Consider the following 47042-nt stretch of genomic DNA (forward strand, 5'->3'; position numbering starts at 1 on the left):
CTTGCCACCAGCGAGGCGCCGTCGTCGGTCAGCTCGGCCGCGGCGGAGGGAAACAGCAGCCGGTCCTGCACGCGCAGGCTGATGCCTTCGGCCACGCGGGCAACCTCCACGCCTTCCAGATTCGGCAGATAAAGCGACTCACTCACGCGCTGGGCGACACTGACCGCGCTTTCGATCGCCTCTTCGCTTATGGGCACCGCGTTGACCGGCGGCTCGTCGGTCAGAATCACCATGTAGTCGGCCAGCGGCGCGGCCGGGGGTGGCACCCGGCTTGCGCGCTCGGCAAACAGCGGCGCTGGCAAAAGCCACTCGAACGCGGGCGCCTGCTCCACTGTGTCTTCCATTGGTGCGACCGGTGCGCGCGCCAGCAACTCCGGCGGCAGCGGTACCGCCGCAGGAGCCACCACCGCTTTGGGCCGCGGGCCGGCCACGCCGAGGGCGGCGCTGATCGCCATCGGGCTCAACTCGCCAGGCGTAGGCGCGGGAAGTGCCGCCCCCCGGCGCGCCAGCGGCTCGGGTAGCGGCACCTGGGGCACGGTATCGCGCATCGCCTGTATCGGCGGCTGGGCGAGCGCTTCCGGTTCGCTGCTCGACCAGCCGGGGCGCACGTTGGCCGCGGCGATAATGACCACGAACAGCGTCACCAGCAGCGTCATGATATCGAGGTAGCTGATCATCCAACCGCTGTTGACGTCCTCGGCCGGATAAACGGACATGAGCGAGTCGTGGCGCAAGCCGCCGCGATGGTCTTCAAGCATGGGGGTGTTTACTCACTGCATTCGGGCTCAAGTGTGTCGGCCGCTGGCCGATAGGTATTCGTATAGCTCGTATAATGAGCCAGTTTATCAAAAACCCCTTTTGCGAAGAGAAGGAACTAGCCGGTGTATACCCGCCTTTTAGCAGCAACGACGCGCGCCGGATGCGCCTTGGGGACGGGGCTTTTGAGTCTTGCACTCAGCGGCTGTTTCTACGCCAACACCTCCCAGGCGCCGATCGCGACCACCTACCCCTACTCCGAGCAGCAGCGCATGCAGGCCGCCCACCACTGGGAGATCCTCGCGCGCCACGAGGCGGGCCAGATTCTCCAGCGCGAGCGCGTGCGCTTTCGCGACCTGCACATTCGCGCCTCCCAAGCGGACGGTTACGTGCCCTACAGTGGCGGCGAGTTCGATCGCGGGTTTCGCACGCTGCTGACCAGCGAACTGGTGACTCGGGGCGCCAACGTCACCACCGCCGCCGGCGACAACAGCGTCGATGTCGTGGTCGGCGTCGAGATCGTCGAGCATCGCGGGCGCGGCTTCGTTCGCCCGCCGGTGGGAGCCTTCACCGCGCTCACCGCCGGGGTCGCCGTGGCGACCATTCCGATCAATCACTGGGCGGAGCCGGCGCTGGGGCTGATTCCCGCCGGTATCGCGGCGGACGTGGTCAGCGGTAGCTGGACCTACACCGGCAATGAAGAAGTCATCATCACCACCCAGGTCATCGACCAGGATCGCATTCTCTACTCGTCGTCCAACATCTACTACATCAACAAGGACGACCGGCGCCAGTACGCGCCGCCGCGGGTACACTACCCGGACCCCGCCATTCCACTCACCGACACCTGGTAAGGCCATGCCCATATCGATTTCTGATTTCTCTGGGGCTCTTCTACGACGCGCCCTGCCGCTGCTGGGAGCGCTTCTACTGGCCGGGTGCGCGAACATGAATCAGCGCGGCCCCACGCCACCGCCCCCGCCGCCGACCCTTTCAGAGCTGGCCCACGAAGCGGCGGCACAGATGGTTGCCAGCAACCCGGCGATGACCCGCTACAGCCCGATGATCGCGGCCACGTTCGTCAGCATCGATAACCTGACCCAATCCTCGACCTTTGGCCGTATCAGCTCGGAAATCATGGCATCGGCCCTTGCCCAGCAAGGCATGCAGGTGCGCGAGGTCAAGATGCGCGACAGCATGTTCATCGAGGAGAACGTGGGCGAGCTGATTCTCTCGCGCCAGGTAGCGCGGCTAAGCTCACAATCCAACGCCCGCTCGATTCTGATGGGCACCTACGCCCAGGGGCAGAACACTATTTATGTCAGCACCCGCGTGGTGCGCGCCGGCGACGCCATGGTGCTCGCCACGGCGGACTTCCAGCTCACCCTCGACAACGACCTGATGAGCCTGCTCGAGGACCAGGGCGGCTGGTAGGTTGGTTTTTTTACGAGTTAAAAAAGCGGCGCGCTACCCGGTAGCGCGCCGCTTTTTTTATCAATGAATGAAGACTGGAAAGAGGCTTGTCAGTCACTCATCTTGAGCAACGTTTTCTCGTCTCTGTTTCGTCCACTCTGGGGCCGCCGCACGCCGGTAGGCGCTATACGCCCCCCACCACACCGCAAGCCAGAAAGCGTAGAACATCGCCCCACTGTTATGGGCCAAAAACGTCTGCGACAAGCCGAAGTCGATATAGGCCACTGGCAGGAGCGTGCCCGCCACCGCCAGCGAGCGAACGCGATAGTCCTCGTGCGCAAGCCCGGAGGCGAACAGGCGCATGGGCACCAGATAGAGCGCCAACAAAATGATAAGGCCCACCACCCCGCGCTTGGCGGTGGCGTCGATAAACTCGTTGTGGGCGTGGTCGAAGCCGGTGGCTGCCGGGCTGATCACCCCGCGCTCTCCAAGCGCGACCATGGCCTCCACGTAGCCGGTTTCGCCCCAGCCAAGCAGTGGGCGCTCGGTGATCAGCTCCCCCGCGCCGCGCCACATCTGAAAACGAAGCCCGAGTGAAGTATCGCGCTCGCCGCCGCCCAGGTACTGGGTCACATCGTTCACCCCGGCCTGAACGCGGGTTTGCACCCCGGTTTGAGGAATCGCGTACATCGCCACGGCGATCACCAGTGCCGCAGCCACCGCCGCGCCCTTTACCTTGAGCGAGAGCGCCCGGCCATAGCCGCGATAGAGCACGAAAGCGATGAACGGAAGCCCGATCCAGCCGCCGCGGCTGCCGGAGAGAAGCGATCCCAGCATACCCAGCAGCGCCCCGGCGAGCAGCAGCGCCACCCAGCGCCACCGGCGCGGTTGCACGAAGGCAAACCCCAGCCCCGCCAGACACAGAACGCCCATCAGCATGCTCAGGTTGCCAAACTGGATCACGTGCAGGAAGCCGCCGGCGCGGGCCACTTCCATCACCAGGTTTTGCCACAGCGCCCAGCTCCCCGCGCCGATCGCCCCCAGCGCCAGCCCCGCCCAAAGCAGAGCGAGTTTGGGCGGGTAGCGCGCGATCAACAGCAGCACCGGCACCGCGAGCAGAAACCGCGAAGGCCGGTCGAAGCCGCGAAGCCCCGAATCCAGCGTCGAAAGCAGCCCCACGCCCAGCCCGTACAGCAACAGCACGGCGATGATCTTTCGATCCGCCGCGTCAAGGCGCGAAGCCGGCTCGAACAGCAGCGTCGCGGAGGTCAAAAGCAGCACCCCCGCCCCCAGCGAGTAGCCCGAAGGCACCACCAGCGCCAGCGCCCCCATCGTGAAAACCGCCGTGTTGATGACCGATTGACGCCAGGGGGATCGAGCCTTCGAGGGATGATTCATGCGTAAGACCTGTGAGGGGCACGCCGGTGCGCGCCGGTGCTTCATTACGTAAACAAAGCGCCAGCCTCGCGGGGCTGGCGCTTTTACTTTCAGAGCGTGTCGCCTTACGGCGTGCGCTCGTACACCTCGGCGGCGGCGAAATCACTGCCTGCCTTGTCCTTTTCGGAGAGCGCGAACTCGACCGGAAGCTCAGGCCACTCGATGCCAAGCGTTGGGTCGTCGAAGCGAATGCTGCGCTCGGAGGCCGGGTGGTAGTAGTCGGTGGTCTTGTAGAGAAAGTCTGCCGTTTCGGACAGGACCACGAAGGCGTGGCCGAAACCTTCCGGCACCCAGAGCTGGCGATTGTTCTCGGCGGAAAGCTCGACGCCGATCCACTTGCCGAAGTGCGCCGAGTCGCGGCGTAAATCCACCGCCACGTCGAAGACGCTTCCCTGGGTGACCCGCACGAGCTTGCCCTGGGGCAGCTCGAGCTGATAGTGAATGCCGCGCAGCACCCCCTGGCGCGAGCGCGAATGGTTGTCCTGGACGAATTCGCGGGTGCAGCCGGTGGCCTCTTCGAAGGCTTTCTGGTTGAAGCTCTCCATGAAAAAGCCGCGTTCGTCGCCGAACACCTTCGGCGTGAGGATGACCACGCCGGGTAGTGACGTTTGTTCGACCTGCATCAGTGACTCCCCTCGGCGTCCAAACGGTTGAGCAAATACTGACCGTAACCGGTCTTGGAGAGCGCGTTGGCGCTTTCGCGAAGCGCTTCGTCGCTCAGCCAGCCCTGGTGCCAGGCGATCTCCTCGAGACACGCTACCTTCAATCCCTGGCGGTGCTCGATAGTCTGTACGTACTGGCTCGCTTCCAGAAGGCTATCGTGGGTGCCGGTATCGAGCCAGGCAAAGCCCCGGCCCAGGCGCTCGACGCGCAGATCACCGCGCTCCAGATACGCGTTGTTGATACTGGTGATCTCCAGCTCGCCGCGCTCGGAAGGCTCGACTTTTTTTGCGATCTCGACCACGTCGTTGTCGTAGAAGTAGAGCCCGGTCACCGCGTAGGGCGACTTCGGCTTTTGGGGCTTCTCCTCGATGGAAATGGCAGTGCCCTGGTCGTCGAACTCCACCACGCCGAAGCGCTCCGGGTCCTTGACCAGGTAGCCGAACACCGTCGCCCCGCTCGGCTGTTCGCTTGCGCGCTTGAGCTGCTCGGAGAAGTGCTGGCCGTGGAAGATATTATCGCCCAACACCAGGCAGACCGGGGAGTCGCCGATGAACTCTTCACCGATGATAAACGCCTGGGCCAGGCCGTCCGGGCTTGGCTGCACGGCGTACTCGAAGCGCACGCCGAAAGCGCTGCCGTCGCCCAACAGGTTCTGGTACTGGGGTAAATCTTCCGGTGTGGAAATAATCAGAATTTCGCGGATACCCGCCAGCATCAGCACCGAGATCGGGTAGTAGATCATCGGCTTGTCGTAAATCGGCAGCAGCTGTTTGGAGACGCCGCGGGTAATGGGGTGCAGCCGTGTGCCGCTGCCCCCGGCCAGAATAATACCTTTACGTTGCATGGTGTCCTTCCTTGCTCAAGGCTCGGCTTAACGCGAGCTTGCGATTTCTTCCACGGTCAGCGCCACCTGACTTTGCCAATCGGGTAGCGTAATACCCAGCGCTTTCTCCAGTTTACCTACATCGAGGCGGGAATTCAGCGGGCGGGTAGCGGGCGTGGGGTATTCGCTGGTGGGAATGGCGCCCACGCCCTGCTCGGTGATCGCAAGCGCAAGGCCTACCTTTCTCGCCTGCTGGAAGATTTCGCAGGCAAAGCCGTGCCAGCTGGTGTGCCCGCGCGGCGCCAGATGGTAGACGCCGCTTTTCAGGTCGCTGCCATCCGGGCTCAGCCACTTGGCCAGCGCCTGCTGGGTCACCAGTGCGATCAGCCGCGCCGGTGTGGGCGCGCCCACCTGATCACTAATGATGGAAAGGCTTTCACGCTCACCCCCCAAACGCAGCATGGTGCCCAGAAAGCTCTTGCCGAAGGCGCTGTAGACCCAGCTGGTGCGGAAAATCAGGTGGCGGCAGCCGCTGTCGATCACCGCCTCGTCGCCGGCGAGCTTGGTCTCGCCGTAAACGTTTTTCGGCCCGACCGGGGCGCTCTCCTGCCAGGGCGTATCGCCCTCGCCGGTATAGACGTAGTCCGATGAGTAGTGCACCAACAGCGCATTATGTTTGGCGCAGTGCGCGGCCAGCTGCGCGGGCAGCGAAGCGTTCAAACGCGTGGCCGCCGCCTCGTCGGACTCCGCGTTGTCCACCGCCGTGTAGGCCGCCGCATTGACGATCACGTCGGGCTGGTGCTCGACCAGGTACGCATCCACCGCCTCGGGCTCGGCCAAATCCAGCGCCCGGCGCGTCGGCGCGAGTAGCTCACCGAACGTCGCCAGCTGGCGTTTGAGCTCAAAGCCCACCTGCCCATTACTACCGGTAATCAGGATCTTCATGGTTAAATCCTTTTAAATCAGAATGATCGGTGATTGCTTTTCCTGTCAAAGGCTCCCCAGCCGCTCACCCTGGTAGCTGCCGTCCTGTACCCGCTGCCACCACTGGCGGTTATCCAGATACCACTGCACGGTTTTACGCAGGCCGGTTTCGAAGGTTTCTTCCGGGCGCCAGCCAAGCTCGCGCTCGATCTTGTCGGCGTCGATGGCGTAGCGCAGGTCGTGGCCTGGGCGGTCGGCAACAAACGTGATCAGCTTGCGGTAGGAGCGCTCGCTGGGCACCAGCTCCTGAAGCAAATCGCACAGGGTTTCGACGACTTCCAGGTTGGTTTTTTCGTTGTGGCCGCCAATGTTGTAGGTCTCGCCTACCTCGCCTTCCAAAGCGACTTTCACGAGCGCCCGGGCGTGGTCTTCCACGTACAGCCAGTCGCGCACCTGCTGGCCGTCGCCGTACACCGGCAGCGCCTTGCCCGCTAGGGCGTTGAGAATCATCAAGGGGATGAGCTTTTCCGGGAAGTGGTACGGCCCGTAGTTGTTCGAGCAGTTGGTGACCAGCACCGGCAGCCCATAGGTGCGCTGCCAGGCGCGCACCAGGTGGTCGGAACTCGCCTTGCTGGCGGAGTACGGCGAGCTGGGGGCGTAGGGGGTCTCTTCGGTGAAGAGATCCTCCGGGCCTTCCAGGTCGCCGTACACCTCGTCGGTAGAGATATGGTGAAAGCGGAACCCGGCGGCTTTTTCGGGGGCGCGCTCTTTCAGACCGTTCCAGTACTGGCGCGCCGCTTCCAGAAGCGTATAGGTGCCGACGATATTGGTCTGGATGAACGCCGCCGGCCCGTCGATGGAGCGGTCGACGTGGGACTCCGCCGCCAAGTGCATAACCACATCCGGCTGGTGGCGCTCGAACACCGCCTGCATTTGGGCTGCGTTGTTGATGTCGACATGCTCGAAGGCGTAGCGCTCGCTGCCTTCTACCTCGGTCAGGGATTCGAGGTTGCCGGCGTAGGTCAGGGCATCGACGTTGACCACGCGGTGATCGGTCTGCTCGATCAAATAGCGCACCACGGCGGAGCCGATAAAGCCCGCACCGCCCGTTACCAATATGTTCATCTCTGCTCCTGAATCAGGTCACGCCACGAGCGCCTCGAAAGCGCCTTTGGCCCGCTGGAATAATAGCGCACACCATACCAGAAACTCGCGCATTTAGGCATGAGCCGCACCCCGCCCGCCTCGACGGGTTTTACCCCGGCGTCACGTTAGGGTAAAACGGTTTGAAAATAACTCTAAAAGGAAAAGCCCCATGAAACGCGCCTTGGCGATGGCTTGGCTGTTACCCGGCGCCACCTGCGCCGCTACACCTACGTTGATTTCTCCCATGATCGACGGGATGCGCGCCTGCCCTAGCGCCATCGAAGATACCACGCTGACCACCGGCGAACAGGCCTGGCAGGCGTGCCTTGCGCGCGAGGAGAGCGCTGCCTCGTTGATCGACGAACGGCTCGCCGAGCTTGGCCCGGCACTTAGCGCCGATGGCCGGTTCGAGCTGGGTTACACGCTGGGTATGCCGCTGCTCTCCTACGTCAGTTTCGATCAACGCCAGGACTCGCCACGGATGTGGATCGACCGCGAGCTGATTCGCCAGGATTTACGAGTGATCCGCGATTCAAACCGCGCGCTGGTATTTTATCTGTTCGGCAACCACTTCGTGCTCGACGACCAGGCTGAAGCGGCCGCCGTCAGCGCCCAGGACCCGCGCAGCCTGATGACCCTGGCGGATGGCCGCTCACCGGTCGACAACTACTTTTCGTCGTCGATCTACCCCTGGTCGCTGGGCGATGACCAGACACGCTACCAGCGTGCCCGCACGCAGGCGATGGAAGCGGTTCTCGACGAAGTGTGCCAACTTCCCCAGGTGGACCGGGACAAGATACGCGCGGTGACCACGCTGGGCGAAACCCACCACTTCTTCACCGACTTCATGGGCGGCATGGGGTATGACCGGTCTTTTGAGGTCACCGATTACAGCGAACACTCCCAAGTGCGCTTTCGCCAGTGGCTCGAAACGAAGTTCGGCTCGATAACGCGCTTGAACGCCTCGCTCTTGTCCTCGTTCGAAAGCTTCGAGGAGATCGACGCGCCTTCGAAGGATATTGCCTCGCAGCCGCTCGAACACTATTTCGAGCATTACGACGTGCACGCGATCGGTACGATCCCCTTCTACGGCTGGGCCTATAGCGAAAACGGCACAACGTTCGATATTCTCGTTTATTTGAACGGGCAGTATTTGGGGCAGGCAGATACGGCGCTGACGCGTCTTGACGTGGCCCAGGCCATCGAGGGCCTCGAGGATTCCAATGTCGGCTATCGGTATGAGCTGGATTTTTCCACTTTGCCGCCGGGGATTCACACCGTCGATTTGCGTTTTTCCACCCCCGAGGGCACCAGCCCCTTGAAAACCTACTCCCTGGCGGTGATCGACCGCCAGCAGACGACGCCCGAGATGATCACCGGCTACACGCTGCCGCCCACGCAGACCGTAATTCCCGAGTCACTGCGGTACTGGCCGGACTACCCGCCCACCGACACCACCGTGTACTACAACCCACTGGCCGCGCTCTGGAACGAGTTCCGCGAGTATCAGGTGCAGCACGAAATCGAAACCCACGCGGACCTCATAAGCCAAAGCTGCTTCGAGCCCGAGCAGGTCTTCTCCCACCAGATCGCCCCGGCGTTCAAGGGCTCTTGGAACCCGCAGCTGTTCGCCGCCGACGCCTCGCTCGAGGCCAACCCGCACTACGCCCAAGGCATCAACCTCTATGGCGGCATCGTCTACGGCAATTATTTCTTCGACTGGCTAGAGGAGAAGGGCCACAGCCGCTACGGCGTGCCGGAAATGCATCCCATGACCGATATGGCGCCAGAAGCGTTGGCTCAGGCTTTGATACGCCACCACGACAGCGGCGCGGTTTTCCTTTCGCCCTACTTCGTGTCGATTCTGGATGGGCGCTTTGGCACCGACGAAGAGCACGGCAAGTTCATGGTGCGCGAGGACAACCCGGATTACGGCTCGGCGCAGTACGTCGAGGCGATCAAGCGGGTGATGAATGCCCCGCCGCCCTGAGGCAGCGGGCCAAAGCCCTCACCGGGCTAAGAGCGCGGCTCGCCCTTCCAGCGCGCCAGGCGCGGTTTGAGAAAACGCAGCAGCGGCGCCTCGACCAGCGCCCACGACCCCCAAGCCAGCAACACCGAAAGCAGAAACGCGATGGGCAACGCCCATGCCCCGTCGATCAAGGGGTCGAGCCACAAGGGCGGCAAATTGTGAAACAGATACACCCCGAAACTGATCGTCCCCAGAAAGGCAAGAGGCCTGGAAGAGCGGGTGATCAAACGGCTGTGTAGCACCGCCCAGAACAGTAGCCCAAACAGCAGTACCATTACGCCGCGAAAGTAAAACCCGGAAAGCTCAAAAGTCAGCTCGAGAAACGTTTGGTAAAAGAAGCCGCTGGCGATGATGACAGCCATCAACGCCAGTGCCAGCCAAGTAAAAGCGTGGGAAGCTTCGACCTCGCGGCGGTGCGCCAGTTGGCCGATCACCCCGCCCAGCCAGAACGCAAACAGGTGCAGCGGAAAGACCCACAGCTCGATATACCCGTCGCGCCACTCGATCAGCGGTGTATGCAGCGTCGCAACCGCCACGCCCATCAACGCCACCACCTGCCATGCGCGGGGCGTCAGCCGGGGTAACAACGCGACGAGCGCGAAAAAGGTAAAAAAGACCGGCAGCGACCAGAACGGCGGGTTGAGCGCGAAAGCGGTAGCTTTATCCGGCACGGTGAGGAGAAACGTCAAATGATGAAAAAGCAGCCCGGGCCAGCTCGAAAGCGGCGGCCACTGAGTGAGCAGGTACGCTATGACGGCCACCAGGTACGCCGGGTAGAGGCGAACCAACCGCTTGGCCAGGTAGTGAAGCCCACGGCTGCGCTCCCAGTTCAGCGCATAATAACCTGCCACGATGAAAAAGCAGCCCGTACCGTTACTATAAAACGAAAACTGATAATAGTGGCCAGCATAGTGACAAGCTACTACAAGCAGCGCTCCAAATACTTTGATCAAATACAGCGCGTTGAAAATAGGGGGGGACATAAATGACCATCAGCAAAAAAAGACACGCCATATACCATACGTATAATGACTTTATTTAAAAAAAGACCACCACCTAAGCGCCTAGACAGAGTGCTAAATCTTCAAGTGTTTGGACCAGCAGCTTTTAAGGTCGACAAAAAACGCTACTAAAGCCTCCTTTCACAAACCATAATAAAAATTATGAAAACCACACTCTATCACACGGCACAATAACAAGCCTTATAGGCTAAAAATACTCGTAAGTCTCGGTAAAGCCCATTAGTGCTGGTGTTCACCGCCTATCGGGTAAATTCATATTTACCATATTTTTACCACTCCAATGATTTTTACTCAGCCTTTACGAAGCATGGATGTTGCTATACCAAACTGACGCCAAGCTTTTGTAAATCGACGTTTAAATTTCCAAGCTCATTCCTGCCGTTCAGGCTAACCGCCCCCAGGGAACGACTGTTTTTATAAAAAAAGCATCCCAAAAGCTAGAATCAAGCTCAACTTCCGAGATGCATCTTATATGACTAAGGGCTTCGAAACACTTTTTTGAAGCCTGCTAGTGCGTTTTTTTCTTAGGCAACTCATCCTTCAGTGCATTGGCATAAGCGGTGCGCGCTGTTTGCGCAATGGCCAGCTGCTGGTTGAGGCGCTGCAACTCCTGATCTGTAACGCGTAGATTCACCAGCTGATTACGGGCGTTTTCCGACAGCTCATCCAGATTATATTCACGGTTGTCAATAGTAACCGTTTGCGCTTGTTCCTTGGTCATCACGAACTCCATCAAGATAAAAACGACAACATTATATCAGCTTATACTGCGCCACCGAACCAGTTTAATCAGGGTCGGCTAACGCTACGTTAGAGGCGAGCGCGTCAAGCAGCTCATTGATATTCGCCTCAGGAGGTATACGCTGAGACGAACGCGTGGGATGACGCATACCCAAATGCCGAATGGTCTTGGCAGGCAAGATCGTTGACTTTGCGTGTGCCCGACAGCGCCACTCCAAAATCGGCCCCGATGTTGTAGTTTGAACGACCCCCCAACCGATAACGCCTGATCCTTTGGCATAAAGCACCAGACAGTCTAGGGGCTGGTAAAGGCCTTGGGCCTCAAGCATTTCCAAGGGTAAAAAGGAGGAAGAAACCGGCCAGTTTGATGCAAACCAACGTGGTGGGACGGTATGCCAAAAGCAAGACGGCTCTTTAGCTGCCATGCTACCCAATGCCTGTTGCAGCCGCATGCTAAAAAGCCCACGCAAGCGGAGGTGGTAATCCATTCGCGTTCGCAATAATTCCATGTGCGCGTCCACCTCACGAATTTGATTAATATGATCCTGTGCCTTTGCAGTCAACGCCCAGGTTGGATAACGGCGTCCATCGAGCGTAATACTTTTAGGCAGTTTTGACATGAGACCTGACTCTGTAACTTCCAATAAGACATTTTCAATCGGATAAACGTTAAAGCCAAGGCAGGCTAGCTTTGATGTTTTATGCATGGATCGAATGCATCGGCATTCAAAACATACGTTTATACAATCAAAGCACCCACCTTCGAAAGAATATTATTGCGCTGATCGTGAATTTAAAAAAAGGCCCACGTGGGCCTTTTAGAATTAACTGCCTGGTCTCGCGTATGAACCCAGCGAAATTACTCTGGCAATTCGTTCACCAACTCTTCCACGTAGGCTGTGCGCGCCGTGCGGGTAATGGCTATTTGCTGCTTCAGCCGGGCGATTTCCTGATCTGCCTGATGCAAGTGCTTCAGCTGAAGCTTGGCGGCATTATCGAGTTCGTTCAACGAATACTCTACGTCATCAAGCGTTACAATGCCGGACTCTGACATGCTTACCTCCTTGGCGAACACTTAGCTATCGAAATTAAAACTAATATCGTCCTCGTTATTATCGAATAACTTTTCCAGGTCGACTTTCTCATCTGCATCAAGTGCTTTTTGGCGAAGATTATAGAGCTTTTGCAACACTGACAAGCGATGTTCTGACAATAACTGTGTATAGGCAAGGGCTAACGCACCGGACTCAGCAAGCCCAGCCAACCGATCACCTGAAAGTGATTTCAAAGCCGCTTCATGAATATGGTAAAGCCCTTCTACCATCCTGCCTTGCTGATCACCGCTGGCCAACTTTATTTGCCAAGGCACTATCAAACCAGCCTCGTCCAGATGGCTGACCAGTCGGTCGGTTACTTGGCGAGCGTTTTCAAGATTTTGTAGAAATGTTAACGTCTTTTTCATCTGCTCGGTGGGCTTTTTTTCGGCATCGAAAAAGGACGTATCACCGCTTTGAGCCAAGGTACGAAACCCTGGCGCCGCTTCATCTATACACAACACCCATCGTTGGGCTTGGGTATCATTCATCACCTTGAAAGGATAAGCACGATACATGGCGGGGCGATAGCCACCGATCCAGCGCCCATTAGTATGCACAAAAACGTTTTTTCCTCCCTCCAGTGCCTGCAACCCAATCAACTCATAGGTACCGCTATTACGACGTATAAACCCCGTCGGCATGGTGGCCACGAGTTCTGGCAACTCCTCCACTACCACAGGTACCACCGGCTGCTCCAAGGCGAATTCATAGCCAGTGGGAGCAAACCCAGCCTGATAATGTTTGGAAGCTTGAAGAGGAACGTAATGCGACATGATGATAGAGACTCCAAAGGGGGCCATACTACCATAAGTACACAGGACGTCGACCCAGAGGGCCACTTAGAATAAAAAAACCCCGATCCAAGGATCGGGGTTTTGTCTTCTACCCTTGCGACAACCGCGGCCGCGAGGGCGTTAACACATCACCAGCGCCATTAGGCAACCAGAGAAGCGTCGTCCAGACCAGTCAGAGAGTTACCAAAGTCATAAGTACCGATCAGCTGGGCACCTGTAGCAGTGGCAGAACCTGCGCCATCAGCGCCTTGGCCAACAGTGACATCCCAAGCCTGGTACTTACCAGCGTTCAGATTGTCTTCGATCATCAGCACAGAGTTGTAGGTGTTACCTACGAACTGACCGCTACCGATGGTAGACAAACTGGTGCTAGCACCCAAGCCACCGAAGTCGATGTCTGCTGTACCATTCAACGCAGCTACCAGGTTTTCGCTGGTAATACCGTTGAAAGCGAAGCTGTTACCGGCAACGGTAGAAGCAAACTCAACGATAGAAACGCTGTTTGCAGACAGAGCACCTGAAGTGTCTTCAACAGTGTAGTCAACCAGCTGTTGAGACTCGACACTGCCGCTGCTGCTTGTCAGCGTGGTCAGATAAGCAGAGAAGTCGAGCAGATCAGCACCGGCATTCAGATCACCAGTATCATCATCGCTGTAATCGCTATCGAAGTTAACGATAGTGTTATAGCCATTATTGTAACCAGTGAACTGAACGGTTTCGCTACTTTCACCATTGGTAGACAGAACGATGACGTCGTTGCCTGCACCAGCGTTGACGATGTTGCCAGTATTGTTGGCTTCCGATGCCGTACCGGTCAGATCAAGACCGTCACGCTGAGCCAGTACGCTGCCGTCATCGCTACCCACCATACCAGATACGCTGTTGGCTGCTGCTGTAGAACCATCAATGACGGACTGAAGGTCGACAGTCAGTTCAGAGTCATTCGCTTCTTCGCGAATAGCCTGAACCAAGCGCTGGTCAGCCGTGGTGCTCGCGCCAACCTGATAGTTGTTGAATACGTTGATAGCCAGATCGTCAGCAGAGAACTCACCGTCGACCATGGAGCGAATGACCAAGCTGTTGTCCGGGCCAAGCTCGGCTTGCAGCAGCTTGTTCAGCACGTAGTTGCTGTTGATCGCCTGAGCAATACCAGCGTTGACATCGGCCTGAGTACCGAAGACACGGTCACCCAAGATGTCGTTCAGGCTCACGGTGCTTTCAAAGCCATTCTGGTTGGCGACTGCCGCGCCGCTTGTAAGAGCGCCGCCAGTGGCTGCGCCAGAGAAGGCAACAGTGACCTGCGCATTAGCCAACAGGGCAGGAGTGGAACCTACACCTGAAGACAGCTCAGCGGTGTTACCACGCAGGTTGTCGAAATCACGAACACCATCAACTTCCTGAGTGTTAACTACCCAAGTAGCCGCCTGTGCTTCGTTAGTCATCAACGACGCACCGCTGTTGTCGGTGTAGATGGTGTCGTTGCCGGTACCAGAGGTCACGGTGACGCCACCAGCGCCTTCGGTCCATACGGTGTTGTTACCGTTGCCGGCGTTGATGTTGACGTTCTGCTGAAGATCCTGCTGGTTCGGCAGGTTGTTACCGTCGGTACGCACGGCCAGCGTGTGAATGGTGTCGTTACCTTCACCGGTGTTGATCGCCAGCGAGAAGCCGTTGAACTCGGCCGCTTTATCGTGCGAGTAGGCAACGTTGACGGTGTCGTTGCTGCCTGCATCGTTAGCGGTGTTGTACACGTGAGCACGCGCTTCGGCGTTAGGCTCCCAGTCGCCGCCGGTGTTGAGCACGCCTGCCCAGCCGCCAACTGTCAGGTTCTCACCCGCAAATGCGGTCGCATCGAAGTTATAGACATTGCCTACGTTGCCGATGGACAGATCACCCTGAGCAGCGCCAGAGGTGACTTCGATCTGCTGAAAAGCGGTGCGAACCTCGGTGCCTTCGTTGAACGCGCCGTGACCCATGCCAGAGGCGGAGAATACGTTGTCGACTTTACTATTGCGGTCGACTTCCAGGTTCAGCTTCTCAACGACGGTGCCGGAGTTGGACATACCACCGATGGTTACGTCACCCGCGGTGGAACCACGGCCAGCGTTGTCCAAGATCAGGTTGGTTTCGATCAGGTTGCTGGTAGATGCCGGGTCGACCGGAGCAGCATTACCGGCAACCAGGAAGCCGTCTGCAACGGGCTCGATAGCACGCTGGGTGAAGTTGACGTTGCTGAACGCATTGCCAGCCGCATCGGTCACCAGAATTTCTTGAGCAGTGAACGGCAGGTTAACGGTGTTACCCGCAACGGATACTTGCTCGTAAGGCTCGGACAGCGAAACGTTGACGCGACCCAAACCAGCTTCAGAGAGGTCGGCACGCAGTGCTTCTACCAGGCCAGCGTAGGTACCGTCGGTAGAGCGAAGCCCCTCGAGGCTGACAACTTGATCGCCCAGGTTGAAGCTCAGGTTCAGATCAACGTTGGCCAGCGGTGTAGTCGGCGTCTCGGTGCTGACATCCGCGATACGGATCTGCAGCTGAGAGTTGACCTGAGTAGCCGGTGCGCGTACCAGCGACTGGCTTTCGAAGGCACCACGAAGACCCGAATCGAAGTCCACATCGCGCATGCCGAACGTCACGTCTTTAGTGATGTTCAGGTTGGAGCCGTTCAGGTTAACACCAGAGAACGTCATGTCGCTGCGGCTAAAGTTGGACCAGTACTGCTCGACGTTAGCCATACGAGTGGCGTCAAGCACAACGTTGCCGCCTTCAGTTGTGTTGCCCTGAAGAGCTTCGATGTAAACTTCCTGGATGTTTTGCGTCACGGGGCGCGGCGCTTGATTAACACCAGAATCGACTTCGTTGTCCTGAATCATGGACGCTTCGATGGTGTTGCGACCACCGGCACCGTCCAGACGATCGCCAGTAGAAAGGGCATTAGAAATCGCGCCGTTCTGGTTCTGGCCTACATCACCAATAAACGTATCGTCGTTTTCAGTACCTACGATGTTGTCCCGACCTTCGGTCAGAATATAGGTTTCGCCCGGCACACCCGGTTCAACAGGCTCTTCAGCTTCGTATTCAGCAATTGCGGCAACGCCTGCACTTACAGAAGCCGGATCGGCAGTGACGTTATCAAGCAGGTCGGGCAGGGTTTCGTTACTGTAACCCTGAATATCGCTGTTCAGGTAAGCATCGCTGACGGCGATTTTGTTGCGCAGAACGGCAGACGCTTCTTCCAGACCTTCCGGCGCAGGAGACTGCAGAAGCTTCTCACCGATTTCGATCAGGACTTGACCAGCCGGTACGCCGTCGTCCAAACGCTGGTTGATGAAATCAACACCACGCGTGTAACCCAGGCTGCCCTCTTCAAGACCAACACGGCTCAAAACGAGATCGATTTTCTCGTCGCGAGTGGCGTCTTCCGGGAACTGATTAGCGAATGCGCTGGTAGCAGCCAACTGGCTACCTAGAGCATAAAAACTGGGGTTTGCTTCGATAGCCGCTTCAAAGCGCGCCAGGGAAGCTCGGTCCGGCGCATAGTTGAACATGAAGGATGTTACACCTAACAAGTTCGTTTTTTGCTGTGCAGTAATAGCCATTTGAGTTAGAACTCCTTGCAATCTTGACAACGTTGTCGGGCTTCAGTCCTGAGCCACGCTTGGGGACGTTAGCATAACCTCAGGCACCTAACCACTTTGCTGCTTGCGGTTTTGCGATATCGCCGCACGATCATAGCAGTTTTTTTTTATTAGCCAATACAAATTGACTAAAACCGGCAAGACAGCGCTCAGGCAATATGCCTATTTCGCCAGCGCCATGCAAGCCCCTCCCCATAGTCAAAAAGGTTATAAAAAGCATCTGTTTTCTTGCTTTTTTAACGCACGGCGGCTCACATGAAAGGTGACTCATAGTCGCTGACTTACCCTGACAGAGTGTCAGGCAACTACTGCCCCCTGATGCGCTTTTTCAATCTCCTTGCAAAAGTGCGCGCTGGTTGGCACCGGCTCAAGGCGAAAGGTAAGATAGCGCACTTTATCGAACTCGGAGCTTGCCTTGGCTGCTATCCATTTCCATCGCCACTTGCATCTACTGTGGCAATTCACATTTCGCGATATTTCGGGGCGCTACCGGGGGTCATTGTTGGGTTTGGGATGGACCCTATTATCTCCTTTATTGATGCTGGGCGCCTTCACGCTAGTTTTCTACGGCTTTTTCGATTTGAAGTGGCCGGTCGAGGCCACCGGCACCCCGCAGATGGACTTCGCCCTGCAGGTGTTCGTTGGGCTTTTATCCTTCAACTGGTTCGCCGAGGTGGTCAACCGCGGCCCGGTGCTGGTCACCAGCCAGCCCAACCTGGTCACCAAGGTAGTGTTCCCGCTGCCGCTTCTGGCGTTCTCCTCGGTGCTGGCGGCGAGCTTTCAGGCGCTGATCAGCCTGGTTCTACTCATGGCCATTACCGCGTTTCTGGTCGGCGTCAAGGTCACCTGGGTCGGCCTTCCGCTGGTCATCATTCCGTTTGCCGGGGTGCTGGTGGGCATTTCGCTGTGGCTTTCGGCGCTGGGGGTTTACCTGCGTGATATCGGCCCGCTCATGGCGCTGTGTACGTCGGTGCTGATGTTTCTCTCGCCGGTGTTCTACCCGCTTTCCAACGTGCCGGAGCAATGGCAGGGGATTTACCTATTGAACCCGCTGGCGCTTTTGATCACCCAGCTACGCGATGTGATCTTCATGGGCGCCTGGCCGAGCCCCAAGGTGGTCTCGGGGCTCGTGATCGTGGCAGCGGTGCTGCTCACCAGCGGCACCTGGGCGTTCAACAAGCTGCGCGGAGGATTTGCCGATGTGCTCTGAGACGACCCGGTACCGCGATGATGAGGTAGCGATCTTGCTTGCGGGGGTAGGCAAGACCTTCTACCGCTACGAGCGCCCCATCGACCGGCTGCTGCTGCAGTTTAAGGCGCTCAGTGGCCACGCGCGCTTCGATACCATCAGTGGGCTCAAGCCGCTGGACTTGACCATCCGGCGCGGTGAAGTGGTGGGTTTAGTGGGCCGTAACGGCGCGGGTAAATCCACGCTCCTGCAACTGGTGTGCAATACGCTTTCGCCGAGCAGCGGCGAGGTAACGGTCAACGGCAAGATCGCCGCGCTTTTGGAACTGGGCTCCGGCTTCAACCCGGAGTTCACCGGGCGCGAGAACGTATATATGTCGGCGGCGATCGCCGGGCTCAGCCGGCGCCAGGTGCAGGAGAAATTCGAGGAGATCCACGCGTTTTCCGGCATTGGCGACTTTATTGACCAGCCGGTGAAAACCTACTCCAGCGGCATGTACGTGCGCCTGGCCTTTGCCGTGGCCACCAGCGTCGAGCCGGACATTCTGGTGGTGGACGAAGCGCTTTCGGTGGGCGACGGCGCCTTTGCGCGCAAGTCGTTCGACCGCATCATGGCGCTGCGCGACAGCGGCGCGACGATTCTTTTCTGCTCTCACTCGCTGTATCAGGTCGAAAATCTATGCGACCGGGCGCTGTGGGTAGAGGGCGGCGAGATTCTCGCCGACGATAGCCCGTCGATTGTGATTCCGCGCTACGAGCAGTTTTTGCTGGGCGAAAGCAAGCAGAGCCACGGGGTGCGCGAAAGCGCCGCTGAGGAGCAGCGCCGGGTAACGCCAGAGGGCAGCGCGCGGCTTCTGGCCACGACCATTCTAGTGGATGGTAAAGCGCCGGACGCCCGCTACCCGGCCATCAGCGGTGAGAGCACGTTGGAGGTCGAGATTCGCTTTGCCAGCGACCCGGCGCTTGCCTGCCCGGGCGTGGCGGTGACGATTTCGACACCCTCCGGGCAGATCGTCACCAGCAGCGGTAGCTGGGAGGAAGGCGTAAGCCTTGCGCGCGAGGCCAACGGCGAAGGCCGGCTGTCGATTTGCTTTCCCGAGCTTGCGCTGTTGAAGGGCGAATACCACGTGGGGGCGTATCTGTTCTGCGAGCGCGGGCTGCATAGCTACGAGTGGGTCGACCCGGTAGGCGGGTTCCACGTGACCCAGGATAGCGTGGCGCGCGGCGTGGTGCGCCTGCCCCACCGCTGGCAGGCGCACACGCCAGGGAGCACCCCGAATGGCTGAGCCCGCGCTCAAGAGCGCCCAGTGGCAGACCCGCTGGGCCACCCCGGAGGACACCGAGGCCCTGCTGCGCCTGTTCGAGCGCAGTTTCGGCTCGACCATGCGCCTTGACGAGTGGTGCTGGAAATACCGCTTTGCCGAGAGCCCGGGCGTGGTGTGCGTGGATGGCGACGAGCTGGTGGCGTTCAACGGCGGCATGCCGCGCACGGTGTTCGTTGACGGCCAGCGCCATGCGGCGGTGCAGATGGGCGATGTGATGGTCGACCCGGCCTATCGCGGTATTCTGACCCGCAAGGGGCCGTTTTACCGCGTGGTGCAGACGTTTTTTGGCGACAAGGTGGGCGAAAAGCAGGGCCAGCCGCTCGATTACCGCTACGCCTTTGGCTTTCCTCACGCCCGCCACGCGCGCCTGGGCCGGGCACTGTCGCTCTACTGCGAAACCGATGTGATTCAGGCCGCCGCGTGGTCGCCCGCCCCCCGGCGCCACCTGCTCACTACCGCCCGCCCGCTGACCCCGGCGGATGCCCCCACCGTGGATGCGCTGTGGCAGGCGATGCGCAAATCGCTGGCTGACGTGGCCATGGGCGAGCGCGACAGCCGCTGGCTCGAACACCGCTACCGCCAAGTGCCGGGGCGCGAGTACATGATGTGGCTGGTGTATAAACGCTTAACCCGCCGACCGCTCGGCGTTTGCGTGCTGTGCCAGCACGGCGACCGCGTAGAGCTGCTGGACCTGGTGGCGCCACCCAGGTCGCTTGGCCGGGTGGTGGAATGCGCCCGCCACCTGACCGCCCGGCTTGGGTGCCAAACGCTCACCGCTTGGCTTTCGCCCCGCGTGGCCCAGGCGCTCGAGGCCACCCACCCTACGCTAGAAGCGACCGAGGTAGTGGTGCCGGGCAGCCAAGTGAACGGTGAGACGCTGGGACGCGAAGTGGCGAACCGCTGGTGGCTGATGGGCGGCGACACGGATTTCCGCTAAGCCAGGCCTTGCACCCGCACCCCGGCTGGTGAAGGATGAAGCCGCCAGCCCGGAAAGCGGCCTTGATAGGCCGCCTGATAAAAAGCAGCGCCGCCGCGTTGAAAAGACCATGGAAAAGGCCGATAAGCATGAGAGAAGCCTGGTACGTTCCCTACGCCCCCGCGCCGCTTGAAGGCACCCGCGTACTGGTGCTGGCCCCCCACCCGGACGACGAAGTGTTCGGCTGCGGCGGAGCGCTTGCCCAGCTTGCCGCAAAGGGCGCCGGGATCCGCGTGGTGATCGCAACCCAGGGGCCCCACGCGGCCCTGCGCTTGGCAGAGTCGACCCGCGCCGCCGAGGTACTGGGCTACCCCGCTCCCATCAACTGGGAATTTTCCGATCGCGGCTTGGAACACGCCTGCGCAGCACTGGCCGATAAACTGCTGGATGAGATCGAAACGTTCAAGCCAGATCTATTGCTCGCTCCCTCCAATGCCGAGATGCACCCGGATCACCGCGCCGCATGCAACGCAGCCCTCGAGGCCAGCAAGCGCTACGTCGAGCGAACGAACTCCTCACTTTCCATCGCGCTGTATGAAATCGGTGTGCCATTACCCGCCAACCAATTGGTGGATATATCAAATGAGGCGGAGCTGAAAGCAAGGGCGATGCAGTGTTTTCCCTCCCAGCTTGCCGAGCAGCGCTACGCCGAGCAGATCGACGGGCTCAACCGCTACCGAAGCTACACGCTGGGGCTTTCGGTCAGCCGGACCGAGGCGTATCACGTGCTGGACGCTGCCAACGGCGGCGATATCGAGCTGCCCTCGGTGCAGGACCAGGCGCTCTGGCGCTGCGAAGCCGCGCTTGGCGAGGCGCAAGCCCAGGCTCAGGCTGATGCCCAAGCGCTGGAGGCGATCAAGGCCGAAAGCGCCGCGCTGATCGAGCAGGCCGTACAGGCCCGCCAAGCGCTCGAAGCGAGCGAGCAGGCCAGAGCGCGCGCCGAGCGCGAGCTTCAAACCATCTACGCCACGCGCGGCTGGCGATGGCTTTCGCGTCTAAAATCGTTGTTAGGGCGCGGCTAAGCGCATTATTCATTCAGGAAGTTTATGTCAACGTCTAATTCGAACACTGCTCGCGTGAGCGTGCTGATTCGCAGCATGGATCGCCCCCACCTTCATACGGCGCTTGCCTCTGTCGCCGCGCAGCGCTACACGGCGCTGGACGTGCTGGTCATCAACGCCAAGGGCGAGGCGCACAGCGCGCTGCCCGCGCTCGATGTGCCTTGCCGGCTGGTGGACTCCGATACTGCCCTGCCCCGCGCCGAGGCGGCCAACAAGGCCCTCGAGGCGCTCGACACGTCCTACGCGCTGTTTCTGGATGACGATGACACGCTCGACCCGGAGCACATCGCGCGGCTAGTGAAAGCGCTGGAGGCCGATGCAAAAGCGCCGGCGGCCTACGCCGGAGTGCGGCTCGAGAAAACCACCGGCGAGGCGGTGTCCACCATGGATGCGCCCTGGGTGCCGGGCGAGCTTCTGATTCATAACACCTTGCCGATTCACGCGGTGCTGTTTCGCACCGAGCCGGTCAGGGAGCACGCTTGCCGCTTCGATACCGCTTTCGATCAGCTCGAGGATTGGGATTTCTGGCTACAGCTTTCGCGCCTGGGCGCGTTCGTACATGTGCCGGGGCCGAGCGCAACCTACCGACTGGGCTTGGGGGAATCCGGACTTTCACAGCAGCGCGATATCACCTCATTCCAGGCGGCGCGAAGCGCGGTGTGGCAAAAGTGGCTACCCGAGGTGGACGACACCCTGCTGCAAAGTGGTATGGCCACGCTGGTCGACCGCCTGGAGCAGTTGGAGTGGGACACACGCCAGCTTCATGAAAGCGAGGCGGCGCTTCACCAGCGCGACCACGAGCGCGAAGGTAAGCTTCTGGAACTTCGCGAGCACTACGAAAAGCTTCAGAGCCTGCACAGCGAGCTCCACCAAGCCCACGGCGGAGCCTGGGAAAAACTCAGTGGCCTAGGCCAAGAGCACAAACGGGCACTCGAACAGCTGCGCGCGCTGGAGCAAAGCCGCGACGGGCTACAGGGCACGGTAGACGAATATACCCGGACCATCGAGTCGCTTCGCGCTTCTCAACGCGCGCAGGCCGAGGAGCACGCCCACACTGAGCAGCGGCTGGCCGGCGCCGAGCACGCCCACTTCGAGCTCGAGCGCACTCACGCCGAGGCCCAGCACCGTTTGCACGTGCTGGGCGAGGAGCTTCACGCGCTGCGCCATTCGCGCTCGATGCGTCTGACCGCGCCGCTTCGCTGGTTGACCGGCAAGCTCAAAGCGCTGAAAAACGGCTCGTTCAAGGAGCGCTTTGTCTCATCGAACGAGGACCTGCCGATCGCTCGCGCCAAACAGAAAAAGCCCGTGGGGCCGATCGACTTAATCGTGCCGGTGTACAAGGGGCTCGATGAAACCCGCGACTGCCTTGAGAGCATCTGGGCAGCGCAGTCGACACACGCCTACCGCTTGATCGTAATCAACGATTCGAGCCCGGAGCCGGAACTCACCGAGTGGCTGCGCGAGGCGGCGAAAACCCGGCCGATGACGCTTCTGGAAAACGAGGAGAACCTGGGCTTCGTGGGTACGGTCAACCGCGGCATGGCCTACTCCGAAAGCGCCGATGTGGTGCTGATCAACAGCGACGCGGAAGTGGCCAACGACTGGCTGGATCGCCTGGTCGCCGCTGCTTACCGCCCCACCACCCGCCCGGTGGCAAGCGTCACGCCGTTTTCCAACAACGCGACGATCTGCAGCTACCCGCGCTTTTGCGAGGACAACCACCTGCCGGAAGGCTTTACGCTTTCCGAGCTCGACTGTTTGGTGGCCGAGACCAATGCAGGCCAGGTGGTGGAGATCCCGACCGGCATCGGCTTTTGCATGTACATTCGCCGCGAGGCGCTCGATGACGTAGGCCTGTTCGATGTCGAGAACTTCGGCAAGGGCTACGGAGAAGAGAACGACTTCTGCATGCGTACGCTCAAGGCGGGCTGGTGCCATTTGCACGCGCTGGACGTATTCGCCTGGCACAAGGGCAGCGTCAGCTTCGGCGAAAGCCAGCCGGAGCGCGTGACCAAGGCGCTGCAGGTGCTTCACGAGCTGCACCCGGACTACGAATCCCGCGTGCACACCTTCATCGGCCAGGACCCGGCCCGCCAGGCGCGGCTGAACACCGACGTAGCCCGACTCAGAAAGAGCCCAAAGCCCCGCGTTTTGATGGTCAACCACCAGCGCGGCGGCGGCACCGAGCGCCACTGTCAAGAGCTCGCGGCCACGCTGAAAGGCGAGGTGGAGTGGCTAATGCTGCGCCCAAGCCCGGTAGGTGGCGCGCGGCTGACCATGCTCGATGAGGCCGAGTCGATGGCGCTGGACTACGTGCTGCCGGACGCCTTCGATGAGCTGGTAGAGATGCTCAAGGCGCTCGGCGTCAGCCACGTACACTTTCACCACACGCTGGGCTTTCACAAGAGCATTCTTGGGCTCAAGGAGGCGCTGGGCGTAAGCCAGGACGTGACGCTGCACGACTACTACCCGGTGTGCCCGCAGATTTCGCTCACGCCGATCGACCACCGTTACTGCGGCGAGAAAGGCATCGAGCAGTGCCAGCAGTGCCTCGCCGAGCAGCCAGCGCCGGACGGCAGCAGCATTACCCAGTGGCGCGAGCGCTACGCAGCGTGGCTACTCAAAAGCGACCGTATTCTTTCCCCCAGCCAGGATGCCGCCACGCGCTACCAGCGCTACGTACCCGAGCTCAAAATCCAGGTAGCGGTCCACCCGGACCAGGAGGGCCTGAGCTACCCGAGGCCAATGTGGCAAGCCCTTGCCGAGGGCGAGCCGCTGCGCGTGGCGGTGATCGGCGCGCTTTCGATCATCAAGGGGGCGGACGTGCTCGAAAGCGTGGCCGCCCTTGCCAGCAAAAAAGGCTTGAACATCGAGTTCAAGCTGTTCGGGTTCGCTTACCGCTCGCTTAAACCGCTGCCCAACCTGACCGTGACCGGCCCCTACCGCGACGACGAGCTGCCCGCGCTGATCCAGACGTGGCAGCCGCACATCGCCTGGTTCCCGCCGATCTGGCCGGAAACCTACAGCTATACGCTGAGCACCTGTTTACAGCTGGGCCTGCCGGTCGTAGCAAGCAACCTGGGGGCGCTACCGGAACGGCTCGAGGCGCGCCCCTACTCCTGGCTGATGCCCTGGGACAGCCGCGCCGATCAGTGGTGTGAGTGGTTTGAAGGGCTGCCCGAGCGCGTTGATAGCGTCATCGAAATGGATACGGCTACGTGGAGTAATAGGCAGGCGGGCTTTTACTCCCGGCACTATCTCGACCCCGTTGCCCCGGTCCTGCCCGAGGCGCAGCTAACGCCGCTGCCTTCACACTGGCAATCCCACGCGGCGCAAAAGGACACCACGACCATGCGCCTGCGCAAGGCGATGGTTTCGACGCTTTACTGGCTGCGCGCCCAGCCGCTTTTACGCGGGCTTTCGCGCCACGTGCCGGCAGGCTGGCAGCGTAAGGTGAAAAGCCGTCTGCTCCGGGAGTCGTAGGGGGTATGGCGGTGAAAGCGCTTCGTTTCGGCGTCTGCGTGCCGACGCTGAACGCGGGCAAGGCCTGGCCCACGTGGCTCGATTGCGCCGAGCCGGCGCTGGCATCGGGCACGCGCCGTCTGGTGATCGACTCGAGTTCTACCGATGACACCGCCCGCCTGGCCGCTGAATGCGGCTGGGAAGTGCTCCAGATACCCCGTGTGCAGTTCGACCACGGCGGCACCCGCCAGCGCGCGCTGGAAATCCTGAGCGACTGCGACATAGTGGTGTTTCTCACCCAGGACGCACTGCTATCTGACCCGCAGGCGCTAGCGCCGTTGATCGCAACCTTCGATGACTCCCAGGTGGGGGCTGCATTTGGCCGCCAGCTCCCGTCGCCCGGCGCTACGCCCATCGCTGCCCACGCGCGGGTGTTCAACTACCCCGCCGATTCACGAGTGGTAAGCGAAGCCGACATCCCTACCCTTGGTATCAAGACCGCGTTTCTCTCCAACTCCTTTGCCGCCTACCGGCGCGAGGCGCTGCTGGCCGCCGGCGGCTTTCCCGAAGGCACCATTCTGAGCGAGGACATGATCGCCGGGGCGCGGCTACTGCAACAGGGTTGGAAGCTCGCCTACTGTGCCGAGTCTTGCGTGTATCACTCGCACAACTACTCGCTGACCCAGGAGTTCAAGCGCTACTTCGATATCGGTGTATTGCACCACCGCGAAGGCTGGCTGCTGGGATGGCTTGGTAAGGCGGAAGGCGAAGGCGGCCGTTTCGTGCGCTCGGAAATCAAGTACCTTTTACGCCATGCTCCCTGGCGCCTGCCCGAGGCGGGGCTAAGAACCTTGCTCAAATACGCGGGCTACCGGCTGGGCAAGGCAGAGCGCCGGCTACCCGTTAGCCTGAAACGGCGGCTTTCCATGCACCGGGGATTCTGGAAGTAGCGCCCTACCCGCTCATTCCCCGCTGAGCCACTGAACGTTACGTCAGGACTCCCGTTCACGACCATACTTGTCGTTGTAGCGCACGATATCGTCCTCACCGAGATACGAGCCGGTTTGCACCTCGATCAGCTTCAGCGGTATCACGCCGGGGTTCTCCAGCCGGTGCACGGTACCCAGCGGGATGTAGGTAGACTGGTCTTCCGAGAGCAGAAAGCTGCTTAGCGCCGCGTCGGCGCCGGGTTGCTTACCCTGGGTAACCTTCGCCGTGCCCTTGACCACGACCCAGTGTTCGGCGCGGTGATGGTGCATCTGCAGCGACAGCGCGCCGCCGGGTTTGACCACGATCTCCTTGACCTGGAAGCCCTCGGTGATCTCCATGGTACGGTAGTGCCCCCAGGGGCGGTACACCGTACGGTGAGACTGGAACTCCCGGCGCCCCGCCTGCTTGAGCGCTTCGACGATCTGTTTGGTCTGCTGGGCGCGGCGGCGGTCGGCGACCAGCACCGCGTCGTCGGTTTCGACGATCACCAGATCGTTCACGCCCACCGCGGCCACCAGCCTCGAGTCGCTATGAATCAGGCTATTGCGCGTATCCTGCAGCAGCACATCGCCGCGCACGGCGTTGCCGTTGGGGTCCTGATCGGCGCTCAGCGCGTGGATCGCATCCCAGGCGCCGATATCGCTCCAGCCCGGCGACATCGGCACCACCGCCGCCTGGCGGGTATGCTCCATGACCGCGTAGTCGATCGATTCGCTACGACACGCCTTGAACGCGGCTTCGTCGATGCGCAGAAAATCCATGTCTTCGGCGCGCTGTTCGAACGCGGCCCGGCAGCTTTCGAGAATGTCCGGGGCGTGGCGCTCGAGTGCTTCGAGATACGTGCTCGCCTTGAACAGGAAAATGCCGCTGTTCCATAGGTAGTCGCCGCTTTCGAGATACCCCTGGGCGGTGGATCGATCCGGTTTTTCGACGAACGCCTCGACGTTAAAGCCCGCTGCCCGCGCCCGACCACGTTTGATATAGCCGTAGCCGGTGTGCGCCGAGGTGGGCGTGATGCCAAAGGTCACCAGCCGGTTGTATTGGGCAAGCTCGCGGCCCTGCTCGATGGCACGGGCGAACGCTTCGCCTTGTTGGATGACGTGGTCGGCGGGCATTACCAGAAGCTCGGCCTCGGGGTCGGTTTGACTGACCCAGAGCGCCGCCAGCGCCAGCGCCGGGGCGGTATTGCGCCCGCAGGGCTCGAGCAGGATGCGGCTTTTCTTGAGCCCGATTTGCTGGAGCTGCTCGGCGACCAGAAAGCGGTGCTCCTCGTTACAGACGACCAAGGGCTGCTCGGCGCCGGGCACGTGCTCGAGGCGTAACGCCGCCTCCTGCAGAAGGCTTACATCGTCACGGTGGAGGTTCAAGAACTGCTTGGGGTAATACTCGCGGGAAACGGGCCAAAGGCGGGAGCCGCTTCCGCCTGACAGGATAACCGGTAGAATCATTGCTCGTCCTTGCCACACACTTTCGAGGTCGCTCTCTCGAAAACACTGTCGAAACCTGGCCTTGATGTACGCTGCCAGGCGCGTCTCATCTTGGTGACCGCTCAGGGCTGGCGGTTGGCGAAGCCCCGGGTCAGCGTCATGGTCAATATCTTCAAGTCCAGCCCCAGCGACCAGTTGTCGATGTAGTAAAGATCGAACTCGACGCGCTTTTGCATCTGCCCGAGGGTATCGGTGCTGCCGCGGTGGCCGTTGACCTGGGCCCAGCCGGTCATACCGGGCTTGACCCGGTGGCGCTGCATGTAGTTTTGAATCACGCCGTGATAATACTGGTTGTGGTCCAACGCGTGGGGCCGCGGGCCGACCAGCGACATGCGCCCTTGCAACACGTTGTAGAGCTGGGGCAGTTCGTCCAGGCTCGTGCGGCGCAAAAACGCGCCCAGCGGCGTAATACGTGGATCTTCCTTTTGCGCCGCCACGGTGGTACGCGCCTGATGCACGCTCATGCTGCGAAACTTGTAGATGCGAAAGCGCTTGCCATCCATGCCGTGGCGGTACTGCTTGAACAGCACCGGCCCGCCCATCTTCCACTTGATCAGCGCGGCGATCACCAGCATCACCGGCAAAAACCCGAGAAACAGCACCCCGCCGATCACGCGATCCTCGATGTTCTTCAAAAAGCGAAGTGGCGCGCTATCCAGCGGGCTGTAGTTGAGCTCCAGCGAGTAGAGCCCGATCACCTGGGCCATGCGGTGGTTCAAGAGGCGAATATCGGAAAGATCGGGAAAGTAGCGCACGCTGATCGGAATGTTGATCAAGCTGGTGGAGACCAGCCGCACCTTATCGCCGTCGCTCAGCGGGTAGCTCAGCCATATCTCGTCGAAGGCCTTGTTGAAGGCGCTATCGTCGACCAGCGTTTTAAGGGTACGGTGGAAGTCGTCGGAGTCGTCATCGATGTGGGCGCTATGGAGCGCGTAGCCGGCGTAGCGCATGGCGCTCAGGTGGTCCTTGAGCCGCAGGAGGTTCTCTTCGCGCCCGATGATCACGATACGCTTGCAGTTCTTGCCCTGAGAGCGCAGCCGACGCAGGTAGCTATAGAGCGCGCCACGCATGAAGCTGCCCACGCCGAGCACAGTCAGCGCCGACACGCCCATCCAAAGCCGCGAGAAGTTCTGCGTGGTTTGGGTGGCCACCAGTAAAAGACTGACCAGCACGATGGTGATGATCCAGCTGAGCGCGTAGACGCCGAGCATGGAGTAGAGACTGCGCCCCCGCCAGGGCTGGTAAAGGCCCAGAAGCTCGCCTACCGCCGGCAGCAGCAGGCTGCCGATCACCATCAAAAACAGGTACTCTTCGCCGTGGTAGGTGATATTGGGCATCGCCCAGAGGGCTATCGCCGAGACCGAGAGCGCGATACCCGCATCGAAGCAGCGCATCGCGCGTCTTAGCCAGTCATTATGGGGCGTTCCTTTCAGGGCGGCCATGCAAGGGCGGTATCCTCAGCTCGTTACCGGAAAATCCGTCAGCGACACCAATAGCGCCATGACGTCGCCAAGATCCTGACTCGTCAACTCGCCCACTGCGGACTTCAGCGCCAGACTGTCCAGCGCATATTCACCGACCGTATCGACATACTGAATACGCTGGTCGTACAGGCTGGAGCGCGCATCGAGCACGTCGACCAGATCGCGCAGGCCAAGCTGCTCGCCGCGCTCGGCGGCATCGAGAAATAGCTGGCTCGATTCGATCGCCTGACTCAGCGCTTCAACGCGGCGCACGTGGCCACTCAACGAGCGCAGCCGTTGGCGCACTTCCTGCACCGCCAGGTTGAGCTGATTGTCCAGCGCCGCCTGGCTTGCGTCGATGCGCCGCTCGCCCTGGCGCACGTTGGCGGTAGTATAGCCGCCGCGATAAATCGGCACGTTGACCTCGACGCTGGCGCGGTAATCCTCGCTCTCGCGCAGCCGGTCGTCACTTTCACGATCAGAGTACGAAAGGTTCAGGTTGAGCTCTGGATAGTAGCCCGCCCGCCGGGTGCCGGTATCGGCCTGGGCAATGCGCTGCTGCTCGCGGGCCAGTTGCACATCGAGATTACGCCCGGCGCGCGCCACCCACTCTTGCGGGTCGCCCCAATCCCGCTCGAGCGCGGCATCCGAAAGCTCGCCCACGGCGAGCTGACGAAACTCCGGATAGGTACCGGTCAAGCGCTCGAGGGTGGAAAGCGCGTTATCGAGCTCGTTTTCCGCCTGAACGGCATCGGAAATCGCCTGATCGAGCCGCGAGCGCGCCTCGAGCAGATTGATCCGATCGCCGATGCCGAGATCGAAGGCGCGCTGGGCCTGGCGCACCTGTAGATTCAGCGCATCCTGCTGAGATTCCAAAAGCCCCAAACGTTGAGAGGCGAGATAGGCCTGGACGTAGGCCTCGGAGACCTGAAGCGCCAGATCGCGCTCGACCACCGCAAGCTGAAGCTCCGCCGCGCTCACTTGGGCGGTCGCTACATCGACGCCGCGCCAGCGCTCCAGACTAAAAAGCGGCTGCTGAAGCTGCACGCCCCACACGTTCTCCTCGATTTCACCGGGGCGCTGGGCGGGCTGGTCGAGCCCGAAGTCGTCCGGCGAGGTCTGGATATTGGTCGAGTCCTGCCACAGATACGATCCCGAGGCCGAGACCTGGGGCAGAAGCTGCGAGCGCGCCATCGGAATCTCTTCGCGGGTGGCGGCAAGCTCGAAGCGCTGACGGGAAAGATCGGCGTCGTGGTCCAGGGCGCTTGCGAACAGCGCCGGCAGCGATGGAAGCGTAGGTGCCTCGGTTGGGCGCGCATCGAGAGCGGCCAGCTCGTCGAGCGCGGCCTGCTCGGCCATCGGCTCGTTGGGCTGGGCCAATACCGGCGCGCTTGCAACCGCGAGGAGCAAACCGGCCAGCGCCGTCGGTTTGAAGAAGGCGCTACTTAAGAAAGTGCTCTTTCGAGTCGACAAAAAGCGCATCAATCCTCCTGCATCGCGCGGGCCAGCATGTCGGTGACCGGCTTGGCAATATAGCTTGCAAAGGTACGCTCGCCGGTGCGCAGCATGACCTCGGCGGGCATCCCGGAGAGCAGCTGCATCCGCTCGGTCATCTGCTCCTGGCCCGATTCGGTCACGCGAACCCGGGCGCGGTAGTAGCGCTGACCGGTCGCTTCATCCTCGAAGCTGTCGGCGCTGACGTAAATGACCTCACCGTCGATCTCATCGGTCAGGCGCTGATTGAAGGCGCTAAAGCGAATCTCGGCAAACTGACCAATGAAGATGTTATCGATATCGCGCGTGGGGATGCGCGCCTCGACCACGAAGCCGTCATTGCTCGGGACGATATCCATGATGGTGTCGCCGGGACGAATGACCGCGCCCACGGTGTGAACCTGACGCCCGACCACGGTGCCGGAAACCGGCGCGCTCACCACCGTGCGCTCGACCTGGTCGTCGAGGGAAATGATCTGCTCCTCGGCCTGGGCGATCTGCGCTTGGGCCTGGCGCAGCTGCTCGCCAACATCGGCCTGAAACTCCTGCTGCTGGATTTCGCGCTGCATACGGTTTTCGCTGATCTGCGAGCGCAGTTGGGCAATGTTGGACTGAAACTCGGCGTTGTCGCCTTCGTATTGGAGGATCTGGCGCTCCAGCTCGCGCACGCGCTGGTTGTCGCCCAACCCTTCGCGGTAGAGCGAGCGAAAATCATCGGACTCGCTGCGAAGCGATGAGATACGCCGGGTGTTGACGCTTGAGCGCTCTCGCAGGCCTTCGATCTGCTCCTGCATCTGGATGATCTGCTCGTCGAGCGCTTCGAGGGTGCCTTGAAGCGACTGACGGCGCGCGGCGAACAGGCTCTGCTGTACCGCGATCACCTGCTGAACCCGCGGGCTATCCGCGTTCTGAATATCCTCGGGAATTTCCATGGTGTCGGTGCCCTGCTGCTCGGCAAGCAGACGCGCTTCCATCGCGCGGTTGATCAGAAACTGCGAGCGGGCGATTTCGAGCTGCGAGCGGGCCTGGGTGTCGCTGAGCACGATCAGGGTATCGCCGGCTTCGACGCTGTCGCCATCCTCCACCAGAATCTCGCGCACGATGCCGCCTTCCAGATGCTGAACGGTGCGCTTGAACGACTCGATCGACACGTTACCCGGCGCCACCACGGCGATCGCCAGCGACGCCGTGACTGACCACAGAATGAAACCGCCCAGCGCGATCACCAGAATGGCGTAGCCGAGTTTACGATAGCCCTTGTCGCTGGTGGGTAGTTTTTCGCTCGCCTCGCCGTCGATGGTGGCGGGGCCTTGCGGGGTTACATCGATCTCGCCCTGGCGGGTGAGACCGCGCTGATCGTTGCTCATTTACGACTCCTCGCCCTGGCGCCCGCCGGAAACGGCGGACAAACGGGCTGCACTCTGCGAACCGACCTGTTTTTGCGGCTTTTTGGCGAACTGCGCCAGCACCTGGTCGCGCGGGCCGAACATGCTCACCTGGCCCTCTTTCATGACCAGTAGCTTGTCCATGTTCTTCAGCACGTTGGTGCGGTGACTGATGACGAACAGCGTCACGCCTTCGCTCTTGAGCTGGGCAATGGTTTGACCCAGCGCGCGCTCGCCGGCGTCGTCCAGATTGGCGTTGGGCTCGTCGAGCACCACGAATACCGGGTTGCCGTAAAGCGCTCGGGCAAGCCCCACCCGCTGGCGCTGGCCGCCGGAGAGCGCGCCGCTGGTGGACGAGATCACCGTGTCGTAGCCGTTGGGAAGCTCGAGAATCATTTCGTGAACGCCGGCCTTGCGCGCCGCCTCGACCACCTTGTTGGCGTCGATGTCGCCAAAGCGGGCGATGTTCTCGCTGATGGTGCCGTCAAAAAGCTCGATATCCTGGGGCAGATAGCCGATGTAGGGGCCGATCTCATCGCGGTTGTACTGGGTGATGACGCCGCCGTCCAGGCGAACGTCGCCCACCTGAGAGGGCCAGATACCGAGGAGCACCCGCGCCAGCGTCGACTTGCCTGCAGCACTCGGGCCAATGATGCCGACGTGTTCGCCGCGCGGCACGCTGAAGTTAAGCCCGCGAATAGTCGCCATGCGCACGCCGGGTGGCGCCGCAGCGACGTTTTCGAGCGCAATGTCACCCTTGGGCGCGGGCAGCGACATCTTACGCTGCTCGTCGGGAATCTGAGCGAGCAGCTCGTTCAAACGCCCGTAGGCGCCGCGGGCGCTGACGAAGCCCTTCCAGCCGCCGATCATCTGGTCGATCGGCGCCAGCGCACGCCCCATCAGAATGGAGCCGGCGATCATCATGCCCGGGCTCATTTCGCCGCGAAGTACCAAAAGCGCGCCGAGGCCGAGAATCAAGGACTGGAACATCAGCCGCATTACTTTGGAAACGTTGGTCAATGCACCGGCGCGGTCGCTGGCCTTGGACTGCTTGGCGAGGAATTCGTGATGGCGCTTCGACCAGCGCCCCATGATGCCGGGCAGCATCCCCATGGCGTGAAGCACTTCGGCGTTACGCAGGTTGGAGTTGGCGAGATTCTGCGCCTGAATGTGCTCGCTGTTGGCATCGGCCAACAGCGACTTTGTAGATTTTTCGTTGGCAATTGCGAGTGCCAGCAGAATGATTCCGGCGCAGACAGCAAAAATGCCAAGCCAGGGGTGGAAGAGAAACAGAACGCCGAGATAGACCGGCACCCAGGGTGCATCGAAAAAGGCGAACAGCCCGTTGCCGGTCAGAAACTGACGCAGGCTGGTCAGGTCACTGAGCGGCTGCGCACTTTGAGTGCCCTGGGTGAACAGGCTTCGACGGAACATGGCGCTGTAGAGGCGCTCGTTGATGGTAGTATCGAGGCGGTTACCCACGCGCACCAGCATGCGCGAGCGTACCAGCTCGAGCCCGCCCATGATCATGAACAAAAACACCACGACCAACGTCAGCATCAGGAGCGTATCGAAGCTTTGCGTGGTGAGAACGCGATCGTAGACCTGGAGCATGTACATCGGCGGGACGAGCATCAGCAGGTTGACGAACATGCTGAAAAAACCCACTGAAACGAACGAACCCTTACAGGCTTTCAGCGCCTGCTGCAGGTCCGTTGCTTCCTGTTGCTTTGACATGGAAGGATCACCGTAAAATCGAGAGAATCACGTGAGGCAGAATCGCGAGAGCATAACAGAAGCGCCCCTACCAGGGGTAGGGGCGCGGGTTTTATATCCCCTTTCGTCACCCAAATCGGGCAATACGAGCATCGCGCCGAGCGAGTCTGTACCGCCTTGCTGATTGATTGCAGAAGAATACTCATTGACTGAAAGAGCGTGGCATCATGGACGCTCGCTTTCACGCATTGGTTCACTCGCCGGGTTCTTGAGGAGATGATTGTGCAGCCCTCCCACTTTACCAACGATATCCTCCGCCAAAGCGGCATTGCCTTCGGTACAAGCGGTGCGCGGGGCCGGGTCGAGCAGTTCACCGACCAGGTATGCGCGGCTTTCACGGTGGCCTTTCTGACGACCATGCATCGCTCCTTCGCCTTCGAGCGCGTCGCGATCGGCCTGGACCGCCGCCCGAGTAGCCCGGCGATGGCCGCTGCCTGCACGAGTGCCGCCAGGGCGCTGGGGCTGGGTGTCGACGATTACGGCGTGCTGCCCACTCCCGCGCTGGCGCTTCAGGCGATGAAAGAGGGCGTGCCGTGCATCATGATCACCGGCAGCCACATCCCTTTTGACCGTAACGGTATCAAGTTCTATCGCCCGGATGGCGAGATCACCAAGCAGGATGAAACCACCATTTTGAATGCGAAGCTGGCCTTGCCCGCAAGTTTGACGCCCGAGCGTGAGCCCACCTCCGACGCCGCCAACGAGGCCTACGCCGATCGCTATACGCGCTGGTTCGTGGAGAAGCCGCTCACCGGTTGGCGAGTAGGGCTTTACCAGCACTCCGCCGCCGGGCGCGATTTAAGTGCCTACATCATCGATGCGCTGGGAGCGGATGTGGTGGTGCTCGGGCGCCGCGATGAGTTCGTGCCGGTCGACACCGAAGCAGTAAGCAAGGAGGACCAGGCCCGTGGCCGCGCCTGGACCGAGCAGCATTCACTCAATGCGATCTTCACCACCGACGGGGACGGTGACCGGCCGCTTCTGGGCGATGAAACCGGCACCTGGCTTCGAGGCGATATCGTGGGGCTTTTATGCGCGAAAGCGCTGGGCATCGAGGCGTTGGCGGTACCGGTGAGCTGCAATACCACGATCGAATCCTGCGGCGCATTCAAGAAAGTGGTACGCACGCGCATCGGTTCGCCTTTTGTGCTGGAGGCCACGGCGTCGCTTGCAGATTCGTATTCCAGCGTTGCCGGGTTCGAGGCCAACGGCGGCTTTATGCTGCAAACGCCGCTCGAGCACGAAGGCCGCAGGCTGACCGCCCTGCCCACCCGCGACGCCCTGCTGCCGGCGCTGACGCTGATGGTGCAGGCCGCGCGCAAGGGGCAGCCGCTCTCGGCGCTCAATAAGGCACTCCCCGAGCGCTATACCGCCAGCGATCGGCTGCAGGATTTTCCCACCGAGAAAAGCCGTGCCCTGATCGAGCAGTGGTCGGCAAACCCCGAGCAGCTGCTGCGCGATTTAATGATGACCCAAACGGTAAAAGCGGCGGATACCACGGACGGGTTTCGAGTGACGCTGGCCAACGAGGAAATCGTGCATTTACGCCCTTCGGGCAATGCGCCAGAGCTTCGCTGCTATGCCGAGGCAGACTCGATGGAGCGCGCGAACACACTGGTACGTAAAACGCTTGAAAAACTCGCCGCGCTGGCCGGCTAAAAGAAAACGGGCGCCCGAGTACGTAATGCCAGTCAGTTAAGGTATCCAACACCCATTGAGCTTGGCTGAATTACCGTGGGAGGCCGCTTCAGCGGGCGAATGGCGCCGTCAGGTGCCTTGGCCTGCCCCCCCCCCGTCGCGAGCTGAAGCTCCCTCCCACAAGTGCTACTCATGCTTAACTGAACAGCATTACGCCCGAAGGCGCCCGTTTAGCGTTCAAGCATACTTACTTATACACCGGCAGCCGCGCGCACACCTTGGCCACTTTCTCGGCGGTGTCGGCTTCGATGGCGCTGGTGTCGTCGCCGGCGGCGAGTACGTCGAGGATGTCGCAGATCCAACCGGCGAGATCCATGCACTCCTGCTCACCGAAGCCGCGAGTGGTGACCGCCGGGGTGCCGATCCGAAGCCCGGAGGTGACGAACGGGCTTTGCGGGTCGTTGGGCACGGCGTTCTTGTTGACGGTGATGTGGGCGCGGCCAAGGGCGGCGTCCGCGTCCTTGCCGGTCACGCCCTGCTTGATCAGCGAAAGCAAAAACAGATGATCCTCGGTGCCACCAGAGACGATATCGAAGCCGCGCTCGATGAACACGCCCGCCATCGCCTTGGCGTTCTTGACCACCTGTTGCTGGTAGGTCTTGAACTCCGGCGCCATCGCTTCCTTGAAACACACCGCCTTGGCGGCGATGACGTGCATCAAAGGGCCGCCCTGGCCGCCGGGGAACACGGCGGATTGAAGCTTCTTCTCGATATCGGCGTCGTTTTCGGCGGAGAGAATCACGCCGCTGCGCGGGCCGCGCAACGTCTTGTGGGTCGTCGAGGTGACCACGTGGGCGTGGGGCAGCGGGCTTGGGTAGACGCCGGCGGCGACCAGACCTGCGATGTGGGCCATATCGACCAGCAGGTAGGCGCCCACGTGGTCGGCGATTTCGCGGAACTTCGCCCAGTCGATGATCTGCGAGTAGGCGGAGAAGCCGGCAATGATCATCTTCGGCTGGTGCTCGCGGGCAAGAGCCGCCACTTGGTCATAGTCGATCAGGCCTTTATCGTTCAGCCCGTATTGCACGGCGTTGTAGTGCTTGCCGGAGAAGTTGGGCTTGGCGCCATGGGTCAGGTGGCCACCGGCGTCCAGGCTCATGCCGAGGATGGTATCACCGGGCTTGACCAGCGCCTGGAACACCGCGCTATTGGCCTGGGAGCCGGAGTGCGGCTGCACGTTGGCGTAGGTGGCGTTGAAAAGCTTTTTGGCGTAGTCGATCGCCAGGTTCTCCGCGATATCCACGAACTCGCAGCCGCCGTAGTAGCGCTTGCCGGGATAGCCTTCCGCGTACTTGTTGGTCAGCTGGCTGCCCTGGGCTTCGAGTACCCGGGGGCTTGCGTAATTTTCGGAAGCGATCAGTTCGATGTGATCTTCCTGACGCGCCACCTCTTTCTGCATGGCGTCAAAAAGCGCATCGTCAAACCCGGCTATGGTCATATCGCGGCTGAACATGGGGAAACCTCGTAGGCTAGGGCGTCGAAAAAAGCAAGGCGCCCATCATACCCCAGCCTGCGGCGAGTTTCATCGCATCGCGCTTACGTCTCACCCAGAAGCCCCAGGCTCGCCGCCGGGGCCTGGCGGCGCAGTGAGTAGGAAAGCGCGTGGCCGATGACCCCGACCAGCAGCGCCCCACCCAGCGGCAGGCCAAGCCATAGCGCCCAGTGCAGCCGAGGCGTCAGGTCCAGCCAGAAAAGATAGAGCACCGCACTGGCAAGCTCCGCCAGCGCCGCACCCATCAGGCCGCTTGCGAGCCCCAGCAGCGCATACTCCGCGCCCTGCACGCGGGAGATCATGCGATTGCCCGCGCCGAACACGCGCAAGAGCCCGCTTTCGTGGGCCCGCGTTGGGCGGCTCGCGGTTAGCGCCGCGTAGAGCACGCTGACCCCCGCCAGCAGTACCAGCGCCAGAATCAGCTCGACGGCGCGGGTCACCTGTCCCAGCACGTCGCGCACCTGCCCGAGAATCGCATCCACGTTCAGAAGCGATACGCCGGGGAAGTCCTGCACCAGCTGCGCGATCAGCCCCGCTTCGCGCTCCGGCAGATGGAACGCGGTGATATAGCTATGGCCGAACACCTCCAGAACGCCGGGCGGAAAGATGACGAAAAAGTTGGGGTTGAAGCTGTCCCAGTTCAGGCTGCGAAGGCTGGTGATGCGGGTCTCGAGGGTTTCACCGCCGATCGAGAACGCCAGCGTGTCGCCCAGCGACAGACCGAGCCGCTCGGCAAGCCCGGCCTCGACGGAAATGGGCACGCTTTCGCTTGAAGGCGTGGCGTCGACTTCGCTCATGAAACCTGACGCGGCCCCTTGCGGGGCGAACCACTGCCCGGCGACGACGGCGTTGCCTTCCGGCAGCTCGGCCTGCCAAGTCAGGTTGAGCTCACGGCGCAGCGCGCCGTCGCCGCGCGCGTCTTCCGGCACCGCCTCGCGCGGGGGCTGGTCGTTGATCGCGACGATACGCCCGCGCACCATTGGATAGAGCGCGCTTTGCGCGTCGACTCGCGGCGTGATCGCCTCATCAAAGGCGCGGCGCTCGCTGGGCTGAATGTTGATCGCGAAGTAGTTGGGGGTGTCCTCCGGTAACTGATCCTGCCAGGTGGTGAGCAGGTCACCGCGCACCAGCACGATCATCGCCATGGCGAAGAAGGTGACCGAAAACGCCAACAGCTGGCCGCGACCGGCCTGGCGGCGCCGGGCGAGCTGACGGCCGCCCAAGCGAAGCGCCTGACGCCAGGGCGTGGTGCCGGAAAGCCTCGCCACCAGCGCCAACATGGCGTTGAGCAACAGCCCGCTGGCCAGCCACAGCGCCCCCAGCAGTACGGCTCCGCCGAGCAACAGCCAAAGTGCTAGCGAAACACTGCCGGAGTAGAGCCACAGGAGCGCGCCGAAAACTGCGCTGGCCGCGCCGACCACCAGCCAGCCCGCCGGCGGCAGCGGGTCGAGCTCGCGGCGCAGCACCTTCAGCGCACTGACCTGCTTGATGCGCAAAAGCGTCGGCCCCGCGAACCCGACCAGCACCGCCAGCGCGGTCAGAATCCCAAGCCCCAGCGGCATGACGCCGGGCAGCGGCAAAGGTAACGGTATAAATTGCACCAGCAGCCAGAGCAGCAGTGCCTGGCCCACCAGCCCCAACAGTGCACCGACCAGCGAGGCGGCCAGGGCGAGCCCGACAAGCTGCAGGCCAAAGAGAGTGACCAGCTGATACTGGCTGGCGCCAAAACAGCGCAGCAGTGCGGCGGTATCCAGATGGCGCTCCACGTAGCGTTTGGTGGACATCGCTACCGCCACCCCGGCGAGCAGCACCGCTACCAGCCCCGCCAAACTCAAGTAGCTTTCGGCGCGGGACAGGGCATTCCCCAGCTGCGGGCGGTCGACACGCACATCGCGCACCTCGACCCCGGCTTCACGGAGTTCGGCAAGCAGCGCCTGAACGCGTTCAAGCGCGGCGGGCGGGCCGGCGGCCAGCAGTTCGAACTCGATACGCGAGCCGGGCTGAATCAGATTGGTGGCATCGAGATCCTGGGTGTTGAGCATCAGTCGGGGATTGAAGTTGCTGAACCCGGCGGACTGGTCGGCCTCGCGCTCGACGATACCGGTCACGGTGAGCTCGCTCTCCCCGACCCGAACGCGCTCTCCCAAGCTCAGCCCGAGCAGCTCGAAAAGCCGTGGGTCCGCCCAGGCCTCACCCACGGCGGGGCCGGAAGCGACCTCTTCGGTACCGTTGCCCAGGTCCACCAGGGTTGCGCCGTAGTGCGGGTAGACATCGTCCACGGCCTTGAGACTCGCCGGCTGGAACCGCTCGCCCTGGCTGATCATCGAGACCAGATCGACCTGGTCGCTGAGCGTAAACCCCGCTTGCTCGAGCGTCTCGCGCAGCGCCGGCTCAAAAGGCTCGCGCTGCTCGAGCACCAGGTCGCCGCCCATCATCTGCCCCGCCTGGCGCTCCAGGCCGCGCTCCAGCCGGTCAAGAAAGAACGCGATCATGGTCGAGGCGGCCACGGCCAGCACCAGCGCAACGAATAGCGCGCGCACGTCCGCCGCGCGCAGGTCACGCTTCAAGCTGCGCGCGGCGAGGCGCCAGTTGACGCTACTCATCCCCACCGCCTTGCGCTGCTTGCGCCGGCTCGAAGGGTACGAGTTGGCCGCCCTCCAGGCGCAGGCAGCGGTCGCAGCGCCGTGCCAGGGCGTGGTCGTGAGTGACCAGAATCAGCGTGGTGTGCGCCTCGCGGTTGAGCGTGAAGAGAAGATCGATCACTTGGGCGCCGGTGTCCGGGTCCAGGTTGCCGGTTGGCTCGTCGGCGAACACCAGCTCCGGGTCGGTGACGAACGCCCGGGCGATGGCCACGCGCTGCTGTTCACCGCCGGAAAGCTGCTTGGGTAGATGCCCCACCCGCTCCTCAAGCCCCACGCGCCCCAGCCAACGCTGGGCCGTTTGGGTTTCACCCGCGTGCGTGGAGAGCTCGAGCGGCAACAGCACGTTTTCCAGCGCGCTGAGGGTGGGCAGAAGCTGAAAGTTCTGGAACACGAAGCCGACCCGCCCGGCGCGAAGCGCGGCGCGGCCATCCTCGTCGAGCTGGCTCAGCGAGTGGCCAAAGAGGCTGAGCTCGCCGTCGCTCGGCGTATCGAGCCCCGCCAGAAGCCCCAAAAGCGTTGACTTGCCCGCCCCGCTCTTGCCCAGAATCGCCACGCTCTCGCCCTGGGCGACGCTGAGCGACAGATCCTTCAGAATCGTCAGCGCGCGCTCGCCGCTTTTGACCTGCTTGCAAAGCCGCTCGGCCAGCAATACCGGGGTGCCCCTGGCATCACGCAGCGCGTGCGAGGACGTTGACTCATCGGTTAAGCTGGACGACAAGGCGTTAGCGCGTTTGGTTGACGACGTATCAGGCTCAGAGGAGTAGGACATGAAGCGTGGCATCCCTTTAACGTGGCAAAGGCGTGTGTGCATGGTAACCGCCACACTGCTGACACTGGTAGTCCTGTTTGAAAGCGCCCCGGCCAGCGCCGAGTCGCGCCCTACCCTTCTGGTCATGGGCGACAGCCTCAGCGCGGCCTACGGGCTCGAGCAGGACCAGGGCTGGGTCAGCCTGCTCGAGGAGCGCCTGAATGACGAAGCGGCCGTGGTCAACGCCAGCATCAGCGGCGAAACCACCGGCGGCGGTGCCGAGCGCCTCAAAGATCTGCTCGATCGCCACGAGCCGGATATCGTGCTGCTGGAGCTGGGGGGCAACGACGGGCTGCGCGGGCTGCCGCCAACCCAGATGCGCGCTAACCTGGCGCAAATGATCGAGCAGAGCCAGGCGCTCGACGCCCGGGTACTGCTGCTGGGCATCGATATCCCGCCCAACTACGGGCAGGCCTACCGCGACGCCTTTACCGGCGTTTACCGCGATCTGGCCGAGGCTTACGAGGTGCCCCTTCTGCCCTTTCTGCTTGAGGATGTCGCGCTCAACGCCGAGCTGATGCAGGACGATGGCATTCACCCCACCGCCGAGGCGCAGCCGACCATTCTGGATAACGTCTGGCCCGTGCTCGAGCCGCTGCTCGAAGAGGAGCGCTGATTCGAGTCAGACAAGGCTCATACGAAACCTTACCGCCGTATGAGCCATCTCATTAATTCACTTTAATTTACAATGAGCGATATAGCACTCGCGCCTGCCAGCTTGTAATCTTGGGCTTCATTCGACGACGGCGCGGTCTGCATGGCTCAAGGCCCTACCCTTTCCAAAGCCGCGCTTTCCCGGCGCGCGTTCTTGACCAGCGCGGGGCTTGCCGCGCTGGGTATTGGGCTCGGCTTCTTCCCTTTTCAGGCATCGGCCTTCAACCCGACCCGCCTTCGCGAGCGCATGGGCGCGCTCTACGGCCAGCCCGGGCTTGCCAGGCTCGAAGGCTGGTTTGCGCTCTTGCAGCGCGCCGCCGGCCAGGATATCCAGACGCAGCTTCGCGAGGTCAACGACTTCTTCAACCGCAACGTGCGTTGGGTCGACGATATCATCACCTGGGGGCAGGAAGATTACTGGGCCACACCGCTCGAAGCGCTGGGCAAGGGCCAGGGGGACTGCGAGGATTACTCGATCGCCAAGTACATCACGCTCAAGCAGCTCGGCGTACCCGGCGAGCGCCTTCGCATGATCTACGTACGCGCCCGCATTGGGCGCAGCAGTATCACCCAGGCGCACATGGTACTGGGCTATTATGAGACCCCCAGCGCCGTGCCGCTGATTCTGGACAACATGGCGCCGTCGATCTCGCCGGCCTCTCAGCGCACCGACCTGGACCCGGTGTTCAGTTTCAATAGCCAGGGGCTCTGGGCCGGCGGCTCGTCGGAGTCGCGCGCGGACCCGCTGGCCAGGCTCTCGCGCTGGCGCAGCGTGCTGGAACGTATGCAGTCTCAAGGGTTTCTATAACAAGGACTTATCGTCATGTCGCTTATCAAACAGCTCTGGCTGGCCATCATCGGGCTTTTACTGCTCTCGTTTCTGGGCAGCCTTGCGATCAGCATTACCTCCAGCCGCGCGTATATCGAGCAGGAAATCAGCATCAAGAACCAGGATAACGCCACGGCGCTGGCGCTCTCCATGAGCCAACTCGATAAGGATCTGACGATTCTCGAACTGCTGGTGTCCGCCCAGTTCGATACCGGCTACTACCGGCAGATTACGCTGCGCGACGTCGAGGGGAACGTGCTGGTCGAGCGCTCTGCTCAGGCGTACCAGGGCCACGTGCCGGGCTGGTTTCGCCAGCTGATCGACTTCGACATCCCGCCAGGCACCGCCACCATTCAGGACGGCTGGCAGCAGTTCGGCACGCTGACGCTGCAAAGCCAGTACAGCTTCGCCTACCGGGCGCTGTGGCGTAACTTCATGGAGCTGATGGCCTGGTTCATCGCCGCGGGCATTGCAAGCCTGGCCGTGGCGGCGGTGGTGGTCAGCACCATCAAGCGCCCGCTCCACCGCGTGATCGAGCAGGCGCGCGATATCGGGTCGCGGCGCTTTACCACCATCAAGGAACCCAGCACGCTGGAGCTTCGCGAGGTCGCCCGCGCCATGAACCAGCTCTCGCACAACGTGCGCCAGATGCTGACTCATGAAAGCCATAAGCTCGACGAGCTGCGTCGCGATTTGCAGCACGACCGACTGACCGGCGCGCTCAACCGTAACGTGTTCATGACACGGCTGGCAGCACTTCTGGACAACGATGATGCGCGCGCCACCGGGCTTCTAGCCATGGTGCGCGTCGAGGATCTGCCCGGTCTCAACGCCCGGTTGGGTCACGATGCGACGGATAGCCTGTTGAAGAAGCTGGCGGAGCAGCTCGAAACCCTCGACCCTTCATCCGAGGAGACGCTGGTCGGCCGCCTCAACGGCAGTGACTTCATGCTGGCGCTGCCCGGCAATACCGAAAGCGCTGACCTGCGCGCGCGGTTGGCGCAGGCGCTGGCCGCCCTGCATGCGCCGCAGGAAACACGCCTGCCCGCCGCCATTACCAGTTACGCGCCGGAGGATGAGCGCAGCGCCCTGCTGGCCACGCTCGATGCCGCCCTGGCCGAGGCCGAAAGCGCGCCGGGCAACGCCGAGATCATCGTGCGCGAGCGCGAGTCACTGCCGCTTTACGCCACCCACGCGGCGTGGCGAACGGCGCTGGATGCGGCCCTGCACCAGGGGCCGCAGCTGGGGCGCTTCCCGGTACTCGGTGCCGACCGCCAGGTGCTGCACCACGAAAGCCCCGCGCGGCTCGAGCTCGCCGAGCAGTGGCAGAGCGCGGCCGTATTCATTCCCTGGCTTGCGCGCTTCAATCTGGAGCCGACGCTCGATATGGCGGTGATCAGGCAGGCACTGGCCCAGCTCCAACAGGATCCGAACCAGCTATTGGGGATCAATCTCTCGCTCGCCGCCATCAGTGACGCCTCGTTCGTCAACGAGCTGCGCGCGCTGCTGGAGAAAAATGCCGCCTACGCCCCCAGGCTCTGCCTGGAGGTGCCCGCGACCCGCGACCCGCGCGCGCTCGAGAGCCTGCGAAGCTTCTGCACGGCGCTCAGGCACCTGAACTGCCAGTTCGGCATCGAGCACGTGGGGGCAGAGTTTACCCGGCTGGCCGAGCTGCACGATTTGGGGCTCTCTTATTTGAAGGTGGACGCCAGCCTGGTGCGCGACATTGATACGTCCTTCGAGCAGCAGAGCATCCTGCGCGGCTTGACCACGCTTTGCCACTCGCTGGGCATCGTGGTAATCGCCGAAGGCGTGAAAACCGAACAGGAGCTCGAGCAGCTATTCCGCATGGGCATCGACGGCGTGACCGGCCCGGGCGTACAGGCCTAAAATCAGCCGGCGCTCGCCCCGGCTTTTGAACATGGCGGCATCAGATAATACCGCCATCCTCGCCGATCAAATTGACGTTGTTCTTGGCGCGTAGCGATTTACGCTGCATCACCTTGTTCTGCGCCGCTTGCGGTAAATCCGTGAACGAAATCACGCCTTTATCCAGCAGCACCTCCATCAAGTCCTCCACCACTCGCACGAAAGCCAGGTCCGAGGCGAGAAAGTTCGCTTTCGAACCTGGTTCGCTCGCCAGAAACGCCAGCACCTGCGGGTCATCCACGGCGATCTGCTCGGTGGCCTCGTTGGATGCCTCCTTGCTCAACGTCACGATCTCGCCTGCGGCATTGCGTTTGATATAAAACATGGCCATCGCCCTTTTCTGCATCCGGGATTCAAGGTTAAAAAAGGCCGCCTGACGGCGGCCTTGAGTCGTGCATGGTGATCACACGATGCGACTTACTGATCGATCTTCAGCTGGTGATCCTGCAGCATGCTCTGCAGGAAGTCCGAAGAGCTTTCGCCCTGAGGCATCGACACATCCTTGAGCACCACGCGCTGGTCGGCGTTACTGTTGTCCGACGATAAGCCACCGTCTGACTTGATGTGCAGAATTGTATCGTTTCCATCCTGTTCGGCGTGAATGTATTGATCGAGGTTCTCGCTGTTCTCACCCTGGAGCAAGTCCGCCAGATCCAGCCGATCCGCCTGATCGTTCTGACCGAACACGCCGCGAGTGAAGTCCATCACCTGATCCTCGGCCGGACGGTTCTCGGTTCCCTGGTCACCGAACTCCCACTTGAAGGTGTCCGCGCCGGCGCCGCCGTAGAGGATATCGTCACCGGGGCCACCGATCAGTGTGTCGTTACCGCCCATGCCAAAGAGAATGTCGTTCCCTTCGCCGCCCAGCAGTGTATCGTTGCCACCTTCGCCACCACCCAAGCGACCGAACTCGTCATGATTGTTGCTGATGTAATCATGCATTTGCTCGGGCGTTAGCTGATTGGGATCGCTCATTCCCAGCTGTCCGGCAATGTAGGCCTTCATGGCCGGCAGGCCATTACCGTCAATGCCGTCGAACTTGACCTGATCGCCGAAGATGATGTCGTCGCCGTCACCTCCAATAATCCTATCGTCCCCAGACGGCAGGTTCGTGTTTTGACCCTGAATCGCATCGGCCAGGTCTTCCGGATCGATATTGGACTGTAAGGTGCCTTCGAAGACGAACTTGCTTAAACGATCTTCGTCAAGCTGAGCACCGATTCCCACCGCGTTAACTTCTGACATTTTACTCAAGAATTTGAATGCGTCTTGAGCCTGCTGATAACTGTCCTTGACGTTTTTCGTGTCATCGAAGTAACCGTTACCACCCCGCTGGGATATCTCATAGCCGCCTTTACCGTCAGCCTGGACTTTACCCAGCTCAGAATAGTACCAACCGTTCTTGTAATAATAGTCGCCGCCGTATTGTGACCATTTGAGCACGCTTCCCGTTTCGGTAATAACCGGGAATTTGTAACCACCATCCAATTGGTAAAGAGGTTGATCGGGCTGATACTTGTACGTATTCAAATCGAGCTTGTAGCTACCATTTCTACCCGCTCCCACAGTTTTGGTTTCATTCTTCTGATAGAAGCTGGGCTCACCATCCGTGATGAAATAGGTCGAGTTGGTGCCTGAATTGGACGTTACCTGATCGGTATAGAACCAGTTCGCCGTAGTCTTGAAAGCGTCCTCGTAGTTGGTACCACCCTTGTTGGTAAACGTTTTCAGCATCTCATCGAGCTTGCTCAAAGCCCGTGGATCCGCCAGGTTAACGCTCAAGCTTTTACCGGCTTGATCGCTGAAATTCATCAGGTAAACGTTAACCGAACCCGCATTGTCGGTTCCTACGCTCTCGCTCAGGTCTTTAAAGACTTTTCGCAGCGAGTCAGTGGCATCCTTGACCCCCTTCGACCCCATACTGCCGGAAGTATCCACTACGAACGCCAAGTTGTAGTTCTGACCCGGAACGAGCTGGAGCCCCGCGACATCACCAATGATGATGTCATTGCCACTTCCGCCCTCGATACCGTCGTTACCCGGTGAGCCAACGATGACGCTATATTGCTCGACTCCCGTACTGGCGGTAGTGGTGGCTTCATCCACTACGATGGGCTGGCCCTTCTCATCGAGTCCCACCACTTCCTGGGACGTTGCGCTTGCAACGACATCAAAGGCTCCAGCGCTCACCGGCACCTTCATCTGCAGCGTCACGTCGATCGGCTTGAGCGCCTGGGCATCCGGGTTGGTAATGAACCAATTACCATTGGCCTGCTTGACGATATTCAAGCCACTCTTGTCGAGAAGCGTGGCGCCTTCGGGAATACCTTTCAACGTTATGCCCGACAGACGCTCACTGCCATCGGTATCCACGAGAGAGGCTTCAACGTGAAGCTCGACGATGTCAAAACCATCCTGACTGATCGTGGTCGTGGCATCACTGGGCATCACGGTGTGACCATCACCGAAGATCAGTCCCTTGATGTTGTTGACCACCACGGTGCGACCGGTATCCAAATCGGTGATGCGGCCGTCATAACCAGAGTTCTGATGCAGATCTCCAAGCGTTACGGAGTAGCTGCTGTAAGGCTTGCTCAGATAGACGTAATCCTTGTCGCCGCCATCGATTGAATTGACTGATTGGCCACCCTTGACCAGCTTGCTGAAATCACCCACCAGGGCGATCACATCAGCGCCATGAGTATTGTTAGCACTCCCCGGATTCAAGTTACCGTCACTAAAGGGCGGCTTGATGATCTTGCCATCGATACCACTTGCGGAAATATCCGTACCGTGCACGCTGATCGTTACCTTGCCGTGCTTGACCGTGATGGTCGAGTCACGTTCAGAGGCCACAGTGTCTCCGCGCTCAATAGAGACCTTGGGCGCATCGGCTACCGGTTTGATATCCACGGTGAACGTGGCGTCATTGCCCTCATTGTGACTATCCAGCGGTTTGAAGCCGAATTTTGCGTAGTCGGTTTGCTTATTACCCACACCGTCACCGCCGTAGCCATTGAAGCCTGACTCGTTGGGTTCGGGTACGAAACGCAGCCCATTTGCATCGACTTGGGCCTTGCTGAACCGATCGCCCACTTCGACTTCTCGCCAGCTGTCGCCGTCGCGGAATTGAAGCGCTCCATCCCTGGGCAAGCGAGTAATCATCACGCCCAGATCGGCCGCAGAGGAATCCTGATCGGTAATATTGAAGTCTGACCACTTGAGCAGGAAGTCCTTATGGCCTGCACTTGAGCTATCTTCCTTACCGATGGCGTAGCCGCCTTCCGACGTCGGGGCCAGGTCCACCGCATACTCCCGTTGAGTGTCGTCGGTGTAGGGGTTACCCGCGTCGTCGGTGCCGGTGACTTCGGCCGTGATGCTGTCGTGGTCGGCCAGTACCGAGCCGGGCACGTCGATGGCGTAGGTGAGGTTGCCCTCGCCGTCAGCCACGACCCGGCCTTCGTAGGTCGCGTCGCCCACGGTCAGGGTGACGGTGTCGCCCGCCTTGGCGTCGCCGCCGACGGTGCCGGTGACGGTTACGTCGCCCTTCGCTTCCTCGCCGTTGATCACGTCGTCACCGGCGATGGTGTCGATGGTGATCGTGGCGCTGGCGTCGAGGTTGACGGTGTAGGGCCTGTCGGTTTCGGCGCTGTAGGCATTGCCCGCCGCGTCGGTACCGGTGACCTCCGCCGTGATGGCGGTGTGCTTGGCCAGCTCCGAGCCGGGCACGTCGATGGCGTAGGTGAGGTTGCCCTCGCCGTCAGCCACGACCTCGCCCTCGAAGGTGCTTTCACCCACGGTCAGGGTGACGGTGTCACCCGCCTTGGCGTCGCCACCGACGGCGCCGGTGACGGTCACGTTGCCCTTCGCTTCCTCGCCGTTGATCACGTCGTCACC

General features: G+C 61.2%; 35 protein-coding genes (1 of these 35 only partly in view). 13 read left to right on the forward strand and 22 right to left on the reverse strand.

Annotated features, from left to right (window positions below):
* Positions 1-716 carry the 5' portion of an OmpA family protein gene (locus tag ACGK9R_RS16050; RefSeq protein ID WP_394583129.1) on the reverse strand. It extends 271 nt beyond the left edge of the window, so only the first 716 of its 987 coding nucleotides appear in the window; its start codon is at positions 714-716; the stop codon falls past the left edge of the window.
* Positions 717-941: 225 nt separating this feature from the next.
* Between ACGK9R_RS16050 and ACGK9R_RS16055 the strand changes: the two genes are divergently transcribed.
* Positions 942-1610, forward strand: coding sequence for a hypothetical protein (locus ACGK9R_RS16055; protein ID WP_394583131.1), 669 nt, complete (start codon positions 942-944; stop codon positions 1608-1610).
* Positions 1611-1614: 4 nt separating this feature from the next.
* The gene (locus ACGK9R_RS16060; RefSeq protein WP_394583133.1) at positions 1615-2190 is read left to right on the forward strand and encodes a FlgO family outer membrane protein; all 576 of its coding nucleotides are present in this window, start codon (positions 1615-1617) and stop codon (positions 2188-2190) included.
* A 93-nt stretch (positions 2191-2283) separates the two neighbouring features.
* On the opposite strand, the gene ACGK9R_RS16065 is transcribed toward ACGK9R_RS16060, so the two are convergent.
* From ACGK9R_RS16065 to rfbB, 5 genes are all read right to left on the reverse strand, one after another.
* A complete protein-coding gene (locus tag ACGK9R_RS16065) occupies positions 2284-3567 on the reverse strand; it encodes an O-antigen ligase family protein (protein ID WP_394583135.1) in 1284 nt (427 codons plus the stop codon).
* Positions 3568-3671: 104 nt separating this feature from the next.
* A complete protein-coding gene (gene rfbC, locus ACGK9R_RS16070) occupies positions 3672-4229 on the reverse strand; it encodes a dTDP-4-dehydrorhamnose 3,5-epimerase (RefSeq protein WP_394583136.1) in 558 nt (185 codons plus the stop codon).
* Positions 4229-5113 (reverse strand): glucose-1-phosphate thymidylyltransferase RfbA, encoded by an 885-nt coding sequence (gene rfbA, locus ACGK9R_RS16075; protein ID WP_394583138.1) that lies wholly within the window; start codon positions 5111-5113, stop codon positions 4229-4231. Before rfbA ends, rfbC begins: the two co-directional genes overlap by 1 nt.
* 27 nt (positions 5114-5140) lie before the next feature.
* On the reverse strand, positions 5141-6037 hold the full coding sequence (rfbD, locus tag ACGK9R_RS16080) for a dTDP-4-dehydrorhamnose reductase (protein WP_394583140.1): 897 nt from the start codon (positions 6035-6037) through the stop codon (positions 5141-5143).
* Positions 6038-6082: 45 nt separating this feature from the next.
* A complete protein-coding gene (rfbB, locus tag ACGK9R_RS16085) occupies positions 6083-7141 on the reverse strand; it encodes a dTDP-glucose 4,6-dehydratase (protein ID WP_394583143.1) in 1059 nt (352 codons plus the stop codon).
* A gap of 190 nt (positions 7142-7331) precedes the next feature.
* On the opposite strand from rfbB, the gene ACGK9R_RS16090 reads away from it, so the two are divergent.
* A complete protein-coding gene (locus tag ACGK9R_RS16090; protein ID WP_394583145.1) occupies positions 7332-9152 on the forward strand; it encodes a beta-galactosidase in 1821 nt (606 codons plus the stop codon).
* 26 nt (positions 9153-9178) lie between these two features.
* Here ACGK9R_RS16090 and ACGK9R_RS16095 read toward each other — a convergent pair whose 3' ends face one another.
* The 6 genes from ACGK9R_RS16095 to ACGK9R_RS16120 form a co-directional block, all read right to left on the reverse strand.
* Positions 9179-10174 carry an acyltransferase family protein gene (locus tag ACGK9R_RS16095; RefSeq protein ID WP_394583147.1) on the reverse strand — a complete coding sequence of 332 codons (996 nt, stop codon included), beginning with the start codon at positions 10172-10174 and terminating at the stop codon, positions 9179-9181.
* A 547-nt stretch (positions 10175-10721) separates the two neighbouring features.
* Positions 10722-10934: a hypothetical protein gene (locus ACGK9R_RS16100; RefSeq protein WP_394583149.1), complete on the reverse strand. Its 213-nt coding sequence runs from the start codon at positions 10932-10934 to the stop codon at positions 10722-10724.
* Positions 10935-10998: 64 nt separating this feature from the next.
* On the reverse strand, positions 10999-11574 hold the full coding sequence (locus ACGK9R_RS16105; RefSeq protein ID WP_394583151.1) for a hypothetical protein: 576 nt from the start codon (positions 11572-11574) through the stop codon (positions 10999-11001).
* A gap of 239 nt (positions 11575-11813) precedes the next feature.
* The gene (locus tag ACGK9R_RS16110; RefSeq protein WP_394583153.1) at positions 11814-12008 is read right to left on the reverse strand and encodes a hypothetical protein; all 195 of its coding nucleotides are present in this window, start codon (positions 12006-12008) and stop codon (positions 11814-11816) included.
* Positions 12009-12029: 21 nt separating this feature from the next.
* Positions 12030-12824, reverse strand: coding sequence for a SapC family protein (locus ACGK9R_RS16115; protein WP_394583155.1), 795 nt, complete (start codon positions 12822-12824; stop codon positions 12030-12032).
* Between the two features lie 161 nt (positions 12825-12985).
* Positions 12986-16447, reverse strand: coding sequence for a beta strand repeat-containing protein (locus ACGK9R_RS16120; protein WP_394583157.1), 3462 nt, complete (start codon positions 16445-16447; stop codon positions 12986-12988).
* A gap of 481 nt (positions 16448-16928) precedes the next feature.
* On the opposite strand from ACGK9R_RS16120, the gene ACGK9R_RS16125 reads away from it, so the two are divergent.
* The 6 genes from ACGK9R_RS16125 to ACGK9R_RS16150 all read left to right on the forward strand — a co-directional run bounded on the left by ACGK9R_RS16125 (position 16929) and on the right by ACGK9R_RS16150 (position 25448).
* Positions 16929-17696 (forward strand): ABC transporter permease, encoded by a 768-nt coding sequence (locus ACGK9R_RS16125; RefSeq protein WP_394583200.1) that lies wholly within the window; start codon positions 16929-16931, stop codon positions 17694-17696.
* Complete coding sequence (locus tag ACGK9R_RS16130) at positions 17686-18960, forward strand: ABC transporter ATP-binding protein (protein ID WP_394583159.1); 1275 nt, start codon at positions 17686-17688, stop codon at positions 18958-18960. The genes ACGK9R_RS16125 and ACGK9R_RS16130 overlap by 11 nt, the downstream gene beginning before the upstream one ends.
* Complete coding sequence (locus ACGK9R_RS16135; RefSeq protein ID WP_394583161.1) at positions 18953-19936, forward strand: GNAT family N-acetyltransferase; 984 nt, start codon at positions 18953-18955, stop codon at positions 19934-19936. The genes ACGK9R_RS16130 and ACGK9R_RS16135 overlap by 8 nt, the downstream gene beginning before the upstream one ends.
* Before the next feature lie 128 nt (positions 19937-20064).
* Entirely contained in the window at positions 20065-20997 is a 933-nt protein-coding gene (locus tag ACGK9R_RS16140; protein WP_394583162.1) for a PIG-L deacetylase family protein, read from the forward strand.
* Between the two features lie 24 nt (positions 20998-21021).
* Complete coding sequence (locus tag ACGK9R_RS16145) at positions 21022-24519, forward strand: glycosyltransferase (RefSeq protein WP_394583163.1); 3498 nt, start codon at positions 21022-21024, stop codon at positions 24517-24519.
* A 5-nt stretch (positions 24520-24524) separates the two neighbouring features.
* Complete coding sequence (locus tag ACGK9R_RS16150; RefSeq protein ID WP_394583164.1) at positions 24525-25448, forward strand: glycosyltransferase; 924 nt, start codon at positions 24525-24527, stop codon at positions 25446-25448.
* 42 nt (positions 25449-25490) lie between these two features.
* Here the strand turns inward: ACGK9R_RS16150 and ACGK9R_RS16155 are convergent, their stop codons facing one another.
* The 5 genes from ACGK9R_RS16155 to ACGK9R_RS16175 form a co-directional block, all read right to left on the reverse strand.
* Positions 25491-26936, reverse strand: coding sequence for a mannose-1-phosphate guanylyltransferase/mannose-6-phosphate isomerase (locus tag ACGK9R_RS16155; RefSeq protein ID WP_394583166.1), 1446 nt, complete (start codon positions 26934-26936; stop codon positions 25491-25493).
* 101 nt (positions 26937-27037) lie between these two features.
* On the reverse strand, positions 27038-28417 hold the full coding sequence (locus ACGK9R_RS16160) for an undecaprenyl-phosphate glucose phosphotransferase (protein ID WP_394583168.1): 1380 nt from the start codon (positions 28415-28417) through the stop codon (positions 27038-27040).
* Between the two features lie 15 nt (positions 28418-28432).
* Positions 28433-29920: a TolC family outer membrane protein gene (locus ACGK9R_RS16165; RefSeq protein ID WP_394583170.1), complete on the reverse strand. Its 1488-nt coding sequence runs from the start codon at positions 29918-29920 to the stop codon at positions 28433-28435.
* A complete protein-coding gene (locus ACGK9R_RS16170) occupies positions 29920-31299 on the reverse strand; it encodes an HlyD family type I secretion periplasmic adaptor subunit (RefSeq protein WP_394583172.1) in 1380 nt (459 codons plus the stop codon). The genes ACGK9R_RS16165 and ACGK9R_RS16170 overlap by 1 nt, the downstream gene beginning before the upstream one ends.
* The gene (locus ACGK9R_RS16175) at positions 31300-33054 is read right to left on the reverse strand and encodes a type I secretion system permease/ATPase (protein ID WP_394583174.1); all 1755 of its coding nucleotides are present in this window, start codon (positions 33052-33054) and stop codon (positions 31300-31302) included.
* Between the two features lie 261 nt (positions 33055-33315).
* On the opposite strand from ACGK9R_RS16175, the gene ACGK9R_RS16180 reads away from it, so the two are divergent.
* The gene (locus ACGK9R_RS16180; protein ID WP_394583176.1) at positions 33316-34752 is read left to right on the forward strand and encodes a phosphomannomutase; all 1437 of its coding nucleotides are present in this window, start codon (positions 33316-33318) and stop codon (positions 34750-34752) included.
* Positions 34753-34978: 226 nt separating this feature from the next.
* Here the strand turns inward: ACGK9R_RS16180 and glyA are convergent, their stop codons facing one another.
* The 3 genes from glyA to ACGK9R_RS16195 all read right to left on the reverse strand — a co-directional run bounded on the left by glyA (position 34979) and on the right by ACGK9R_RS16195 (position 39643).
* Positions 34979-36244, reverse strand: a complete 1266-nt coding sequence (gene glyA / locus ACGK9R_RS16185) for a serine hydroxymethyltransferase (protein ID WP_394583178.1) — start codon at positions 36242-36244, stop codon at positions 34979-34981.
* An 83-nt stretch (positions 36245-36327) separates the two neighbouring features.
* The gene (locus ACGK9R_RS16190) at positions 36328-38886 is read right to left on the reverse strand and encodes an ABC transporter permease (RefSeq protein ID WP_394583180.1); all 2559 of its coding nucleotides are present in this window, start codon (positions 38884-38886) and stop codon (positions 36328-36330) included.
* Positions 38879-39643 (reverse strand): ABC transporter ATP-binding protein, encoded by a 765-nt coding sequence (locus tag ACGK9R_RS16195; RefSeq protein ID WP_394583182.1) that lies wholly within the window; start codon positions 39641-39643, stop codon positions 38879-38881. Before ACGK9R_RS16195 ends, ACGK9R_RS16190 begins: the two co-directional genes overlap by 8 nt.
* Positions 39644-39734: 91 nt before the next feature.
* Between ACGK9R_RS16195 and ACGK9R_RS16200 the strand changes: the two genes are divergently transcribed.
* The 3 genes from ACGK9R_RS16200 (at position 39735) to ACGK9R_RS16210 (ending at position 43106) form a co-directional block, all read left to right on the forward strand.
* Positions 39735-40349: an arylesterase gene (locus ACGK9R_RS16200; RefSeq protein ID WP_394583184.1), complete on the forward strand. Its 615-nt coding sequence runs from the start codon at positions 39735-39737 to the stop codon at positions 40347-40349.
* Between the two features lie 141 nt (positions 40350-40490).
* The gene (locus ACGK9R_RS16205; RefSeq protein ID WP_394583186.1) at positions 40491-41195 is read left to right on the forward strand and encodes a transglutaminase-like cysteine peptidase; all 705 of its coding nucleotides are present in this window, start codon (positions 40491-40493) and stop codon (positions 41193-41195) included.
* Positions 41196-41210: 15 nt separating this feature from the next.
* Entirely contained in the window at positions 41211-43106 is a 1896-nt protein-coding gene (locus ACGK9R_RS16210) for an EAL domain-containing protein (protein WP_394583188.1), read from the forward strand.
* A gap of 40 nt (positions 43107-43146) precedes the next feature.
* Here the strand turns inward: ACGK9R_RS16210 and ACGK9R_RS16215 are convergent, their stop codons facing one another.
* Both ACGK9R_RS16215 and ACGK9R_RS16220 read right to left on the reverse strand, forming a co-directional pair.
* A complete protein-coding gene (locus ACGK9R_RS16215) occupies positions 43147-43470 on the reverse strand; it encodes a tryptophan synthase subunit beta like protein (protein WP_394583190.1) in 324 nt (107 codons plus the stop codon).
* A gap of 92 nt (positions 43471-43562) precedes the next feature.
* Positions 43563-47033 (reverse strand): Ig-like domain-containing protein, encoded by a 3471-nt coding sequence (locus tag ACGK9R_RS16220; protein WP_394583192.1) that lies wholly within the window; start codon positions 47031-47033, stop codon positions 43563-43565.
* Positions 47034-47042 lie beyond the last annotated feature (9 nt).

This window comes from Halomonas sp. HNIBRBA4712 (assembly GCF_043558675.1).
Taxonomy (GTDB): Bacteria; Pseudomonadota; Gammaproteobacteria; order Pseudomonadales; family Halomonadaceae; genus Vreelandella.

Excerpts from the sequence above, each read along its gene's own strand:
- ACGK9R_RS16060 (WP_394583133.1), top strand. The coding sequence starts at position 1,615 with ATGCCCATATCGATTTCTGATTTCTCTGGGGCTCTTCTACGACGCGCC.
- ACGK9R_RS16065 (WP_394583135.1), bottom strand. The coding sequence starts at position 3,567 with ATGAATCATCCCTCGAAGGCTCGATCCCCCTGGCGTCAATCGGTCATC.
- rfbC (WP_394583136.1), bottom strand. The coding sequence starts at position 4,229 with ATGCAGGTCGAACAAACGTCACTACCCGGCGTGGTCATCCTCACGCCG.
- rfbA (WP_394583138.1), bottom strand. The coding sequence starts at position 5,113 with ATGCAACGTAAAGGTATTATTCTGGCCGGGGGCAGCGGCACACGGCTG.
- rfbD (WP_394583140.1), bottom strand. The coding sequence starts at position 6,037 with ATGAAGATCCTGATTACCGGTAGTAATGGGCAGGTGGGCTTTGAGCTC.
- rfbB (WP_394583143.1), bottom strand. The coding sequence starts at position 7,141 with ATGAACATATTGGTAACGGGCGGTGCGGGCTTTATCGGCTCCGCCGTG.
- ACGK9R_RS16090 (WP_394583145.1), top strand. The coding sequence starts at position 7,332 with ATGAAACGCGCCTTGGCGATGGCTTGGCTGTTACCCGGCGCCACCTGC.
- ACGK9R_RS16095 (WP_394583147.1), bottom strand. The coding sequence starts at position 10,174 with ATGTCCCCCCCTATTTTCAACGCGCTGTATTTGATCAAAGTATTTGGA.
- ACGK9R_RS16100 (WP_394583149.1), bottom strand. The coding sequence starts at position 10,934 with ATGACCAAGGAACAAGCGCAAACGGTTACTATTGACAACCGTGAATAT.
- ACGK9R_RS16105 (WP_394583151.1), bottom strand. The coding sequence starts at position 11,574 with ATGTCAAAACTGCCTAAAAGTATTACGCTCGATGGACGCCGTTATCCA.
- ACGK9R_RS16110 (WP_394583153.1), bottom strand. The coding sequence starts at position 12,008 with ATGTCAGAGTCCGGCATTGTAACGCTTGATGACGTAGAGTATTCGTTG.
- ACGK9R_RS16115 (WP_394583155.1), bottom strand. The coding sequence starts at position 12,824 with ATGTCGCATTACGTTCCTCTTCAAGCTTCCAAACATTATCAGGCTGGG.
- ACGK9R_RS16120 (WP_394583157.1), bottom strand. The coding sequence starts at position 16,447 with ATGGCTATTACTGCACAGCAAAAAACGAACTTGTTAGGTGTAACATCC.
- ACGK9R_RS16130 (WP_394583159.1), top strand. The coding sequence starts at position 17,686 with ATGTGCTCTGAGACGACCCGGTACCGCGATGATGAGGTAGCGATCTTG.
- ACGK9R_RS16135 (WP_394583161.1), top strand. The coding sequence starts at position 18,953 with ATGGCTGAGCCCGCGCTCAAGAGCGCCCAGTGGCAGACCCGCTGGGCC.
- ACGK9R_RS16140 (WP_394583162.1), top strand. The coding sequence starts at position 20,065 with ATGAGAGAAGCCTGGTACGTTCCCTACGCCCCCGCGCCGCTTGAAGGC.
- ACGK9R_RS16145 (WP_394583163.1), top strand. The coding sequence starts at position 21,022 with ATGTCAACGTCTAATTCGAACACTGCTCGCGTGAGCGTGCTGATTCGC.
- ACGK9R_RS16150 (WP_394583164.1), top strand. The coding sequence starts at position 24,525 with ATGGCGGTGAAAGCGCTTCGTTTCGGCGTCTGCGTGCCGACGCTGAAC.
- ACGK9R_RS16155 (WP_394583166.1), bottom strand. The coding sequence starts at position 26,936 with ATGATTCTACCGGTTATCCTGTCAGGCGGAAGCGGCTCCCGCCTTTGG.
- ACGK9R_RS16160 (WP_394583168.1), bottom strand. The coding sequence starts at position 28,417 with ATGGCCGCCCTGAAAGGAACGCCCCATAATGACTGGCTAAGACGCGCG.
- ACGK9R_RS16165 (WP_394583170.1), bottom strand. The coding sequence starts at position 29,920 with ATGCGCTTTTTGTCGACTCGAAAGAGCACTTTCTTAAGTAGCGCCTTC.
- ACGK9R_RS16170 (WP_394583172.1), bottom strand. The coding sequence starts at position 31,299 with ATGAGCAACGATCAGCGCGGTCTCACCCGCCAGGGCGAGATCGATGTA.
- ACGK9R_RS16175 (WP_394583174.1), bottom strand. The coding sequence starts at position 33,054 with ATGTCAAAGCAACAGGAAGCAACGGACCTGCAGCAGGCGCTGAAAGCC.
- glyA (WP_394583178.1), bottom strand. The coding sequence starts at position 36,244 with ATGTTCAGCCGCGATATGACCATAGCCGGGTTTGACGATGCGCTTTTT.
- ACGK9R_RS16190 (WP_394583180.1), bottom strand. The coding sequence starts at position 38,886 with ATGAGTAGCGTCAACTGGCGCCTCGCCGCGCGCAGCTTGAAGCGTGAC.
- ACGK9R_RS16200 (WP_394583184.1), top strand. The coding sequence starts at position 39,735 with ATGGTAACCGCCACACTGCTGACACTGGTAGTCCTGTTTGAAAGCGCC.
- ACGK9R_RS16205 (WP_394583186.1), top strand. The coding sequence starts at position 40,491 with ATGGCTCAAGGCCCTACCCTTTCCAAAGCCGCGCTTTCCCGGCGCGCG.
- ACGK9R_RS16210 (WP_394583188.1), top strand. The coding sequence starts at position 41,211 with ATGTCGCTTATCAAACAGCTCTGGCTGGCCATCATCGGGCTTTTACTG.
- ACGK9R_RS16215 (WP_394583190.1), bottom strand. The coding sequence starts at position 43,470 with ATGTTTTATATCAAACGCAATGCCGCAGGCGAGATCGTGACGTTGAGC.